A 57,671-nucleotide genomic window follows, 5' to 3' on the forward strand; every position below is an offset into this window, starting at 1 on the left:
CATTAGCGCTTGTCGTGTTACTTATCACGGTTTATACCTTAAAACCGTTAGATTTTGGCTCCTTTCCTGCTGTGTTATTAATTGCAACTATTTTGCGATTGGCGCTCAACGTTGCCAGTACCCGAGTCGTGTTACTTGAAGGCCATAATGGGCCTGACGCAGCTGGTAATGTTATTGAAGCATTTGGCTCCGTTGTTATCGGTGGAAACTATGCGGTTGGTCTCGTTGTATTTTTGATTTTGGTTATTATCAACTTTGTGGTTGTCACCAAAGGTGCAGGCCGTATTTCAGAAGTAACCGCTCGCTTCACACTAGACGCAATGCCGGGCAAACAGATGGCGATTGATGCCGATTTGAATGCAGGCTTTATCAGCGCTGAGCAAGCTAGAGAGCGTCGCAATGAAGTAACAGCCGAAGCAGACTTCTATGGTTCTATGGACGGTGCGAGTAAATTTGTTAAAGGTGATGCTGTTGCGGGTATTTTGATTTTATTTATCAATATTATTGGCGGTTTAGTAATTGGCATGGTGCAGCATGATCTGTCATTCGATTCTGCCGTAGAGATTTATACCTTACTGACCATTGGTGATGGCTTAGTTGCGCAAATTCCTGGGCTATTACTTTCGGTTGGTACCGCTATTGTCGTTACGCGTCAAAATACTACGCAAGACATGGGTCATCAGGTTAGTACGCAGCTAGGTCAAGAAAAATCTCTCTATATTGCGGCTGGTGTCATGTTTGTTATGGGGATAGTTCCCGGCATGCCAAAGGTCGCTTTTTGGCTATTTGCGATATTGATATCTGGCTTGGCCTATTTTGGCGAGAAGTACAAAAAAGCCAAGGCGATGCAAGAAGCACAGCAAGCTGAGGAGAGTCAGGCCGAAAGTCAACAGCAGCAGTCAGAAGTCAAAGAACTAGATTGGGATGACGTTAACCATGTCGATATTATCGGCTTAGAAATTGGTTACCGATTGATTCCTATGGTGGACAAATCTCAAGGTGGAGAGTTACTTAACCGTATAAAAGGGGTTCGTAAAAAACTATCTCAAGAGTTCGGTTTTCTTGTACCTGCTGTACATATTCGTGACAATTTAGATCTAGACCCTAATACCTATCAAATCTCGTTAATGGGGGTGACGGTCGGTGAGGCTGAAATTCGCCATGATCATGAACTTGCCATTAATCCAGGCCAAGTATACGGAAAATTAGATGGTACACCGACCAAAGATCCTGCTTTTGGGTTAGATGCCGTCTGGATAAAACAAAATCAGCGAGAACAAGCGCAGGCACTTGGCTATACCGTAGTTGATGCGTCTACTGTTTTAGCAACGCATTTAAGCCAAATACTCACTAATAATGCCGCTCAGTTGCTTGGGCATGAAGAAGTTCAAAATCTACTGGATATGTTATCTAAGAATTATCCTAAGTTAGTTGAAGGATTAATTCCTGATGTGCTGACGTTGGGGACGGTTGTGAAGGTATTCCAAAACCTAATGAATGAAGGTGTTGCCATTCGAGATATGCGCAGCATTGTACAAACATTAGTAGAGTATGGACCCAAAAGCCAAGACCCAGAAGTATTAACAGCAGCCGTGCGAATAACACTGCGAAGATTTATTGTTCAAGAGCTCGTAGGCCCAGCCCCAGAAATACCCGTCATAACATTGTCACCAGAGTTGGAACAAATGTTGCACCAGTCAATGCAAATGGCAGGAGATGACGGTGCGGGTATTGAGCCGGGTCTTGCAGAGCGACTACAAACATCGTTATCCGATGGTGCGCAGCAGCAAGAAATGGCAGGCGATACACCAGTATTGTTAACCTCAGGTATTTTACGCTCTGTACTGGCAAAATTCGTCAAATATACGATTCCGGGTTTACGCGTAATTTCTTACCAAGAAATACCTGATGACAAACAAATTAAGATTGTCAGCGCAATTGGGCAATAAGCACTAGCGAATGGCAAAGCAGTAAAATTAAGGGGTAGCTTGTGAAAATTAGACGATATGTAGCAAAAGACATGAGAACTGCGTTAGCTCAAATTAAAGAAGAATTGGGCGCAGATGCAGTCATTATGTCGAACAAGAAAATCCCTGAAGGCGTAGAACTAATGGCAGCGGTTGATTACAATCAGCAAGCTAGTTCAGCGCCAGTTACTGCATCTGAAGAACCACAAGAGTTAGCGATTGATGGACGCGCCATTGATAACGACGTTGTTTCATTAGGTGAGCAAGCGCCAACACAAGCTGCAATGACCGCTTCCTCGGAGCAACCGCCCGCCGATAGCTTACAGGCCTTATTGCAGCGTCAGACATCAAAAACTAATCACAGTGCCCCTCAACATGTCGATATTGCAAATCAGTCAGTGAGTTCACGAACGCCCCGCGAACTTGATATCGAAGCACAGTTTAAGAATTTTACTCAGCGTTTAGAGCAAGGGTCTACAACAAATAGTCAAGAAAGTGACGCTTTGCCTTCTTCAAAGGCACAAACGTCAACAGAGCAATCCACTGGGCATCAGAATAATGTAGCGGCCAACAATGTTTCGCGCGATGCTGAACTTGAGCAAATGAGACAAGAAATGGCGTCTATTCGTCAATTGCTAGAGCATCAAGTCTCTGGACTGATGTGGCAGGACATGGCGCAACGCGACCCAAACAAAGCGCTTTTAGTAAATCGACTATTAGACATGGGGATTAGCGAGCAAGTAGCAGAGCAAGTGGCGTGCTATGTGCCGAATAATTACAGTGAAGAACGTGCGTGGGAAAGTGCGAAGCAATTACTCAGTCGCCAATTACAAACGACTAGTAATGAAATTATACATCGCGGTGGCGTGGTATCTTTAGTGGGACCAACGGGCGTAGGTAAAACGACTACCATTGCAAAATTAGCTGCACGCTTTGCACAAGTTCATGGAGCAGACCAAGTGGTGATGATTTCGACTGACAGTTACCGCATTGCGGGTTTCGAGCAACTTGCGACCTATGGAAAAATCATTGGCTGTCCAGTAAAGCAAGCGAAGAGTGCGCAAGATCTAGACGCATTATTACAGCAATATGGTAATAAGAAGTTAATACTAATTGATACAGCCGGAATGGGACAAAGAGATATGCGGTTAGCCGAGCATTTGACTACCTTAATTGCAAATTCTCGTGTTAAAATTCGCAACTACTTAGTACTGGCTGCAAACGCTCAACAAAGGGTATTACAAGAAAATGTAGAGCGATTTAACAAGATTCCATTAGCAGGCTGTATCTATACAAAACTAGACGAAAGCCTCAGTATTGGAGAAATTATTGCAACGTCTATTCAAAATGGGCTTCCTATAGGTTATCTTACTGATGGACAAAGAGTTCCAGAAGACATTAAAGTTGCAAATGCAGAAAAGTTAGTTACGCTTGCTGATAGGTTAGCAATCAAAACAAGTGGTCATAAGTTCTGGCGTTCAGCCGGGCACAAGTCCACTGCAGTTGTTTAGAGTATTTGATATACCAATTATTAGCGATTGTGGATTATTTGAACATCTAATAATTGTTTCGTCGCCTAACATTGAACAACCATGGCTATTTCTATAATCTTAGTTAGGTTATGTAATTAGTATACGTTCAATCAATCAGGCAAATACAACCGTTCAATGATTGGTATTTGTAGTTGAGAATTAAAATAAATGATAGATCAGGCTAGCGGCTTAAGAAGAATGCAAGAACCTCATCATATTAAAGTTATTGCGGTATCTGGAGGAAAAGGAGGCGTTGGTAAAACAAACGTTTCACTTAATACATCTATCGCGTTAGCACAACAAGGCAAACGAGTACTTGTACTAGATGCTGACTTAGGTTTGGCCAATGTAGACGTAATGCTCGGTCTGCGTGTTCGCCGAAATTTATCTCATGTATTGTCTGGCGAATGCGAGCTGGATGACATTATCATTGAAGGACCAGCAGGGATAAAAATTATACCTGCAACTTCAGGCACACAGTCAATGGTCGATCTAACGCCATCAGAGCATGCGGGATTGATTCGTGCATTCAGTGATATGAAAACTGAATTCGATGTACTTATTGTAGATACCGCTGCTGGTATTTCAGATATGGTATTAAGTTTTGCCCGCGCTGCACAAGATATCATGCTTGTGGTTTGTGACGAACCCACCTCAATTACTGACTGTTACGCATTGATGAAGTTATTGAGTCGTGATCACGACATATTCAAATTCAAAGTTGTTGCAAATATGGTGCGAAGTCCCAAAGAAGGACAGCAATTATTTGCTAAACTATCTAAGGTAACCGATCGATTTTTAGATGTGGCATTAGAGTTAGTTGCTGTTGTACCTTACGATGAAAATATTCGTAAGTCTGTACGGAAACAACAAGCTATCGTTGAAGCGTTTCCTGATTCTCCTGCATCAAAAGCGTTTAAGGCATTAGCGACTAGAATTACAAAGTGGCCAATACCTCATCAAGCGTCAGGTCATTTAGAGTTTTTTATTGAACAATTACTCGATAATTAGTTTAAGGAAGAGTGAACGATAGTGATTAAAGCGAATGCTTATAATGCTCATATCGACAAAACTGCCTTAATTGAACAGCATACTGTTCTAGTAAAACGTATCGCCTATCATTTACTCGCTAGATTACCCGCCAGTGTCATCGTTGATGACTTGATACAGTCTGGCATGGTCGGGCTGTTAGAGGCCGCCAATAATTTCGATCACAGTAAAGGCGCTAGTTTTGAAACGTTTGCCGGTATTCGTATTCGTGGAGCAATGCTTGACGAAATGCGACGCGGCGATTGGACTCCTCGCTCTGTACACCGCAATAGCCGTATGATCAGCGATGCAATAAAAACACTAGAGGCTGAATTAGGGCGAGATGTATCAGATGTTGAAGTTGCTGAAAAACTTGATATTTCGCTGAATGAGTATCATCATATTCTTAATGAAGTGAGTACAGGGAAAATAATTGGTATAGATGATTTGGGGGTTAGTGAAGATGTCATCCATACTCAAACAGAGAATCAAGGAAGTGACCCGTATCAAGACATTGAACATTCTGTGTTCAAAAAGTCACTGAGCGAGTGTATTACCACTTTACCTGAGCGTGAAGCTTTAGTACTGTCGCTCTATTATGACGAAGAATTGAATTTACGTGAAATTGGTCAGGTGCTAGATGTAAGTGAATCTAGAGTGAGCCAAATTCATAGCCAAGCATTACATCGATTAAAAGCGCGTATGCAATCTTGGCAAAGTTAAGTACAATATATTAGTAAAGAAATTAAATTATCTCCCCGGAGGGCGCCTTGGATAAAAATATGAAAGTGCTTGTTGTTGATGATTTTTCAACAATGAGACGTATAGTGAAGAATTTGTTACGCGATTTAGGTTTCACCAACATTCAAGAGGCTGATGATGGTAGTACTGCGTTGCCAATGCTTCAAGGTGGAGACTTTGACTTTGTTGTTACAGACTGGAACATGCCGGGTATGCAAGGTATTGACTTGCTAAAAGCAATTAGAGCTGACGAAAAGTTAGCGCATATTCCTGTGTTAATGGTTACTGCCGAAGCTAAGAAAGAGCAGATTGTCATGGCAGCGCAAGCTGGTGTAAATGGTTACATTGTTAAGCCATTTACTGCGGCTACGCTAAAAACTAAGCTCGATAAAATATTTGAGCGATTAGCGTAATTTAATCAATCTGTTTGATTAGGATGTTGCATGAATAAACTACCAAATGTTCATGTGTCGTTGGAGCAGGCTAAGCGATTAGTTGAATACCTCGAGACAGGACAACAGGAAAAAGCAGATGAACTGATTTCTGAAATTCAGAATCCGATCAACTCTGAATTATTTGCTGAAATAGGCAAGTTAACGCGCCAATTGCATGATTCTTTAATGAATTTTCAATTGGATTCTCGTTTGAACGACCTAGCTACAGCGGATATTCCTGACGCTAAAGAGCGTTTAAACTACGTGATTAGTCGCACAGAAGATGCGGCTAATAAAACGATGGACGCAGTAGAGTCTATTTTTCCTGTGGTTGATTCTATTCAAAAGCAAGTTAAAGCAGTAAATCCCCTTTGGGAAAAGCTCATGCATAACGATTTAGAATTAAACGAATTCAAATTGTTATGCCATGACATCGATAAACTCCTGAAAACTACTGACACTGAAACAGCTAAAATGCATGCATTAATGACTGATGTGTTAATGGCACAGGATTTTCAGGATCTTACTGGACAAGTAATTCGCAAAGTTATCGACCTCGTCCGTGAAGTGGAAGATAGCTTGATTAACATGTTAACCGCTTTTGGTATTTCATCTGATGAAGCCAAAGAAAAAGCTAGGCCTTCAGTGGGCGAGAATTTAGTTGAAGGGCCTATCGTTAACAAAGAAGAAAGAGATGACGTTGTTGCTGACCAAGATGATGTTGATGATCTCTTATCTAGCTTAGGATTTTAAGGGGAGTTGGTGGATGTCTTACGAAGCGGACGAAGAAATTCTACAGGACTTTTTAATTGAAGCTGGCGAAATTTTAGAGAGTCTTTCTGAACAGCTAGTAGAATTAGAAAACGATCCTGATAACGCTGATTTACTCAATGCTATATTTAGAGGCTTCCACACAGTAAAAGGTGGCGCTGGATTCTTATCATTGACTGAGTTAGTTGATGCCTGTCATGGTGCGGAAAACGTGTTTGATGTTCTTAGGAATAATCAACGTTCGGTTACTCCTGAATTGATGGATGTGATTTTAAAAGCATTAGACACTATCAATGATATGTTTGCTCAAGTTCAAAACAGAGAAGAAGTAGACCCGGCAGATCCTCATTTATTGGAAGAGTTGCATCGTTTAAGCGAGCCAGAAGGGGCGGAATCTTCGGCTCCAGCTCCTGCTCCAGAACCCGTGCAAGCGCCAGAACCAAAACCTGAGTCTTCAGCAAGTAGCACGGACGAAATGAGTGAAGAAGACTTTGAAAAGCTTCTCGATGAATTGCACGGTGGTGGCGCTCCAGGTGCAGCTACTGCTTCTGAACCAGCTACTAGCGTTGCCACAAGTAATAGTGATGAAATCTCAGATGATGAATTTGAATCATTGCTTGATGAACTGCACGGGCAAGGGGCATTTTCGTCAAATGTAGAGGGCAATAAAACATCGTCTAATTCAGATGAAATTAACGATGATGAGTTTGAAGCATTACTCGATGAACTTCACGGCAAAGGAAAAAGCCCTGCAGCTAATACTTCAGCTTCTTCGCCAGCTGCGGAGCAACCAAGCGCTAAGCCAACACCAGCTCCTGCGCCAGCTTCAACTCAAGCGGCTAAGCCTGCTGCACCAGCACCGTCAAGTGCTGCTGCGAAACCTGCCGCTAAAAAGCCTGCTGAAAAGAAAGCAGCGACCAGTGCATCACAAGGTGAAACTACGGTTCGTGTTGATACCAAACGACTTGACCAAATCATGAATATGGTGGGTGAATTAGTATTGGTTCGTAATCGACTAACTAGTTTAGGTATGACCAAAGAAGATGAAGAGTTAACGAAAGCGGTGTCTAACCTAGACGCTGTGACGACTGATTTGCAAGGTGCGGTCATGAAGACCCGTATGCAACCAATCAAAAAAGTATTTGGTCGTTTTCCTCGTGTTGTAAGAGACTTGGCGAGAAGTTTACATAAAGAGATAAAATTAATTCTAGAAGGTGAAGAAACGGATTTAGATAAGAATCTTGTTGAAGCACTTGCCGATCCTTTAGTCCATTTAGTGCGTAACTCAGTAGATCATGGTATTGAAGAGCCAGATGTTAGGGTGGCTAATGGCAAAGAACGCGAAGGTACTGTTATTTTATCTGCGTCACAAGAAGGTGATCACATTCTCTTAACTATTAGAGATGATGGCGCGGGAATGAATGCTGATAAGCTAAAAAGCATTGCGATAAGCCGCGGTGTATTAGACGAAGATGCTGCAGCACGCATGTCTGATCAGGAAGCGTATAACCTTATTTTTGCTCCTGGATTTTCGACAAAGACAGAGATTTCCGAAGTTTCGGGCCGTGGTGTTGGTATGGACGTTGTTAAAACGAAAATCACCCAGCTAAACGGCACTGTTTCGATTGATTCAGAATTAGGAATTGGTACGGTCCTTGAAATCAAGGTACCTTTAACATTGGCGATATTACCAACGCTAATGGTGGTTGTTGGCGAACAAACATTTGCGCTACCGCTTGCAGGTGTTAATGAAATTTTCCATCTTGATCTTACGAATACCAATGTAGTTGATGGTCAATTAACAATAATTGTTCGTGATAAGGCAATTCCATTGTTCTATCTTGATCAATGGCTGGTGAGAGATTTTGTCGATAAACCAAGAGACAAAGGGCATGTAGTCATTGTTCAATTGGGCACACAACAAGTTGGTTTTGTTGTAGATAGCTTAATTGGGCAGGAAGAGGTGGTGATTAAACCACTCGATAGATTACTTCATGGCACGCCGGGAATGGCTGGCGCGACTATTACAAGTGATGGTGGTATAGCGTTGATCATCGATGTACCTAATATGCTGAAGTTTTACGCGAAAAAATCTTCTATTCATAAGAAATTGCGTTCTTAGCATAGGCTAAGTGCTAACAAAAGAGAAAATAGATGGCCTACAAGGTATTGGTTGTTGATGATTCAAGCTTTTTCCGTCGACGGGTAACCGATATTGTCAATAGTGACCCCAATCTTGAAGTGATTGGTGCTGCTGTAAACGGTTTAGAAGCCGTTGAAAAAGCACAGACCTTAAAACCTGATGTCATAACGATGGATATAGAGATGCCGTTATTAAATGGCATCGATGCTGTAAAGCAAATCATGGAGAAATCACCAACCGCAATTTTGATGTTTTCTTCTCTAACCCATCAAGGCGCCAAGGCAACCTTAGACGCGCTTGATGCAGGAGCATTAGATTTTCTACCTAAGAAATTTAATGAAATAGCCAGCTCTACCTCTGATGCTGGCAATATTTTGCGTCAAAGAGTACTGGAGCTAGCGCGTAAAAGAGTTCCTAGATTAAGAAGGGTAACGCCTCGTACAACTCCTACAGAGGGGCTCAGAAGCCAAGCGGTACCTTCTACGCCAGCACGCGAGGTAGGTAAAACACCAACGTCAACTTTTCGACGTAGTTCAGGAAAGAAATATAAATTAGTAGCTATCGGTACCTCTACCGGTGGCCCAGTAGCATTGCAAAAAATTCTTACCCAATTACCAGAAGACTTCCCTTTACCCATCGTCATGGTGCAACACATGCCAGCAGCATTTACTAATGCTTTTGCTAACCGATTGAATACGTTATGTAAAATAAGAGTGAAAGAAGCTGAAAATGGCGATATTCTTAAACCTGGCTGTGCGTATTTAGCCCCCGGTGGTAAACAACTTATTATCGATGGTACGGAAAGTGCAGCAAGACTAAAAGTAATTGATGATGATTCAGAGCGCATTGCATTTAAGCCAAGCGTAGATATTAGTTTTGGCTCTGCTGCAAAGATCTTTTCGGGCAATGTGTTGGGAATTATTCTTACCGGAATGGGATCTGACGGGAGAGAAGGGTCGCGCATGTTGAAAGCAAAAGGCTCAACAATTTGGGCACAGGACGAGGCTACCAGCGTTGTATACGGAATGCCGCAAGCGGTTACTGCTGCTGGGATTACAGATATTTCGTTGCCTCTTTATGATTTTCCTTTGAGTATACTGAAGGAACTTCAGCATGGATAAGCTGAGTGTTCTTGGTATATGTTTAGCAATAGTCGCCATATATTTTGGTTTTGTACTAGATGGCGGCTCAATTGTTACTTTACTTGAATTACCCGCATTTATTATCGTTTTTGGTGGCACAATTGGCGCAGTAATGTTGCAATCGTCGACTGCACAATTTTTTCACTCTTTATCGTTATTGAAATGGATCTTTGTTCCTCCGAATTATGATGTTAATAAAGGAATTACCGACATCGTAGAGTGGGCGACCAAGGCACGAGAATCAGGCTACTTAGTACTAGAAGGTGTTGCCGAAGAAGAAGAAGACTTTTATGTTAGAAAAGGGCTCAATATGCTCGTTGATGGCAACGAAGTCGACAACCTTCGCGTATCGCTAGAGCTGGATTTAGATTTGTATCGTGAACATAACCTTCGTTCTGCGCATGTTTTTGAGTCAATGGGCGGTTATAGTCCGACAATTGGTATTTTGGGGGCTGTGCTTGGTTTGATTCACGCCATGAGCAATCTTTCCGATCCTGAAGCTTTGGGTCATGGCATAGCTACTGCGTTTGTTGCAACGATCTACGGTGTTGGCTTTGCCAACTTAATTTATATTCCAATAGCAAACAAAATAAAATCAATCGTTCACGAACAAACAATGTATCGTGAGATGATTGCTGAGGGGATTATTTCAATTGCACAGGCTGAAAACCCTCATGCGATAGAAAACAAACTATCAGCATTCAGGTTAGAGCAATGAGGCGATTAAAAGCGCGAAGACATTCAGTTGAGCACGACAATGTTGATCGTTGGTTGGTATCTTACGCCGATTATATGACGTTATTGTTTGCGTTATTCGTTGTTTTGTACGCAATGGCAATTGTTAACGAAAAGCCTTTTGAAACCGTCACAGAATCGATCGGCCGAGTATTTCAAGCTAACGAAGCATTGCCAAAAAATCGTGGTCATGGTGATGACATACTTCCAGTAAACACCGCCAGAACAAATAAGCGATTATACGGTAACGGTATATTAGAAGACGCAGGCCCCGAGTTATTGGATGGTGAGGCGACTTTATCAAATGTAGATGAGAGTGACGTTGGCACTAACTTAACTTCATTAGAAGAAGAATTACACACCGCTTTGTATGATTTAGTTGAATCGGGCTATGCACAACTGCAAATAGACGGTGACTGGCTAGAGATTGAACTTAACAGTGGCTTGTTATTTCCATCAGGCTCTTCTTCGCCTACAACTTCAGCTCAAGCAATTCTCTCTGTAATTTATGATGTAATAGGTGATGTTTCTAATTATATTCGAGTTAGAGGGTATACAGATAACCAGCCCATAAATACAGAAATTTTCCCATCTAACTGGGAGTTGTCTGTCTACCGTGCCACTGCAATTTTAAGGGTACTTGAAGAATTAAACTTAAACCCGGCAAGAATGGCGATTGAAGGATACGGTCAGTATTATCCGAACGCGGATAATGCTACAAGAAACGGGCGAGCACAAAATCGTAGGGTTGTGATTGCAATTTCTAAATATGGATTAGATGAAGCAAATTTAGTTAATGCTCCTACAATTAGTGTAGAGGACGTTAACGCGATAAAGAACGTTCAAACTCAAGATGATACCGAAGAAATTCGCATTATACGGTTAGAAAATGGCGGTATACGTATTACTACGCGCAAAGATGAATCAGAGCAATAACAGGTGAACGATTGATAACTTGGACTATAGCCAATCAAAAAGGTGGTGTCGGAAAGACAACTACAACGATTACGTTAGGTGGCTTGCTTGCTGAACGTGGTTACCGTGTGCTGTTAGTAGACACAGATCCTCACGCATCATTAAGTTATTATTTTGGTATTGAATCTGAAGATTTGGAACTGAGTGTTTATGATCTATTTGTACAGGTTTCAACCAAAGAGCAAATTTTACAAAGCCTTTGCCCTACCAAATACTCTAATATTGATATATTACCTGCCACGATGGGACTAGCGACGTTAGATCGCTCACTCGGTAGTAAAGGTGGTATGGGATTGGTGCTTAAAAAAGCCATGAACCTTTTACACAGTGAATATGACTTCGTGTTGATGGATTGTCCCCCTGTGCTTGGTGTATTAATGGTCAACGCATTAGCTGCATCGAACCGTATTATTGTGCCCGTACAAACTGAGTTTTTAGCACTGAAGGGATTAGATCGCATGATGAAGACGCTTGAAATCATGCAAGGGGAGCAAGAAGAACCATTTACTTATTCCATTGTTCCCACTATGTTCGATAAACGCACCAAAGCATCACTACTAGCTTATCGAAAACTCCAAGAGCTATATTCTGAAGCGGTTTGGCCCGGTGTTATCCCAATTGATACAAATTTCCGTAATTCGAGTGAGTCACAAAAAGTGCCTTCTGATTTTGCGCCATCGTCGCGCGGCGTATATGCTTATAATAGCTTTCTGGATTATTTACTTAAGCTGGAAAAAGAGAGAAGTTAATTAAATGTCAAAATCGTTAGCGGCAAGCCAAGAGTTGATGAAAACCTATCTATCTGAACTTTTAACTGAAGAACAGATAGTAGAGAAGTCTTTGTCGCCATCTTCATCTGCTACCGCCCCAAAAACAATTGAGAAAGAAAAGCTTGATCGTTTATTAGCACAAGCAAATGTGTTGAAAGATGCACCTAAAGAAGCTGTCATTACATCAACAAAGTCTGAAAACAAGTCACTTGAGCGCCCAATAGAAGCAGCAGAGATTAAGACTGAGAAAAGTAGTGGTCCGCTTAAGGTAAAAGTAACTTCTCAACATAAAGAAGAGGCATTTCAAGCAATGTTCTTTGAAGTGGCAGGCTTGACCATTGCCGTGCCATTGATAGAACTTGGCGGTATTCATAATGTTGAGAAAACCACCAACCTAATGGGAAAACCCGATTGGTTTAAGGGCGTAATGCTACATAGAGATGAAAAAATCAACGTTGTCGATACTGCTTTATGGGTCATGCCAGAAAAATGTGACGAAACTTTGAAAAGTTCGCTAAACTATCAGTATATCATTATGTTAAATGATAGCGCGTGGGGGTTGATGGCTGAAAATCTAGTTGATACAGTCACTTTACAACCACAAGACGTTAAATGGCTGGAACAGAAGTCTAAACGACCTTGGTTGGCAGGCTTAGTGAAAGATAGAATGTGTGCATTACTAGACGTTAACGCGCTAATTCAATTACTTGATGAAGGTGCGAACATTAACAAATTTTAATGATTCGTGCTTTAAATAGCTCAATATCGAGCATACGCAAAAATGATAAAGTGAATAACTTTGAGAGGCGAGCTGTATGTCTGAAGAAAGACGCAATGCAAATGAAGGTGCAGATACTAATGACGAAGTGTTGCAATGGGTAACCTTTAAATTAGACAGTGAAACATATGGAATTAATGTGATGCAGGTTCAGGAAGTGTTACGACACACTGAAATTGCACCAGTTCCTGGGGCTCCTACTTATGTTCTTGGTATTATTAACCTGCGCGGTAACGTTGTAACTGTAATTGACACTCGCTCAAGATTTGGTTTAGAAGCGTCTGAGATTACGGATAATACTAGAATCGTAATAATTGAAGCAGAAAAACAAGTTATTGGTATTTTGGTTGATAGCGTGGCTGAAGTGGTCTATCTGCGCGCTTCTGAAATAGATGTTGCACCTAATGTAGGTAATGAAGAAAGTGCAAAATTTATTCAAGGCGTATCTAACCGAGATGGCGAATTACTTATATTAGTCGATTTGAACAAATTATTGTCTGATGATGAGTGGGATGAATTAAAGCAATTCTAGTTTTTCATCCTTGAATTACATGGTCAGTGTTGTAGTAGTATGCTCGAACTAATTACGCCTTATATAAGTATAATAGCGATTGTGATTGCCACTTTCGCTATTTTATTGTTGTTCATAAAATTTCAGAAGGTTAATCGATTATTGCAGCAGTTGTCTCTGCAATACGAGGAGCTCGTACAAACAGTCGATACTAACGAGAGATTATCTAAAACCGCATTGCAACAATTAACCACATTAGTTCAGCACCAGTCTGAAGAAAGCAAAGAAGTCAACGAAGTCTCACGTCATTTAGAACATCGAATTGCGCAACTTCAACGTTCACTTGATGAGCAAAAACAAGTCGTTGAAGGAATACAGCACCAAGAGCCACAAGATAAGCTGTATAGCCGCGCACAAAAAATGGTAAGTTTGGGTGCTGATGTTGAGGAAATAATGTCAGAATGCGAATTACCTAGAGCTGAAGCAGAGATGCTTGTTGCAATGCACCGACGAAACAAACCTTAATCTGTACAATTAATCCAGCCATAAAATAGCGCCAAAATTACACTTTCTTTCATTTAATTACAATTTTGCCCATTAACCGCACTGACTTTCACTGCTAACACCATACAAATACGAATTATAGCGTGATAAACTTGCGCGCAATAATACTTATACAAAGCACAAATTCTAGCTTGCTTGTATGCATCACAATACCAAGGAAATGTTGTTGATAATGTCTATTCATAGAAACTTTCGTGCATTAATGACTGTACCGATCTTAGTTTTTGCATTGATTACGTCTGGTTGTAGCTCAACTGGTAAAAAGGAAAATACAACAGAGCAGGATACTTTTGCAGATACTCCATCTGATGCTCGAGATCCGCTCGAATCGATAAATAGACCATTTTGGACGTTTACTTGGGATTATGCCGATAAATACGTTCTTAAGCCTGCGTCAAATGTTTACGGTGAATATGTACACCCTGACGTTCGTATGGGTTTGTATAATATGGCATTAAATCTTAATGAGCCTTCAACAATTATCAATAACTTACTACAAGGTAAGTTTTCAGATGCTGCGAAAAGTACAGGGCGATTCTTACTTAACTCGACAATTGGTATATTGGGGATATTTGATCCGGCAAGTGATTTTGGCTGGGCGCGTCAACAAGAAGAGTTTGGGGAAGTGTTAGGCAGCTATGGTGTGCCTGATGGGCCTTACTTGGTTGTGCCTGCCCTAGGTCCATCATCGGTTCGAGAAGAAGTAGGGGACTTCGTAGATAGCTATTACTGGCCACTGGCTGTAATCGAATTTTGGCCAAATATCGTTAGAGCCAGTATTATCGGCTTGGAATCGAGAATAGCGCTCAAAGATCAGGAGCAGTTAATCAGGGATTCGCTCGATCCATATGAATTTGTTAAGAACGCCTATTTTCAAAACATGGAATATAAAGTTTACGACGGCAATCCACCGATCAAAGTGGATGAAGAAGCTGAAGCTGATATAGAAGCCTTCATGGATGAACTAGACGGTTTGTAAGTTTAATAGAATTCACATGCTTAAAGTGGTATTACTTTATACCACTTTTTTATGGTGGTAGACTCCACTCACAACAATTAAAATCAACTCGAATTTTCGGTGCGTAAATTATATGTTTAAGTTTGCAAAAGTTATATGTTTTTGTTTTATAACGATTATTGCAGGTGGTGCAGCTGCACAGTCGACTGGCAATATTAGCCAGCAACAATTGGAGCAATTTAAAAAGCTTCCTCCTGCGCAACAAAGAGCGCTAGCACAAAGTATGGGGCTGGATTACAAGATTATTCAGGCTCAGTTGAAGGGAAAACCCAATCAAAAGGGAGCTGAAAAGGACAAAATTCCTCAGCAGTATTATCCAAGAGGCACACAGTTTGATGAGTATGGCAATCCCATATTCGATGAAAATGCCTTAATGGAAGACAAAGAGGAAGAAGATGAAGATGAATTGAAGCCATTTGGCTACGAGGTTTTTGCTAACGCGCCGTTAACCTTTGCTCCGTCTATCGATATAGCTATTCCCAATGACTATATTGTTGGTGCTGGTGATACGCTTCTTATTCAAGTTTTCGGTACTGAAAATGAAGAGCATGAATTACCTGTTTCTCGAGACGGAAAAATTATAATACCTAGTGTTGGTGCATTCACTGTCAGTGGTCTTACTTTTGAAGAAGTCAAAAAACTGATTCCAGCTAAAGTGAAAGAGCGCATTTTAGGTGTGGACGTATTAGTGTCGTTATCTGAACAGCGATCAATACGGGTGTTTGTGTCTGGTGATGCATTCAAACCGGGCCCTTATGTGTTAGGGGCGTTATCGAGTATGACACATGCTATTTTTTCAGCAGGCGGCATAAGCGACATTGGCTCACTACGTAAAGTAGTATTAAAACGCGCTGGAAAGACTGTATCTACCTTAGATTTGTATGACTTGTTGATCAACGGTGACTCATCTAACGATGCGATTTTGCGAAGTGGCGACGTAATATTTGTTGCGCCGGTTGGTGATCGCATAACTGTTGATGGTGAGGTCACTAGACCTGCTATCTACGAAATTAAAAACGGTGAAACTTTTGCTGATGTTGTGAAAATGGCTGGCGGATTGTTACCTTCTGCATTTCCATCTTCAACGATCGTTGAAAGATTTAATCGCCAAAACCTTAGAACGATCGTCAATGTTGACCTAACAAGTGAAAAAGCACTAGCGAGTAAACTCTCAAGCGGTGATTACATTAGAGTCATGCCTACTTCATCGGTAGTAGAAGAATCTGTTACGTTAATTGGTGCGGTACCTCGTCCTGGCAAATATCAGTGGCATGAAGGTCAAAAACTTACCGATTTATTACCAAGTATACATACCCATGTATTGGAATCAGCTGATATCTCTTATGGCCTCGTTGTTCGTGAAAAAGATATTGGTCGCAATATTGAAGTGCTGCAATTTAACCTGTTCAAAGCTGTTTCTGACAAAACCTCTGACGATAACTTGACTTTACAGGCTAGAGATAAAGTACTTGTTTTCTCTAACATAGAAGTGGAAACGTTAGAGCAAACGCTTATTGAAGAGTTCGCACTAACAAAAGAAGAGCTTTTAAAAAGAGAAAAAGAGCTTGCTGAACAGCGATTTGAAGACCGTATGTTCTGGCAGCACTATGGTGAAGATAGCGATCCTTATGCTGCAATGGCGCTTGAAGAGATCGATAAGGCTGACGAAACCATCAAAGAGGTTGAAAAGTCTCTAGACGAATTGATGGGTAAAGAAGAAGAGCCGCCTACAATTCGTGAACATAGCTTCTTCTCGAGAAAGCGCATGTTGCAACCGATTATCGAGCAGCTTAAGCGTCAGGCGGGTACGGGAGATCCTATTCAGCTTGTAGAAATTGACGGAGCAGTAAAATACCCTGGAATTTATCCGTTAGCCAAAAATATCACTGCAAGTGATCTTGTCGTTGCAGCAGGGGGGTTATTAGAGTCAGCGTACTTAAAAAAAGCAGATATTACTCGTTATGTGGTAAGTGGTGAATCTGCGAGTAAGCAAAACTTTAATGTTGACTTGGCAAAAGCACTGGCAAATGATGCTAGCGAGGACAAAATACTAGCAAGTAAAGACCGTTTGAATATCCACCACATTCCTGAGTGGCAGGGAAATCATATTGTTGAGTTAAAAGGTGAGTTCAAATTTCCAGGAAAATACGCGATTAAGCGTGGTGAGACACTTGGTGATCTTATAGAGCGAGCAGGTGGATTTACACCATACGCTTATACGAAAGCGTCGTTGTTTACTCGCGAGAAGCTTAAACAACTTGAACTTCAGAATATTCTAAAAGTTTCTGAAAGTTTACGGATGGAAATCGCGTCTAAAAGCCTATCCTCCAAAGATGGTCAAGCAATCGACTACGAACAGGCAAAACTGTTACTTGCTGATTTAACAAAAGTTACACCTGTTGGTAGATTAGTTGTAGATATACCAGGTATTGTTGCAAACTCAGATGTTGATGTATTGCTAGAAGATGGCGATGTATTGCATGTGCCTTCAAAGCAGAACTCTGTCAATGTGGTTGGTCAGGTTCAGCTTGCTACTTCTCATATCTATCGTAAAGGCTTAGATGCGTTTAACTATGTTGATTTGAGTGGTGGTGTAAAAGAACAGGCTGACGATGATCGCATTTATATCATTAAAGCTAATGGCTCAGTTGAAATACCGAATCAAGGCAACTGGTTTACTTCTGCTACAAATAATATAGAACCAGGTGATACAGTCGTTGTGCCATTAGACTCTGCATACATGGACAACCTGTCGCTTTGGGCTACTGCAACGCAAATTGTCTACCAAGCAGCGGTTGCTATAGCAGCAATCTCGGGTGTATAAGCATAGCAACGTAACTATTATGTGAATAATTGTTACTTGTACTCGTAAATGTTTAGTTTAAGCCAGTATAATATCGAAACTTTTCGGAATTATGCTGGCTTAATTGATTTTGCCAGACTATAATTAGCGCGCTTATTGGATGAGGCATTTGCCATATTCTTAACAACAAAATTAATAAAACGGTAAATTATTAATGCTAGTCGATTTTTTCGCACTGTTAGTGACTTTTTCTGTGTCAGTAATGACAATTAAAGTACTTCTCCCTCTAGCTCCCCATATCGGCCTTGTTGATCTCCCAAATGAACGAAAGAACCATGAAGGTGCTATTCCACTGATTGGCGGAATTTCTATATATACTGGTGTGTTAATCGCATCTACATTCTTTATTGAACAAAGCCAGCTGTTAAACCTTTATTTTATCTCTTCTGCGCTTTTGGTTTTTATTGGCACTATGGATGATATTTACGATCTAAGCGTAACCCCGCGCATGATATTTCAAGGTATTGTTGCCACAATAATGGTGTTTGGTGCGGGAATTTATATTCATGATTTCGGAAGTATTTTCGGTGGCGGCAGTATTGATATTGGCATCTATGGAATGATTTTTACAGTATTAGCGTGTATTACTGCTATTAATGCATTTAATATGATCGATGGCATTGACGGGCTTGCAGGCTCAATGAGTATCATTAGTATTTCGTCTATCGCCATCTTGACTATGTTAAGTGGCAACACTAGTCAAGAAATATTACTTCCTCTTATGTTGGTCGTAGCGACAATTCCTTATCTATTTTACAACGTAAGCACGCGTAACCCTCGTGGCAAAAAAATATTTATGGGGGATGCTGGCAGCATGTTTATGGGCTTAACTATAATCTGGTTGCTTGTTTTAGGTACTCAGGAAACATCAGATACCACTCCATCATTTCGACCTGTCACAGCGCTGTGGCTTATTGCTATCCCATTGATGGATATGTTCGCTATAATGCTGCGCCGCATTAAAAATGGTATATCACCATTTAAAGCGGATAATGGACATTTACATCATATTTGTATTCGCCTAGGTCTTTCTTCGCGTAAAACGTTATGGCTTATTAGTAGTGTCTCGATTATTATGGCGCTTATTGGTATGTTAGGTGAATATTTAGCCGCTGATGAATGGATTATGCTCACAGCTTTCTTAAGTGTCTTCGCATTCTATTCATTTTTACTTCAGTACGCTTTGAATTTTATCAATACGAACAAAAAATAGCTAATACAGTATTTGTTTCAAACCATTTCGAAGTTATTAAACACTATCGACTTTAATTAGCCAGGTTGATAAACTCCAGCCACTTGTCTTAACAGAAAAATTTAAATGACTATGAAAAATACGCGTGGTTTTACGATGATCGAATTGCTCATCGTGATCGTAATCTTAGGGATGTTAGCATCGCTTGTTGCTCCCAAATTTTTTAAACAATTAGGTACTGCTGAGAGAGGGGTGGCAAGTGCTCAAATGAATGCATTTGAAACAGCACTGGACACCTATCGATTAGACGTTGGCAAATACCCAGAAACCTTACAAGAGCTTATCAAAAGCGATCATCCTCGATGGGATGGACCGTATTTACCAGAAGATATCCCATTAGATCCATGGGGGAATCCATACGTGTATAGTAAACCTGGTGAAGAAGGGCGACCATATCAAATGTCATCTTATGGAGCGGACGGTCAGCCTGGCGGAAACGATGCCGATGAAGACATAAGACACAAATAGGATTTGGTATTTACTATGTCATTAAAAGAACTCTTATCTTCTGAATTCTCAGTCGCTCAAGCGGATATTGAGAAAGCTGAAGGATTTCAACAGCGTTATGGTGGAAAGCTAGAGCAAATATTGGTCAATATGGGGAGCTTACCCGATGATCAGTTGGCGAAGTTATATAGTCTGCATTTTGGCTACCCACTACTAAAATTAGAAGATTGGCTCGATGGTGCCACGCCCGCTATTGTGGGGGAGGATGTAGAGTTTTTATTGACAGAAAACTGGTTGCCGTTAGAAGTTTCTGAAAACCAATGGCACTTTGCGTGCCGCAATCCAGTTAATTTACGTGTAAATGAATGGCTCATTCAGCGACAAATAGAACCTACTGTTTATATTTGTGATGAATCGGACTTTCAAGCCCTAAAAATCAAATATGAAACGGGAACTCATAATGTTGAACAGGAGTATATTGGTGACGAAGAAGAACGATTAAAGGAATTGGCAACTGAAGCGCCAACCGTTAATTTGTTAAATTCGCTTATTACTCGAGCACTTCGTCAAGGTGCTTCAGATATGCACTTGGAGCCAATAAATGGCAAGTACCGCGCTAGATTCCGTGTTGATGGCGTATTACATGAAGTAGAGACCATTTCCCCCTCTATGAGGTTACCAATCGCAACTCGTCTCAAGATTCTATCCGGCATGGATATCGCTGAAAAACGCCGTCCTCAAGACGGTAAGATTGAACTTAAAATTGCGAATCAAGAATTAGATATACGTGTGTCGGCACTACCATTAAATGATGGTGAATCAATCGTAATGCGCTTTTTGCGTAAAGATAACGTGAGATACGACATGTCTGTATTAGGGTTATCTGAGGATATTGATGCACTTATTCGTGAGGACATCAAGACTACGGCTGGGGTTGTATTGCTTACCGGACCAACGGGTTCAGGTAAAACAACCACTCTTTATACATTTTTGAATGCATTGAATAATGACGATGTAAAGATTATTACATTGGAAGATCCTGTTGAGTACCAGCTTGAAGGTATTAATCAGGTTCAGGTTAACAGTGATATTGGTTTTGACTTTGCGTCGGGTTTAAGAAGCATTGTTCGCCAAGATCCAGATATTATCATGTTAGGTGAAATTCGTGATAAGGAAACCGCTCAAATCGCCTTACAATCTGCACTCACGGGGCACTTGGTTTTCTCGACGGTGCATACAAACGATGCAGCAAGCGCCTACACCCGATTATTGGATTTGGGTGTTGAAGAATTTTTATTAAATGCGGCGTTGGTTTCTATCGTTGCTCAACGCTTAGCGAGAAAAATTTGTGTTGAATGCACAGCTGACCATCCTGAACATGATGCATTAGTTGCAAAATATCACTTAAATGAGCTTGCGTCTAAATTCGGGATCGCTCAGTTTACCTTGAAACAAGGACGAGGTTGCTCAGCGTGCAACGGCACGGGGTATAAAGGTAGAATGGCGGTTACGGAGTACTTACGGTGTGATGATGCAATCAAGTCGATGCCTAAAGATGCAGACTTTATTGGTAAAGCGAGGCTACATAACGCAGAACTCAAAAGGAGAACGCTTCTTGAAGACGGGTTTTATAAGGCGTTGATGGGCCTAACCACTATTGATGAAGTTGTTCGAGTCGCAGGTTAATGAACGAATTTAAATACGAAGCGCTTGATAAAAATGGTGGGAGAGTTTCAGGTCATGTAGAAGCACTTGACAAACAAGCTGCTCAAGCTCAAGTACAACAATTAGGCTATATTCCAACCGAAATAAAGCTTGTTTCTGGTGAACAGAATGGTTTTTCGCTTTTTAATAAAAAGGTTAACCTCGCAGACATAGAATTCTTAACTTCCGAGCTAAGCTTGTTGCTTGAATCTGGCGTACGTATCGATAAGGGCATTGATATTATTAAACGAACCAAAGCTAAGCCCGAATTGGCAAGACTACTAACTGATATTAGTGCTCAATTGAAAAAAGGGAAAAGCCTGTCGGAGAGTGTTCGTCAATACCCAGAAGTTTTTGATCCTCTATATTGTAACTTAATTGAGCTAGGTGAAGCATCAGGTAACTTAAGTGAAATTTTTGCTGGACTTTCTAAAGACCTATCTTTCAAACGAGAGTTGCAGCGTAAGATAAAATCATCGTTAGCTTACCCTACCGTTATCTTCTTTGTTTGTATTTTGAGTATTGTGTTTATCTTTAACTTTATTATTCCCAAAATGTCAGGCATGTTTAAAGGAGCTGAAGCTATTCCTTGGTACACTGAGCTCATGCTAGATATAAGTGAGTGGATGGTAAACTATCAAATGTTCTTATTCATAGGTGTTATTGCGTCAATCGTAGGAATTGTTCAGCTATTCAAGGAGCCTAAAGTAGTTAGATGGTGGCACGCCAAATCTTTATCATTGCCAGTACTCAAAAATGCCATTATTACGGTTGAACGGATTCGATTTAACTCTGGTTTGGCATTGATGGTTAAAGCCGGCGTACAAATAGATAAGGCGATTGCATTATCAGCGGGTAATATCAAAAATTATGTCTTAAAAAGAGAAATGGATATTGCCCGAAATAAAGTAAAAACAGGTCACGCATTAACTGGCGCACTTAAACAAACGTCACTTTATCCTGATTTTTATGTCTCTTTATTGGAAGTTGGGGAAGAGTCAGGCAACTTAGAACGTGTATTCGATGAAATCGCCACTCGTTCAAGAAAGGAATTTGAAAGCTGGGCTGAAAGAATGACAACATTATTAGAACCTCTGATGATTCTATTCATGGGCGGCATAGTTGGTGGTGTTGTTGTGATGATGCTGGTGAGTATGGTGTCGATTAATGAGTTTGGGGTTTGAGTAAAGTTAGAATTGTTGGCTATCAATGTTCACTCAAAAACGCTATGATTTTCGGAATCGTGAATTAGTCTTCTGTTGAAGCAATAAAAAGAATGAATCACCTTTTAATCTATCTCCCATTGGCTAATGTTCATCGCGCTCCAATAATGCAGCAAATGGCTGAAAGGTACATTGCCAATGGATATAATGTAAGTATATTGGTTGAAAGTCAGTTATGCATTTTTAGAAACAAACGCTTCGAAGGCTATTCTAAACATAAGCATACGATAGCCAAATATATAGACTTCAGTATTTATAAGAATGTATTTTATTTAAAACTTCCGCACGTTAAGGTTGCTGAATGGCCAAATATAGAAAATAATCGGCTAGAGTATTACAAACAAGTACTAAAAACTGGAGGGTTTACTAAGGTTCTTGTCTGGAATGGAAACTTTGATTATCAGCAAACATTCTTGAAATTAATTAGAAAAAAACAAAAGATAAGCCTTTTGTATACGGAAGTGGCGTGGTTTGATCAATCAAATAGTGTCTATGTAGATCCGCTGGGCGTTAATGGTAATAGTTTACTCGCTCAAACAGCACCCAAAAAACTCACCAATTCACAAGAAATAAAAGTGAAACAGTTTATTCAGGATTATACTGGCGGATTGTCGCCTTCTAAGTTACCAAATAATAAACTAATAAAGATACTAGTACCTCTACAAGTTGATACAGACTCGAATATAGTTCACCATTCTCCATTCAAGAACATGAAATCCTTCATAGCCTATCTAGAAAATTGGTTGCCTGACAAAAATATAGAGGTATTGATTAGGGCGCACCCTAAAGCTACATATGAATATGAAATTAAAAGCAATAGGAATGATTTTAGAATTGATAGTACAGGGGAATTGAAAAGTAAAATAGCGGAAGCAGATATTGTTATTGGCATTAACAGTACTGTTTTGTTACAATCGCTCGCTTTCTTAAAGCCTGTTTTTGCTTTTGGTGATGGGGTGTTTTCGTCCTCATCTGCCGTACATAAAATTAGGATGGATGAGCCTTTTTCTATACCAAGCATGGATGTTTGTTCAATATATGAATTATTACACTTCCTGGTATTTCAAAAGCAAATTCCAATTTCAAATAGTCACGGAAATAATGTGGCTAAATATTGTATTCAGCGAATTCGTATGTTGGCAATGTAGTTGATATAACAGTTATGATTAATGAAGTTGAATTATTTTCAAAACAATCGACAGTAAGTGAAACGTTTTTAGCTCATTCTGAAGCGTTAAAGTTGATGGCTGAACTAAGTAAAGATCATAGTTACTTTGATGCTATTCGATGTTTAAAAGAGTGTTCTGGGCACGTAATCGTATGTGGTATGGGTAAGTCTGGCCATGTTGGCAAGAAGATGGCGGCTACTTTCGCATCAACGGGAACACCTAGTTTCTTTCTGCATCCAAGCGAAGCTTTTCATGGTGATCTAGGTATGATTACGAAGAGCGATGTGATGATACTTATATCTAATAGCGGTGAAACGGATGAGGTACTTCAGTTAATTCCTTCTCTACAGATTTTTGGAAACTCAATAATCGCTATAACCAATAATGAAAATTCTACACTTGCTCGGAATGCTCATATTATATTGCCGATAGTCATGGATAAAGAAGCTTGCCCCAATAATTTAGCTCCAACGACCTCTACAATGATTACAATGGCGATAGGAGATGCGCTAGCAATCGCATTGATGAAGTATAAGCGATTTGAAGCCAACGATTTCGCAAGATATCACCCTGGAGGCTCATTAGGTCGTAAATTGTTAACTAAAGTGGGTGATACCATGAAAATAGATAATCTACCCATTGTAAACAAAAAGGCGACTTTTGCAGATGTTGTACTTACGATGAATCAAGGCAGGTTAGGACTTGCTGTTGTTGTGGAAGATAATAGAGCTATCGGAGTTATTACGGACGGTGATTTAAGGCGTACTATTTCTAAATTAAATAGAGATTTTACTGCACTATATGCAAGCGACATGATGACAAAAAGCCCCAAATTTATTTGTAACTCAGAAATGATAGAAAAAGCAGAAAATGTGATGGATAAATACAAGATTTCTTCATTATTAGTTAAAGACAGCGAATCCAATTTTGTTGGTGTAATTCAGCGATATAATACTTAAGGGAAACCAATGTTAGACGTTAACAAAATTAAAAAGCTGATTAATATAATTATTGATAAAACGAATACTAGAGCTCTTGCCGATGTAGTTTATAATGGTATTAAAAACTTTAGGGAAAAGGAACATTTTGCTTTCGTGAAAATTTGGCACTACAAACTTCAGATGGTTTACAGTTACAAAGTGACTCGGGATGTTCTAGAAATTAAGAAACGCTCTGAGCTGTATGTAAGCCGGAGGGTTAAAGGTTTTTATAGTAAGAAAGTTCCTAAAGGGACTGAATATGATTACTTTATACATGATTCTTTCAACGTTCTTGGTGAAAACTCTGGATATGAGCAGTTATATTTGGTTGGAGACAATTGGAAAAGTGTGCCAGAAAAACCAATTGCGTTAATGGTGGGCTTTAATGATTGGAAATTAGGTTTTTCAGCAAATTATTTACCAGAGTATAGAACTGCGTTTCTACCAAGAAAATTAATGGGCTCAAGAGCGGTTAGAAAACTTGCTAAGTTGGACCTAAAGCCGTCTGTTGTTATTGTTTGGGGATACACAGAATCTAATGCAATTGCAAATTACGCTAAAAAAAATAATGTGCCAATTTATCGTATGGAAGATGGGTTTATTCGCTCAGCGAAGTTAGGTGCCCAGCATTCGACGCCGTATTCACTTGTTTTGGATAAAACAGGGTTTTATTACAATTGCAGTGAACCTTCTGATATAGAAAATATATATAATACGTATGACTTCAAAGCTGATCAAAAGTTGTTAAAAGAAGCTGAAAAATGCTTAAAGTTATTAATTGAGCTAAAAATTTCGAAGTATAACCCGCCTAGAACTAAAGTTAAGGGTATAAGTCAAAATCTGCAACTTATTAGAAGGGTTGCTGTTTTGGGGCAAGTAGATGGTGATGCGTCGATAAAATATGGAAATCCTAATGGCTGGACCTCAGAAGAATTGATTAAATTAGCTGCTTTTGAAAATCCTGACTGTGAAATTATCTATCGACCGCACCCTGAAGTTTACAGAGGGTTTCAAAAAAGTAGTTTTCAAGCGAAAAAAGTTGAAAAATACGCAAGAATAGCTGTTCCAGATGAAGACATAATCGATTTTATTGATTCAGTAGATCATGTTTATACAATAAGTTCGCTTACTGGTTTTGAAGCTTTAATTCGAGGAAAGAAAGTCACTACCGTGGGGGCACCTTTTTATTCAGGCTGGGGATGTACTGATGATCGTGTAAATATTGTTAGACGCCAAGCTAAACTTAATGTTCTCGAGCTGTTTGCTGGAGCGTATTTACTTTATCCAAAGTACTTAGGTGCACTCTCTAATTCTTATGAAGGAAGTTTAGCGGCAATTTATAGAATTAATGCTGAAAGAGATTTTGAACAGCATGATTATTATATGGCTCTCGCATCGAAAAAACATATGGAACAAGAGTTGTTAACGTCTAATTATTGGCCTATGTATTTTTTTACAAATCATTATGAAGGAAAACAATACGATAGAGCTATAGGTCAAATAGATTTCTCTTATTATTTCTTTGGTAATAACACGCGCTTATTTCAGTCTACATTATTGTTTTCGGTCTACGGTAAATTGACTTCGCCTGATGCGAAGAGTCTTTTATTAGAAAAAGTTAGAACTTTTTGTAATTATGAAGTATTTAATCAATTCTTATTGACAGCAATTGAAGTAAATAGAGAGCCAGTTCTGATTTCAAATTTAGCTTGGTTACTTGCTGAAGTTGGTGATATTGAAGAGTCAGAAGCGTTATACAATGAAAGCTTGATCTTTAACGGCGACAGTGAAGTAATTGCAAATGGTGAAATTAAATTAAAAGACGCGAAGTCTCAATTAGTTGTGTTAAGGAAAAATGACAGGTTAAAGATAGAGACTTTGATTAAATATAAGAACTTTGATTTAGCATTAAATTCAATTTTCAAGTTTATGTTAATTTATGGTGCTGACTCAGCTAGTTTTCTGAAAATAGCACAAATAGCCGAGTTGACTTTTGATTGGCAATCAGTGCATAAACTTGCCAATTTTATGCAGCATATTAATATTTACCAACACAATCGAGCTGCAATCCATATGCAACTTGAAAATTTACCGACTGATAGGGAAGTTAAGGAGCAGGGAGTTATCTCTTTGTTTGCTAAGCAGCTAGTATTTAATCCTGACAGAATTAATAGAACGAACGCTATTATTAAACATTTCTTTGATGAATCTTTTCCTATCTCTGTTTGTTCGGCGATATTAAATTTGGATAATGATATTAGCCATCAAAAAGTTGTTGCATATCTTGAAACAGGAAAGCTCAATAAAGCTGAAACAATAGTTAAGCAGCTGTTTATTGAAAAGCCAGAGTCAGACAAATTATTAGTTGTATATAGTAAGGTTTTATTTGAAAAAGGCTGCTATTCGGAAGCAGAGTATGTTTTAAAAAAAGCAATGGCGATACAACCTACACATGCAAACTTTACAGAGTTATTAAGACTTTATAAATTTGAAGGGCGATTTGAAGAAGCTCAAAAATTACTGGATCTCGCAAAAGAGTACAATGTTGAATTAACAGAAGATGGTCATGCAATGCCTGTTTATTTTGGTTTACAGGATATTGAACGTGGTTTCAAATGCTTTTTAGATACAGCTGTTCGAGATCGTTTAATTGCATATTTTGGCCAAGAAAAATATAAAACTGACGAAGCTCTTAATGCTGATAATCTATTTTTAATATGTAGTTTTGGCCCAGCAGAAGAAGTCAGATTCGCTTCTATTTATAATGAGATTGCAGAAGCGTTGGGTGTAGATAATTTTAAGCTTTCGTGTGAACCTCGACTTTTAAGTATATTTCAGCGTTCGTTTCCACATATAAATTTTGTGCCAATTTCGCGCGCAAGAAGCTTTAGCCCTAGCTTTCCTAGAAAGGGGTTTGATAAAACTCCGGGAGCCGATTTAGTAAATATACTGGATAACCAGGGTTTTAATACTGTTAATGAGTCAAAGCAAATTAAATTGTTGTCAGAGCTGATTTGGCACTTCAGGAAAGACTATAAAGATTTTCCAATACAAAATGGCTATTTGAAATGCGATGAGATCAAGACAAAATCAATCGCAGAACGTTTGCCCAAAAATAAAACATTAGTTGGTATAAATTGGCGAAGCCAACTTACCAATAGCCAAAGAAATGTTCATTATCTTGATATAGAGCAGCTTGAACCTCTTTTTGAGTTAAATGACATAACATTTGTCAATTTACAATATGATAATTGTGAAGGTGAACTAGCTTGGGTTGAAGCTCGTTACCCAGGAAAAATTATTAATTTACCGGACATAGATCAGTTCAATGACTTTGATAGTGTATTGTCATTAATGCAATCACTGGATCTTGTTATTGCTCCTTGTACTGTAACTACTGATTTAGCTGGTGCTATAGGATGCCCAACGATTTACTTCTCTGCTCATGGTGAAATACAGTGGAGAATGAAAGATAAAGAAATGAAAGATGTATGGTTTGAATCTATGGTGCATGTGTGTGCTGAACCAGGTGATAAGAAAAATTTAGTAAACAATATTTTAGAAAAGCTTAAAGTTTGGAATTTTGAGACCGCGGAAATTTATAATTTGGAAGTTGAAAATGCTTAACAACAAAACAGTTTTAATAACGGGTGGAACAGGTTCGTTTGGAAAAAAATTTATCGAAACTATCCTAGAAAGATACCCAGACGTTAAAAAAATTATCATCTATTCACGGGATGAGTTAAAACAATCAATAATCAAGCAAAAGTACCCTCATAATGAGTACCCTTATTTACGCTTTTTTATTGGTGATGTGCGCGACCGCGAACGACTAATGCAAGCGTGTGAAGGGGTTGATGTTATAATTCATGCAGCAGCTATTAAACAGGTAGACACCGCGGAATACAACCCCACTGAATGTATTCGCACTAATGTAGATGGCGCAGAAAACGTTATTGCGGCCGCGCTTGCGTGTGGTGTTAAAGATGTTGTTGCCCTTTCAACAGACAAAGCATGTGCTCCAATAAACCTTTACGGTGCAACGAAACTTGCGTCGGACAAATTGTTTGCAGCGGCAAATAATATTAAGGGCTCTAAAGATATCAAGTTTAGTGTTGTTCGTTACGGTAATGTAATGGGGTCGAGAGGCTCAGTCATTCCATTCTTTATTGAAAAAAGAAAGGAAGGTTTATTACCGATTACCCACGAAGAAATGACACGTTTTAATATTTCGCTTCAAGATGGCGTAAATATGGTGATGTATGCATTGGAGCACCATTTAGGCGGAGAAATTTTTGTGCCTAAAATACCTTCATACAAAATTACTGACATTGCTCAAGCTATAGCACCTGAATGTGAAACTAAAATCGTAGGTATTCGCCCTGGTGAAAAGCTGCATGAAGAAATGATCACTGACACAGATTCATTAAATACTATTGATCTAGGCCATTATTACGCTATTTTACCATCTGTTTCATTTAACTATACAGAGGACGAGTTTCTAGAGCATCACAATGCGGCAAAAGTTCCTTTTGGTTTTAAGTATAACTCAGGAACTAATTCTGAATGGGAAACAGTTGAGTCTCTACGCGACTTAATTATGACACATGTAGATCCAAGTTTTAAGGTGTGAATATCTAGCTATGATTCCGTACGGTAGACAAGAAATAACGCAAGTTGATATTGATTCAGTAGTTAGTGTTTTAAAATCTGATTTTTTAACCCAAGGCCCTCAAGTTCCAATGTTTGAAAAAGCGCTTACTGATTATACTGGGGCAGAGTTTGCTTTGGCAGTCAATAGTGCAACGTCTGCATTACACATCGCTTGTTTGGCTTTAGGGCTCGGCTCTGGCGATTGGTTGTGGACCTCTCCTGTAACTTTTGTCGCATCGGCAAACTGTGGCCTATATTGTGGTGCACAAGTTGATTTTATAGATATTGACGAAGCAACATATAATCTATGTCCTGTTAAGCTTAGAGAGAAGCTTGAAATTGCCAAATTAGATGATTGTCTACCTAAGGTGATCGTCGCTGTACATTTATGTGGTCAACCTTGTGATATGAAGGCAATTAAATCACTGGCAGATGAATATGGTTTTGCAGTCATTGAAGATGCTTCCCATGCAATTGGCGGTAAGTATCACGGCGAGCCTATTGGTAATTGTCGCTATTCAGATATCACGGTGTTTAGTTTTCATCCAGTGAAAATAGTAACAACCGCAGAAGGCGGAGCGGCATTAACGAACAATGCAGAGTTAGCGCAAAAAATGTTACTGTTGCGCAGTCATGGCATCACAAGAGATAGTGAGCTGATGACCGAAGAATCCCACGGTGATTGGTATTATCAACAAATTGATTTGGGTTTTAATTATCGTATGACAGAACTACAAGCTGCATTAGGCGTTAGCCAAATGCAGCGCTTAAACGAGTTTGTTGAAGCGCGTCATCGACTTGCAAATCGTTACTATGAAAAACTTGCAGGTTTACCGATTACGCTACCGCATCAGTTACCTGAGACCTACTCAGGTTTACATTTATACGTGATTAGGTTGAATTTAGCTGATATCAACAAGTCACATAAACAAGTGTTTGACGAGTTGAGAGAGCGCGGTATTGGTGTGAATCTACACTATATTCCTGTGCATACACAGCCTTATTATAAAAATATGGGGTTTAAAGACGGCGATTTCCCTGAATCTGAACGTTACTATCTAGAAACAATCTCAATCCCAATGTTCCATGGCATGACAGACGAACAACAAGAAGTAGTAATTTCTACTTTGAGAGAGGTTTTGGGTGCATAGTAACTCCATAGTTTTTATTCAAGCTAGAACTAATTCATCTCGTTTACCCGGCAAAGTGCTAATGCCAATTATGGGTATTCCTATTGTGGTTTTATGCGCAAGAAGAGCTATGAGCACAGGAAAAGATGTGATGGTAGTGACATCACAGGAAGGCAGTGATGATGAATTATGCCGAGTCCTTGATATAGAAGGTATTAAATATTTTCGTGGTGATTTAGATAATACTTTAAAAAGGGTTAATGACGCTTTAGTTTCGTATGACGATGAAGTTAATGTTATTCGTTTAACTGCAGACAATGTTATTCCTGATGGGAGCTTACTTGACGAGTTTGAAAACGCGTTTATTAATAACAATCTTGATTACATGGCATGTGGAGGAAAAGGAAGTGGTCTTCCATATGGCGTTAGCGCTGAAATTACAAAACTTAGACTGATTAGAGAGGCTCATCAAAATGCGACTACCGACTTTGAACGAGAGCATGTAACACCATACATAATCAAAAAGTGCGGTAGAAGCTATTTCGAGTTTTATTCTGAGTTAAATGCAGAATCGTTAAGGTGTACAATTGATTGTTTAGATGACTACCTGAACATTTGTGAACTTTTTTCTCAATTTAAAAAAGCTCCGTCAATTTCTTGGTTAGACTTAGTTTCAGCTCTTAAAGGGAAAACTCAAAGTAGTGCTTATTTGGCTAAAAAGAAAGAAATTATTTTAGGTGGTGCTCAGTTAGGTATGCATTATGGTATCACTAATATAAAGGGGAAGCCCAGTAAGACTGACGCCGTCGCGATTGTTAAGAAAGCTGTTGAAGGTGGTATTACGACCATTGATACGGCAAGAGCCTATACTGGTAGTGAGAAACTGATTGGGTATGTAAACTCTCAAGGTTGGGAGGGGCGTTTTAGAATTATCACAAAGTTGAGTCCTTTTAATAATGTAGATTGGATGAAGAAAAGTCGTCAAGATATTCAAGCTTACGTTGAATCAAGTTTGTTTCAATCACTTTGTAAACTTCGTACAAATTCAGTTGATGTGTTGATGCTTCATAGAGCTGAACACATAGATACTTGTAAAGGGCAATTATTAAAAATTTTAGAAAATTATAAAGAGTTGGGAATTGTTAAGAGTATCGGAGTCTCAGTTCAATCACCTCAAGAATTGGATGCGGCGTTAAGTTATGAAGGGATTTCTTATATTCAACTACCATTCAATATTCTTGATACTCGTTGGTTTGCATTGAAAGAACGAATCTTTGCTATTAAAAAAGTACGTGAATTAAATATTCATGTGAGAAGTATTTATTTGCAAGGTTTGCTACTTTCAACAGAAGGGGAGCTCTGGACTAAAGCTAATTGCGCCTCACCTGAATCTATAATTTCTTGGTTTGACTTGTTGAAGGGAAGATTTCGGTGTACTAAAAAAGAGCTTTTATGGTCATATATAAATACTCAAAAGTGGGTTGATGGTATTGTTGTTGGTGCTGAATCCGAAAGTCACGTGTCTGAAAATGTTGAACTAAGTGCTCGACAAGGGTTTTCAGCTGAGGACTTGAAATTTATTAATGAGACTAGACCTAATGTTAGTGTAAATACCCTTAACCCCGCATACTGGAATTAATAATGACCAACAGATGTATATCAGAATTATATAGTCTTAATGAGCAAAATGTACTAATTACAGGTGCTACTGGTTATTTAGGTAAAAATATGGCTTATGCACTATGTGAAGCTGGGGCAAATGTCTATTTAAATGGAAGAAATGAAAAGAAAGTCTCTCAACTGATTGATGAATTAACTTCAAAGGGGTTTAATGCATTTTCAGCAGTATTTGATATCAAAAATTTTGAAGAAATTGAACTTTTTTTTAAAAGCGTACCAGCAGAAGATTTTACAGCAGTGATAAATAATGCCTATGCAGGTAAAGTTGGAAATTTTGAAACATCAGATATTTTGAACTATGCAGATAGCTATCATATAGGAGTAATGGCTGCACAAAAAGTTACTCAGAGCGCATTGAGACATTTACGTTCGGCTAAACAAGTGTATGGCGATGCAGCTGTAATCAACATAGCATCTATGTATGGAGTTGTTAGCCCAAACCAAAGCTTGTATAAAAAACCTGAGCATGTTAATCCCCCTTTTTACGGTGCTGCAAAAGCGGCACTAATCCAACTCACTAAATACATGGCTTGTGAATTAGGAAAAGAAGGAATTAGAGTCAATAGTATTAGCCCAGGACCATTTCCTGCAGAAGAAGTTCAGAAAGGTAATTCTGAATTTATTAACATGTTGTCTGAAAAAGTTCCATTAAATAGAATCGGTAGACCCGAAGAAATTAAGGGGCCTGTTATTTTTTTGGCATCTCAGGCTTCACTATATGTAAACGGAACAAATTTAATGGTTGATGGTGGTTGGACTGCTTGGTAAAAATGAAAGTTATAATTCGAGTTGATTCGGGTACTGTAATTGCAAATGGACATGTTATGCGTTGTTTAACTTTGGCGAGTAAGTTAACAGGTTACGGTGCTGAAGTTGTATTTGTGTGTAAAAAATTTGCTGGAAACATTATTAGTGTCATCGAAAAGCAAGGCTTTAAAGTATTGGTTATTCCTTGTGAGTACATGAATCATGAAGCTTTGTTAAGAAGAGAACTTGGTTCGTCACAAGAGGCTGACGCAATTAAAACTAAAGATCTTTTAAACTTAAGTGGTATTGAGTTTGTAGATTGGATTATAGTTGATCATTATGCGTTAGATGAAGCATGGCATAAATCAATTAAAGATATCACTAATCACATTTTTGTTATTGATGATTTAGCCAATAGAAATCATTTCTGTGATGTTTTGTTAGATCAAACGCTTGGTCAGAAAAGGTCATCTTATAAGGATAAAGTTCCAGATTCATGCGAATTACTTTTAGGAACAGAATATACCTTATTGCGTGATGAATTTCTTGATAACGCTAATAAGGCACTGACTCATCGACTCTCATACAACGAATCAAAGACAAAGTCTGCATTGATTATGATGGGGGGAACAGATCCTGATGACTATTCGGGAAAAGTTTTAGACGTAGCCCTTCGTTTGGATATCTTTGACAAAATAACTATCGTATTAGGATTAAATGCACCTCACCTAGATAAAATTCAGCAACAAGCTAATTTATACGATCATGTAACATTACGTACAGGAGTTGATGATGTCGCAGATATGCTAATTGAACATGACCTTTGTTTCGGAGCTGCAGGTACCAGTGCCTGGGAGCGATGTGCATTAGGCCTTCCTTCTATGCTTTTTGTTTTAGCGGATAATCAGGAAAAAGTAGCAAGAGAGTTAGCATCGGCAGGTGCTGTTAAAGTAATTTTTAAAAACGATTTATCGAGTTTGGCTGCTGAGACATTATCGATAGTTGAACAAGATAATTATTTAGATATGGTTAGAAGTTGCGTTAATGTGTGTGATGGGCAAGGAGCTCTAAGGGTGGCAGAAGAGGTGTGTAATTGGATATAAGAGTTGCAACAGAAAATGATTGTGAAATGCTGTTTCATTGGGCTAATGATCCGCTAATTAGAGAGATGGCGTTTTCACAAAAAAAGATTGATTACGCTGATCATGAAAAATGGTTTTTATCCCGTTTGTCTAGTAATGATACGTGTATCTTTATCGCAAAAGTTGATAATAACCCAATCGGTCAAGTTAGATTTGACAATCGAGGCCGCTATTTTGAGATTGATGTACATTTAGCGCCAGAACAAAGAGGCAAAGGATATGCGTCAAATATGTTAGTAAAAAGTTGTGAAGCATTGTTTGCAGAGTTTCCAGCAGCAGAAGTAAAAGCCGTTGTTAAGTTGAATAACCCAGCTAGTTTTAAAGCTTTCCGTAAAGCGCATTTTGAATTAGAAAGTACGGAAACGATTCAAGGCGAAGATTGCTATGTATTATCTTTAACAATGAAATAACAAACTTTAATAGATTTTATAGAGACTTTATGAAAACAAGAGTATTACTTACCGGTGGCGGTGGTGCTGGCACAGAAAGCTTGTGGAAAAGTTTATCTGAAAAGTACGAACTTTTTTTCGCGGATGCTGCCGTATCAAGCATCGATCCTATTGTTCCTATTTCGAATAGGGTTGAGATCCCGATGGCCAACGATGAAAGCTTCATAGTGAAGTTGAAACAAATTATTAGCGATTTAGAAATTGATATACTTGTCCCAGGAGTAGACGAGGAGTTAGCTTATATTGCTAAAGAAAGGGAAACTTTAGGTGCTAAAGTTTTGTTACCAGACCTAGATTTTATCGAGTGTATGTTAGACAAATATGATTGTATTAGCTCAATGAAAGAAAAGTCTTTGTCTGTCCCTAAAACTGTTTTGTCTGAAGACGCGAAAGTGATTGGCTTTCCACAAATTGTAAAGCCAAGAAGTGGTCGAGGTTCCAGAGGTGTTGCTGTTGTTAAATCTATTGAGGAAGTTAACGCATATAAGATTTTCTTTGGCACAGAACAAGGTTCAACTATTTCGCAGGAATTAGGCGAGGGAACTGAATATACTGTATTAGTAGCAGCTGATATGAATGCTCAACTAAAAGCGATTGTGCCAGTAAGAATCGAGCAAAAAAGAGGCATAACAATTAGAGCAATGGCTGAGCGTCAAAAAGAAATAGAAGAGTATTGTAAAAAGTTTCAAAGCCAGTATGAGGCCATAGGTATCTACAATTTACAGTGTATCTTGACAGAAAATGGTGATGTAGTGCCTTTTGAAATTAACCCTCGAGTATCTACAACATTTTGCTTATCTGTTGCTGCAGGCTTCGAACCATTTGAAAGCGTCTTTGGTCAAAGTGGCGACTTAACTATTTTTTACCCTGAAAAAAGCTATGCCTTAAGAAGAAATTGGCGAAATCATATCGTGGAAATTGAATAACATGAAAATTAGAATTGCAAATAAAACTCTTGGAGAAGGCTCTCCGGCCTATATTATTGCTGAAGTAGGCTCAAACCACAATCAAGATTATGCACTAGCACTTAAGCATATTGATGCTGCAGCTGAAGCAGGGGTCGATGCAGTAAAGTTTCAAACATTTAAGGCTGATAAACACGTTTCAAAGTTTTCAGAAATGCCAAAGTATTTGAAAGGCTACGACAGTGTTCATGATTTAATTAAGACGTTAGAATTAGAGCGTGATTGGCAAAAGCCATTAAAAGAATACGCGGAAAGTCAAGGTTTAGATTTCTTCTCATCTCCTTGTGACTATGAAGCTGTAGATAGCTTAGAAAAAGTTGGTGTTCCTGCTCATAAAATTGCATCTTTTGACTTACCAGATTTGGAGCTTGTTCGTTACATAGCTAAAACAGGGAAGCCTGTATTGCTTTCTACGGGTATGGCTGATTGGATGGAAATTCAACGTGCAGTTGATGTTTGTCGCGAAGAAGGTAACGAGCAAATTGTACTATTTCAATGCACATCTTTATACCCAGCGCCAAGTAACCTTTCGAACTTACGCTCGATGGAGCGGATGCGTGATATGTTTGATGTAGTCGTTGGTTACTCTGATCATACTTTAGGGGATTTAATTCCTGTTTCATCAGTCGCTATGGGCGCATCCATTATTGAGAAGCACTTCACTTTAGATAGAACCTTACCAGGTCCTGACCATTCATTTGCGATGGAACCTGACGAGATGAAAGTAATGGTTGATAAAATTCGTGAAGTTGAATCAGCGATAGGTGGTGGTGAAAAGAAAGGCCCAAGAGCTGAAGAGCAGGATATGTATTTAAAAGCTCGTCGCTCGTTACACGTTAATCAAGATATCAAAGTTGGTGATGTAATTACGGAGGAAATGCTGATTATTAAGCGCCCAGGTTTTGGTATTGAGCCATATAGAAAAGCTCACGTTGTTGGTTCTGTTGCAAAGGTTGATATTCCTAAAGATCATTGGATAGATCAGGGCATGATCTAACCGATGCGTGTTTTGGTTACAGGAGCCCAAGGATTCTTGGGTTCACATATTGTATCAAGGTTGGCTAAACAAGGGATTGAGGTTATTGGTTTAACTCGTCAAGATTGTGATTTATCGGACTTAAACCAAGTTAAGCAAACGGTATCTAATTTAAACGCTGAACTTATCATTCACTGCGCGGCGTTTGTGCCAAAGTCGCTTTTGGAGTATGAAAGCGAAACACTAACGGAAAAAAATATCTTACTTATTGATAATTTATTAGATTCAACAGATTGCCCCATTGTTTATATTTCCTCGATGACAGTGTATGGTTCAAATGGAGTAACTTTAAAAAAAGAGTCTGAATCTCCTTACCCAGAATCCGCCTATGCACAAAGCAAGTACCAAGGTGAGTTGTGTCTAAAGCGTAGTGAGCGAAATGCACTTTCAATAAGAATTCCTGGGTTGTTTGGTGATGGTAGAGCAAGCGGATTAATCTACAATAATCTAAAAAAAGCATCTCAAGGCGCTGAACTTTCGCTACCAGATAAACCACTGCTGTGGGCGGCGATGGATGTTGAAGACGCAGCTCAAAGTATAGTTAAGATAATTAAACAGTATAGGTTTAACGGTTTTGACATTATAAACTTAGGTTATAGCGATGCTTATTCGATCAATAAGCTGGTAGATATTGTTAATCAATTGTTTAACGGTAAATTTAGCTATGACGTGGTTCATCCAGAGTTCCAGTTTGAGTTGACTAAATTAAAAGAATTGAAAGCAAATCCAGAGGTTGTTCTATTTGATGCGATTCAAAAGTATAAAGGCAAAATATGTTAAACAAAGAAAAAATACCTCTTTTTGAACAGGGTTTTAAAGCAATTGGCGATCAAATTTCAAGTTGGCGAACGCAGGATTCAACAAGAGAAATACTAGAGCCAAAAGAGTTCAAAACGGTTGCTGATAAAAAAGCACATACGCTAATTTGCCAATTAATTGCTGACGTGTTTGGCGGTATGGTTATTTTATCTGAAGAAGAAGATATCACGTCAGAAAAGCGCCCAGAAAAATATTGGTTAATTGATCCAATTGATGGCACTGCAAGTTGGTATGATGGATTTAATGGTTTTGTTACCCAAGCAGCATATATAGAAAATGATAAGGCTTTATACGGTGTTGTTTATGCTCCAGCAATGGATATGTTTTGGTCTGCACAACAAGGAGATGGCTCCTTTTTAAATGGTAAGCAACTTGAGAAGTTAACTGAGAATAACAGACTTTATTTAATCGATAATTACCCTGAACCTAAACGAATTGCTAAAACGATTTGTGAGCAATTGAATGTCGATAAATATGTTGAGTGTGGTTCATTAGGCTTAAAGTCATGCATGGTAGCAGCGCAACACGCAGATTTATTCGTTAAAGACGTTGTTATTCGAGATTGGGATATTGCTCCTGTACTAGTGATTATTGGGGAGTTAGGTGGTTTAGTTACAGATTTGCACGGTTCACCTTTAACACTGACGGGTAGTTATGTTAAAGAAGGTGGTTTAGTTGTGGCTCGTACAGAACGACTTGTAAACGATATTGTAAATTTGGATAAATTACCATGAAAGAATCTGTTTTAGTCGTATCAGCGCACTCTGATGATGAGGCGTTAGGGTGTGCTGGCACAATAGCAAAGCATATAGCTAATGGTGATGACGTTCATGTTGTTTTTATGACTAATGGTGTTTCATCAAGAGATACTCAACATTTACATCAAATAGAGGCTGTAACGAGAAAAAGTGCAGCGCAATCGGCCTTAGAAGTCTTAGGTGTTAAGCATTTTACACAACTTGACTTTCCTGATAACCAAATGGATTCTATCCCCTTATTAAACGTAGCTCAAGCAATTGAAAAAGTTATCGCTAATGTGTCGCCATCAATGGTGTATACGCATTTCTTAAATGATCTTAATGTAGATCACCAAATAACGCATAAAGCCGTAATGACAGCATGTCGCCCTCAAACATGGTCTTCCGTTAATAAAGTTTTATCTTTTGAAGTACTTTCAAGTACAGAATGGAATTCGCCTTCACTCAGTGCGTTTAGGCCACAGTATATTGTAAACATTACTAATTTCTGGGACCTTAAATGTAAAGCCTTGCAGCAATACAGTGAAGAGATGAGAGCGTTTCCACATAGCAGAAGCTTTGAGTGTGTTCAAGCGTTAGCAACTTTAAGGGGCGCATCTAATGGTTTTGAAAAAGCTGAAGGTTTTTTTGTAGAAAGGATTTTAATTAACTGACTTAAAGTTTGTTAAATTTAGTGGTGCTGGTAGTGATATTAAAGAGCTAGCTTTATAGATTGGTTGCAAATTTTTCTTAATGAAATTCATTTGATTGATATTTATAGGGTACTAAAGGATTAAATTATTTATGGAATATAGACGTGAAATCGATGGGCTAAGGGCTTTAGCCATTATCCCTGTAGTTTTATTCCATGCTGCAATCCTAGGGATTAGCGGTGGATTCATTGGTGTTGATGTATTTTTTGTTTTATCTGGATATTTGATTACCACAAAGATCATTGAAGAAAAGCAAAGTGGTGTGTTTTCTTTATATAGTTTTTATGAAAGAAGAATACGTAGGCTACTTCCCCCGTTAATACCTGTACTTTTTTTTCTTTGTTGTTTTCTTTTTTATATTTTCCCAGTGAAGTGACGTGGTTTAATGGATTCGACTACCCCAGTTAAGAGATAGTAATCTTAACTGGAGAAATAGAATGACGACACGTAAAAAATATTCGAAAGAGTTCAAACTTGATGCTGTTGCATTAGTGGTGGAACAGAATTATTCCCAAGCCGAAGCGGCAAGAAATTTAGGGATCAGCCCTCAGGTACTTGGCCGCTGGATAAAAGAAGCTGAGAATGATGATGGACAGGCTTTTCGAGGTAATGGAAAGCTGACGCCTGAGCAAGAAGAGATCCGCAAGCTAAAAGCTCAAGTCAAGCGCATAGAGATGGAACGTGAAATATTAAAAAAAACGGTCTTCTTTGCCAAAGAAACGAAGTAAAGTATTCGTTTATAACCCAATACAAGAAGACCTGGCCAGTGGCACAGATGTGCCGAATATTGGGTGTAAAAAGCAATAATTATTACAGTTATCAAAAGCGTTTAAAAAAGAAACCTGATGACGATTCTACCCATCAAGAAATGCTTGATTGGGTAAAAGATATTGCCAAGTTCAGTGACAATACGTATGGCTCAAGGCGCATTCAAAAGGTCTTGAATGCGTTAAGTTTTCCAGTGAGTAGGCGTAAAACCAGACAGCTTATGAATGAAGCTGGTGTTTGGGTTCGGTACAAGAAAAAATACAAGGTCACCACCAACAGTGCTCATAATAAGCCAGTGTATCGAAATGAGCTTGACCAGAATTTTGATGTTGAACAACCAAACCAAGCATGGGTTAGTGATATTAGCTACGTTTGGACGAGTGAAGGCTGGCTGTACTTAGCAGTAGTTATTGACTTGAATTCAAGAAATGTTGTTGGCTGGAGCATGGGCTCCAGAATGAAGGCTCAGCTTGTTTGTGATGCCTTGACGATGGCGATTTGGCAACGACAGCCCAAAGCTGGATTAATCGTTCATTCAGATCAGGGCGTTCAATATGCTAGCCACCAATACAGAAAACTGCTCAGTTCTCATGGTTTTACAGGTAGTATGAGCAAAAAAGGATGTTGTTGGGACAATGCCGTGGCAGAAAGTTTTTTCGGCAGTTTAAAGCAAGAAAGAGTTCAATGGCGCAACTACGAAACTCGCAATGATGCTAAGCAAGATATCTTGAATTACATCACCATATGGTACAACAGTTATCGCTTGCATTCGTACTTGGGATACCAAAGTCCAAATGATTATGAAAGTCTCAGCGGCAATTTAGAAAAGGTAGCTTAACTGGGGTGACTGAATTTGGTTGATCACGTCAAGGTTCATATTTGTAACTCCAACTATTGTTTTTGAAAAAAAGAGATCATAGCTCTCCCAACTCTACAAACTTTGATAAATAGGGAGTTGAATTTTGAAAGCTGAATCCGCTTGTTTTGCTGTATTGTGGAAGCTTGAATAATATTTAATTGAAATGGCATTTGTTTATTGAATACCAATTCGTATAAAAGCCCTTCAACTTGACCTCTAGCTATCCATTCAGAAATAACCCCTCTGGACACTTTGAGCGACATTTTTTTTAGTATTCCGTGCCCTAAAGGAACAACCTTTTTGTTATATACTAAAGATTCAAGCAGAACAGTGCTGTTTATACCCACAACGAATTCAGATTTGGCAATAAGTTGAACTAGCGGTGTTGTATTATCAACGCTGAAGTTTTGTTTTTGAATTTCAAATTGATATGAATAGTCTGCTTTTGGGTGTGGTCGGAGTACGACTTGGTAACGCATTGGAATGTTGTTTTCTAAGTAAGAAACAAACTCCCTCATTGTTTTAAACGGAGAGTGGTTGGATATGTTGCTATCGCTGTCAACTTGCAGGGGGACAAGTATCGTATTTTTAATCTCTGTAGTGTTCCTATTAGGGACCCTGTATCCTTCTAACCACTGGTGAAGTTCTCTTTTTTTGTTTGGGGCTAATGCAGTGTACATAGATTTAGCCATACTGCTACGCGCATTAACGCCACAAGGGTCAATATAGTAATGATTTTTTTGTGGAAACCAGCCTAACTCTAGGTAATTAAATCTAAACCCTAGGTTTTTTGCGAGCACTACAAAATCTTGCTGGTGTTCGGCTTGTCCGTTCCAAATATAAATTAATTCTGGCTCAAATTCATTGAAAAGCTGAGTGTAAAACTTGACTCTTTGCTTTGCTATATTGTTGAGTTTTTCTGCCAAGTTTAGTCGGGTTACCTTTTTATATAGCTTTTTACTTGGCATAAAACAGGTGTAGCGAACGCTCTTATTGCTTGCTATGTGTGCACAGATGGTTGAAGTACAATTTATAACGCCTTGTTCAGTTAGTCGCCCTTGTAATGTGTAAATAACTCTTTGCTCACATGCAATAATGACATCGTGTCCTTCGCTTGCTAATTGTGAGCCAAGATTACTAAAAAAGGGGGCTTTAACCATATCGGCTAATGGTTCATAAATGAGTATTCTCACTTGACTAAACTAACCATTTAACGCTTCATACTCTTTAAGGACTTCAGCAGGCGTTCCTGTCATTTGTACAACACCTTCTTCAATCCAAACCGCTTTATTGCATAGCTTCTTAATCGTGCCGGGGCTATGGCTAACTAATACTATAGTGTCGCCTGAAAGTAGTTTGTCTTCCATTACTTTTTTCGATTTTTTCTTAAAACTGGCGTCACCTACGGACAGTGTTTCATCAATTAACAATATGTCTGTTTTTACATGAATGGCGATGGCAAACCCCAGCCTTTGTTTCATGCCCGTTGAATAGTTTTTTACAGGTTCGTCAATAAACTTTCCTAACTCAGAAAATTCAATGATTTCGTTAAGTTTACTTTTTACTTCATTTTTTGAAAGGCCCATGAGCATGCCACTTAGAAATGTATTATCTCTTCCTGATACACTACCATCAAAGCCTAAACTTAACGTGAGTAATGTGGTACTAAATCCATGATTTATTATTGTTCCTTGGTCGGGTTGAATTGTGCCATTAAGTAATTTAAGCAATGTACTTTTTCCCACACCGTTTTTACCTATTACGCCTAGAGAGTCTCCGTGGCATAACTCAAATGAAATATCTTTCAGTGCTTGGTGAACTAAGCGCTGTTTAAAAATGGGTATACCACTTTTGTAGGTGACTCCTACATTCTCTAATGTTATTACGGGTTGGCTCATCGTTGTATTAACACCCTTGCAAAAACAGGGTCAAACTTTCTTAACAGTAAATGGGAAAGGACTACAGCACCTGCTGCAATAAATAAAAACTTTAACAGTTCAAATAGATCTGGTGGTGATGAATACATGAGAATGTCTCTATAGGTTTTAATTACCTGAGACATTGGGTTGTATTCGAAATATTCTTGATATTCAATTGGCAGCCTGTCTACCGCATATATAACCCCTGAAAGATAAAAAGCAATGCGAAGTACGGGTCTTATAACCTCTTTAATATCTGGAATAAATGGTACGAGCAAGGCGATAAAGTTTGCACATGCCGTATTAATGCAATGCTGAACAAATAGTATTAAAGGCAAATACCAGTATGCTTGGGAAATTGAAAAACCATACCACCATAAAAAACATAGCAATAAGGCAAAAATAATAAAGAATTTAAAGGCAACTACAACAAGTGTAATACTGGGGAGTATAACTTTGGGAAAATTAATTTGATTAATTAACGATAGGCTGCCATTGATGGAGTTACTGCAACTAGATACAGTGTTTGAAAACCAACGCCAAGTAACAAGTCCAATTAGCAAAAATGGAACAAAGTCTTCCGTACCTCTTTGCAAAATTACGCCAAAAACCAAATAGTAGATACCCATAAAAATAATAGGCTCAATAACCCACCATAAAAAGCTTAGATAGGTTTTTGAGGCTTCTGATTTAAGCTGGACTTTCGCCTTTTGAAAAATTATATCCCTATAATGCTTGGAAACTAAGAACAAAGTGAACCTCTTGTTACGTCGTTATATATCTCTGTTGTACTTTTAGCCATCTCAAGTGTTGATGATGGGCGGGGGATAATAGCATTTTCTGACAAATTATCTAATACCTTAATCAGCTTTTTCTTTAGAGCGAGGTGATTTTGTGCTGGGTAGGTAAATTTGTCGTCCACCAGCTCCATAGCGCCCGGTACATCAGAACATAGTACTGGTGTTTTTCTCGCGTGAGCCTCTAAAATTACTTGTGGTTGGTTTTCTGGAGATAAGCTGGGTACTACCATTAGATCGACATCGTCAATGAACGCTATCATTTCGTCCTCTGACAATTGACCGTGCCATTGAATTTGTTGACGTTTGTTCAATTGATTGATCAAATCAGCATACTCTCGAGACGTTACACTACCCGCTATATTAAGTGTGACGGGGTAATCTATCTCTTGAATAGCAGAAGCTAAGATATGAAGTCCTTTGTGCGGTGCTATTGCACCAGCGAAGCCAACTTTTTTCGCTCTAGACGATTTGGCGGGAAGGTTTCTAAACCATTCTTGCTTCAATCCTACGGGTATTACCGAATAATTTTTTACTTTATATTGATCGCAAATAGCCAGCTTAGCTGTGCGCGAAAGAAAAATTATATGATCAAGTTTGTCAAATACTTTTTGGATAACAAGTTTTCTATTTTTCCAGTCGCCATATAAAGACTTTGCATGCAGTTGAATGTTTAAGGCACTTGCCAGAATACGAGAGCCAAGAGGAAGTTTCCTTAAAATACTGTATGAGTTTGACGTATTAGCAATACAATCGATACATTCTGTTGGAGCCTTATTGCCTGAGCATAATTTTTTATTAAGTGTCATTAGTGTACTCTTGGGGCACAACCACCAAAAGTCCGTTATGGTTAACACAGTTTTTATACCCAATTCACTGGCAGACTTCATCATATTTATTCCAATATGGCCAGGATTAACAAAATGTAAAACATCCGGCGATAGCTCTTTTAATAACTGGCAATGTTCAGTCGTCTCTCCCCCCATTACGGTTTGCCAACCGTGTGTTTTTATTTTGATAATCTGAGGAGTAGATGAATTGATTGGAGAATTGAAATTTATGTGCGGAAAAAATAACAGTGGGTCACCAGCTAATATAGTTACTTTAAGTCCTGAATTAATTAACTCATCGCTAAGGTTTTTGATATATTTTTCAGTTCCTTGGTGATAACCTTCCCCGAATTGCATTGTAGCGATCACAATGTGCATGTTTATTCCTTAGTTTCGAACTTTACATTCTATCTCTCTATTTACCGTTACATTTTACTGGGTTGGAATTATAATTCACAGCTTAATTATTTGGGATTTACATTCACTTTGATTGGAAGATAATAGTTTGGCTGTATTATACGATTTTATGGAAGTTGTTGGAGGGGCGGAGAGTCTGACCATCGAGCTAGCAAATAGTACTCATCAAGACATAATTGTTGCTGGAGTTAATTACAATATAATCGAAAAGCTTCCAAGCATAAATAACGAGCTGCATTCAATAAGTAAATTATCAACGTTGCCATTATGGAAATCAATCAAGGGGATGTACGCATTTCGCCACATAAATGACAGCCTGCTAAAAGATAGAGTTAATCTTTATTCAGGAAATAACGCTCCATTAGCTGTATATAATTCTAAGGCTGATAGGAACATTTATTACTGTCATACCCCTCCAAGATTCGTTTACGATCTGTACGATTATTATCAAAATACATTGCCTTGGTATCAGAAACACATTGTATCTGTATTCGCTCGCTATGTGAGAGCACACTATGAACCTGCGCTGAAGGAGATGGACGCTATTTATTGTAATTCAAAGAATGTTCAGAGCCGAATAAGGCATTATTTAGGGTGTGAGGCAGAGGTTGTGTATCCGCCAATTGCTATTAATAAGTTTTTTAACCGGGAGAGCAATGGGTATTATTTATCAACAGCTCGGCTTGAGAATTATAAGAGAGTTGAGCTAATTGTTGATGCCTTTTTAGCTATGCCGGATAAAAAGCTTGTTGTTGTTTCAGGTGGGACGTTACTGGAGTCACTTCGAAAAAAAGCTTTGCAAGCCGAAAATATACAAGTCGTAGGTTGGGTTAGTGAACAATCATTATTAAGTTATGTTGCTGAATGTATAGCGACAATTTATCTTCCCATAGATGAAGATTTTGGAATGTCTCCAGTAGAGTCCATGGCAGCTGGAAAACCAGTTATTGGTGTTAATGATGGCGGACTAAAAGAGACTATACTACACGAAGAAACAGGGTGGCTATGTCCTAGCGAATTGCGAGTAGAACATATCATTGAAGCAGTTAGCTATATGACAATTGCTCGATCGGACAAAATGAAACAGCAGTGTTTTATTCAAGCTAAAAAATTTGCTCCAAAAGTTTTTACCAATCGTATGAATGAAATTTTTGCAGATAGGTATTAGTTTTGAAAATTATTCATCTAGGAAAATACTACCCTCCATTCATGGGAGGAATAGAAAACTTTATGGCTTCATTGGCAGCTCAACAAGTAGAGGATGGTCATGAAGTTTCAGCTATTGTCCATCATCATGACGCTAACTTTGCCACATCGATTGAGTCAATTGACAATATACTAGTTTATCGAGTGAAAACGTTTGGTAGCGTTGCTTATGCGCCTGTTGCACCGTCATTCATTAAGTGGCTCTCTCATTTAATTGATAAGTCAACTCCAGATGTTATTCATATTCATATGCCTAATCTATCAGCATTTTGGCTGTTGCCGTTGTTAAAGGCAAGAAGCATACCTTGGGTTGTGCATTGGCATGCTGACGTGATTGGCAGTGTGCCCGATCTGAAAATCAAATTGCTATATCCTATTTATCGCTTTTTTGAACATGCTTTATTAAGAAAAGCTGCAAAGATAATAGCGACTTCCGAAAACTACTTTCTTAAAAGCGAGGTATTAACAAAATACCGAAATAAGGTGGAAGTAATACCATTAGGTATTGAAGATATACCTCAAGTACCTTCAATGTCAGTTCCAAAAGAAACTATTCAATTGCTTATGATTGGCCGTTTAACTTACTACAAAGGTCACCGCAATATGATAAAGGCAATTAGAAAGCTAACGCTGCTGGGGATTGACGTACATTTGGACATAGTGGGCACAGGAGAGTTGAAAGAATCGATAACTGCTTTAGTAAAAAAATACTCTCTGGAAGATAATATCGCTTTGCTAGGTAAGCTGTCAGAAGAATCATTGAATAAGAAATTGCTTACTTGTGATGTATTGTGCTTACCTTCAATAGAAAAAACCGAAGCATTCGGCGTCGTTATATTAGAAGCTGCCCGAGTTGGCAAGCCTGCACTGGTTACTGATGTTAAAGGCAGTGGCATGTCTTGGGTTGTACAAGATGGTAAAACAGGCATTGTAGCAAAAGCCAATGACGTGGCGGATTTGGCTGCAAAAATTCAGTGGGCAAGTGAAAATCGTCAGCAGTTGGAAAATTATGGTAAGAATGCACGAAAAAGGTTTGAATCAGACTTTAGGGTTTCTCATATCGCTTCTCAAATAGAAAATTTATATGATAAAGTATTGCTCTCGCAATAATATCCGCAAACAGTACTCGCAGTTTCGTGCTAACCCTTTTATAATCTTGTTTTATTTTTTTGAGTAAAGCTTTAATGACTATTTGCGTTGTGATCCCGGCCATGAACGAAGCGTTAACCATCAAGCGAGTGGTTACTTCTGTGGTTGATTGCGGCTATAGCGTTGTAGTTGTTAATGATGCAAGTAGCGATGACACCGCAATTCTGGCTGAAGAAGCTGGTGCGACAGTATTGTCCAATGTTGTTAACCTAGGAGCTTGGAAATCTACTCAGGCTGGACTAAGGTATGCGGCTAAATTAGGATTTAAAACAGTTGTCACCATGGATGCCGATGGGCAGCATCATGCCCAAGACATAAAACTTCTGCTAAAAAAACAGGCTAAAGGTGCTGACGTTGTTATTGGGCAGTGTACTAGTCGAGGCAGTATGGGCAGGCACATTGCGTGGCGTTTTTTTCGGTTGATCAATCGGCTTGAAGTAAGTGATATTACATCTGGGTTTAGATTATACAATAACAAAGCGTTAAATTGTTTGATATCTCGGCAAGCGAGCATGTTTGAGTATCAATGTGTTGGCGTGCTTATTATGATGCGTAATGTTGGCTTGACGATTGACGAAGCACCGGTGACTATGAACGAAAGACTCTCAGGCGCATCTCGCATATTTCATTCGTGGACTGCAGTTGGTTACTATTTGTTGTATAGTGGCTTAATGTCGACAACGAAAGCATTTCCTACAAAAAAAGACCGTTATATAAAAAGATTACAGGATTAAACCTTGAATAACCCTCAAATTGTATCTTCTATCATTGGTATAATCATTGCCTTTGTCATTTATTGGTTGGTAAGAAGAGATCACCTCGCACCGCGTCAGGCGTTACGGTGGATTTTGGTTGCTGCAATAGTCTTAGTGTTAGGGACATTTCCCGTAATTGTAGATTGGATAGGCCATGCCGCAGGTATAAATTATCCACCAATTATTCCATTAATTGTAGGCCTTGGTGCTGCGCTGATTAAAATTTTATTGATGGATATAGAACGAAATAGAATGAATATTACACAAGATCGCATTGTCCAAAAATTGGCGATCCTTGAGGCTGAGATCTCAGCATTGAAATCCGAAAAGCAGCCTCATCAAGAAAAGCTCAGAAATGTTTACTAACAGGATTAGTATTGAACAACTGTACCGCAATGATTAATCTAACAACGTTTGTTTAACTATCGTTTGATGCTAATAATGAATTTTCCTAAAGGATTTACTCTTATCGAATTAATGATCGTGATGGCCATTGTTTCGTTACTCATGGGGTTAGTTGGTCCGCTTGCCATTTCTAGTGTAGAGAAGGCAAGAACTAAAGAAGAGTTATTGTCCGTTAAACATTGGTTATCGCGAATTTCCGCTGAAGCTTATTATAGTGGTCAAGAAAAATGTTTGATATTTCAAGGGAAAGAAGTTTTGGTTACGCGCTGTAAGGAAGGTGAGTCGTCAGCTAAGTCAATTACGTTTGAGTATTTATTTTTCCAGCCGCAAACTTTGCAATTCAATACTAACGGTTTTGCCTTTCCTAATGAATTGATTGCAGATTACCGAGGGAAAAGTGCAACATATCTACTTGATAGATTGCTTGAGAATAAAGTAACACCAGATACGCCTGTTATTATCTTTAATGGACAGGAATAATCGATAAATGGGCATCTACACAACAGAAAATATCGAACGTTCGATTAAAAGGCGTTACTCATATGAGCAAGGGTTTACGTTAATCGAAGTATTAGTTGCTGCCGTTATTTTGTTTGCTGCCATAACGACTGTTTCTCTTATTTATCGCGGTGCCTTTACCAGTAGTGAGAAAGCAGAATCACATGTCGCCATATCAGGGAGCATTCCAGCAATAATGGCACAAATAAAAGTTGATATTCGAAAAGCCGCTATGCAAAGCGTAACAGAGAGTCAATATGAAGGGCAGAGTTGGAATGTTAACTATCATTGGAAAGCCACTGTAAAAGAAGAAAGAGATGCAATCGATAGGCTAGATGCAGACAGTGGAGAATATGAGAAGTCGCATTATCGCTTTCAACTATGGGAAGTATCACTAGAAGTGACACATAAATCTACTGTTGAACATTATACTTTTGAGCAGTTAGCATGGTCGCCAAACGAAAAATAAATAGTAGAAAATTCAAAAATACAGATGGTTTCACATTAATTGAATTAATGATCGCCATCACGATATTGTCCATGCTGCTTTTTATCGGTAGTTATACTTATCGAATACTCTCTGAGCGCTGGAATAAAGAGCTTGGCACATTTAATCAAACGATGGTCGAAAGTAAGAAAATTGCTTTGTTGCAAAGGTTGCTAGAGGGGATTCAAACATTTGTCGTTGTTGACCGAAATAAGCAACCAAGCTTTTTTTTTGTAGGGAATGAGAAAAGTTTATTAGCAGTATCTCGTTCGGGCTATCACGACAAACGTTTTTCTGAAATATTCAGGATTGAGCCCCAACAAACAGCGGATGGTAAGGTAACTCTATACCTTCAAACTAAGGCAACTTCAGAGATTTTATTGCTAAGTCCTGAACAAGAAATCGAATTTGACTATTCGGAACCCCTATTTACAGGGTTGGATAAGGTATCTTTTCGTTATTACGGCTGGGAAAATATTTTGGCGCGCTCCGAAACTGATAAAAAACGCCCTCAATGGTTTACTAGGTATTCTGGTGTAGAACGCCGCTATATGCCTGTTAAATTGAGCCTTCTATTAGAACGTGGTAGGCAAAAAGCAACGATAAATATTGATCTTGAAGATGATGTAGGCCACTGGTTATCACCTTATATGGAAGTGGATTATTAGAATGGAATACAGATATTGCACAAAGCCTAAGCAATCTGGCATCGCACTTATCCAAGTGATCTTAATTACTTCAGTATTGACAGCGCTTGCAATTTATTTAACCACTACGGCACGTCAACAAGTACGCATGGCTCAACTTGCTCAAGATAAGTCAGCAGCCTATGTTAATGTAGAGTCAGCACTGGCAAGAACTACCTATTTAATGCTAACTGAGTTAAACACTACCGAAGCAAACAATCTATCAAGAAATTATTCGGGGTGGAATTACCATGGCAGTCCATTCAACATAACCAACGAAACACAAATTGAAATTCAAGACCAAGCAGGTCTAATTCACGCGCACTTCCCTGATAAGTCGCTATTAAACAAGCTCTTTGTCAACGACGGTGTTTCACTATCAGATGCTAAAACAGTCACCGACAACTTGTTAGCGTGGCAAGTTACTGATAGTATCGTTCGCGATGGTATTTTTGGCACAAATGGCAGTGCTTTCGGTCAGTATTCTCGACAAGGGGCTGTGCCTGATACTTCTGATTTCTCTCATGTAACAGGCGTTACTCAACAAATACTAACTTTGTTAACTAAATATACGAGTGTGCATCGAAAAGGGAGCTTCAACCCAATGAATTCTCCCAAGCCAATATTGAGTGCATTAATGGGGAAGACTGCTGCTGATATTGTAACAAAGCAGCGTGAGGAAGGCGCCTTGAATCGTCGTCGATTTAGAAGCCTATCTGGCCTCACTGAATCAGACGATATGTTTTTAGCTACATCTAACTATATGTCGCTAAGTATTACAAGTAGCGTAGGTGACTCTTACGCATCGCGAACTGTAGTTATGTATTTAAGGCCTCACGCAACTAGCCTACAACAGCCGATAAATATACTCTCTAACAGAAGTTAATATTGAATTAAAACTGAGAATTCGAATTATATGTTAAGTGTTAAAGCTTTATATAAAAAATTATGTCAACTTAGTATAAGTTACTACGACGGCAAGCATTGGAGGTTTGGTGTTAACGGTGACAAAGTGACGCTCGAAGAGATCGACCAACCAGCGTCAGTTGTTATTGTTTCTCGTGAGTTTTACCAAGAAACTGTACAGCGCTATCCGGTTGACGATTTAAAAGAAATTAACCGAATTCTAGCGCTTGAATTAAACTCACCTGATAAGGTAGGAAAAATCGCATATAAAGGCGAAGGCTATTCATTGGTTAATCTATGGCAGTTCCACGGAGATTGCATAAATGCAAGAGTTTTAGTGCCTGTTTCCTGGTTATTGTCAACTGGACTCTCTAACGGTAAGGTTCAGTCATGGGAATGTAACAAAAGGCTATTTCTTGCCAAATCAAATGGCGCATGTTACTCAACGTTAGAGTCAGCGTTAATTAAAAATGCAAGTGTATTTGCGTTATCTGTCGGTATTTCTGAAGCGGGTATTGAGCCAGTTAAAGCGCAAAATGATTTTGCCAAAGTCATGTTGACACAATTTAGTCAGCTATCCCCCCAAGCATTATTGAGATTTGTTCGTAAGCCTAACGAAAACGAGAAAAAATCTTGGGTTCTTAAAGTGGGGTTACCTGTTGCTCTCATTTATATTAGCTATCTTGCAATGACAAGTGGTTATCTACTATGGAAAGAAGATGTATTGAATGAAAAGTTGGTACAGCATTCTGAGCAAGTCAATGATGCGCTTACCATTCAAAATGAAATCGATGAAAACTTAGCGAAATATCAAAATATAGAAAGCTTTTTAGAAAATAAATCGTTGAACTCGACCATATGGATTATTGTTAGGCCGTTATTTGAAAAAGTGACATTTAGCAACATTAGAACCGTCAATGGTAGAGTTGCTTTGCGCGGCACAACTGCCCATGCAACGTTATTGCTAGAAGAATTAAGTAAGCATCGATTGGTGGAAGACGCAAAATTTGATTTCCCTACCCGCAAAAGGAAAGATATGGAGATTTTTGTCATTAGTTTTGTGATGAAAGATGACGTTGAAATTGCAACTGACTTCGGCCAAAACGACGAGTTGGCTACAACTGATACTGATAATAAATAGAGGCAAACAATGGAAGATTTAAAGAAACATCCCTATTTATTATTGTGCTTAGTTGTAATCGCTATCATAAAGTTTGCCATTGTACCTATATATGACTGGCAAGCACAAAAATTGAATAAAATTGCGTTATTAGAAAAGCGGTTTTCTAAGATTGAAAATGTGCTTGAAAATAAAGAAAATGCCATCGAGCTATTGCAAAAACTTCAAAAGAATAAATCAATAGAAACGTCGCTATTTTTTAAATATGCTCCAGGTGCTCAATTTAAAATTGAGCAACAAAAGCGACTTGAATCAGTATTAGGCGAATTAAACTTGCAGGCTGATAACTTTGCTTGGCAGACTATTGAACACATTGATGCGTTGGATGCCGATATGTACAGCGCAGAATTAAGGTTTTCAGGAAAAGTGACCAATGCAATTAAACTGATGATCGCGTTAGAAGCTATCTCGCCTTACCATCAAATATCTGATTTTAATTATGGCATTAAACGGCAGAGGAAAAACGATTTAGGCAGAGTCACTGGTAAAATAACGTTAAATTTTTTAGTTGCCAGTGCAGTCACCGCTAATGGAGAGTCTTCATAATGTTGGTTGATAATAAGCGCTTTTTATCAAGTAAGTTAGTACAAACGTCGATTGTTATTTCATGTGCGGCGATCTTAATGGATATTCCTACTTATCAAATTAATGCTGCTAATAGTTCACAAGAGACGCAAGTCAAAGGTATTCCTCAGCTAAAATCACCGCTGCTTTCGTCTAATAAGAAAGATGAGATAAATAAGCTATACCATGATTATTTTGTTAAACCTAAAAAGGTCAACACTAAGCCGATTGTACCCAAAAAAGGCAAACCAACAAGACCTAAGTTCGTTCGTCCGGTTAATCAAAATGGCATGCAGGATAAGCTATTTACGCAACACCATCAGTTGACATTAAAAGCAATTATTAATAATGAAGGAAGTCCCTACGCTTTGATTGCTGAGTACGATGAGAAAACTAAACAAACAAAGCTATTAAAAATAAACAGCAATACAGAATTGCATGGCTACTCTGTTAAGTTAACTAGCCAGATTCAAGTGGACTTTCACAGTCTTGATAGTGAACGAGTGGTGAGTTTTCAGTTATATAAGAAAGGCTAATGAATCGCTTTTAGCTCCTAATTAATTACAAAAGAGCCTTTTGAAGGTTTGATAGACATTTGAGAAGAATAATGAATCGTCAGAAAATATTTGCGCTAAACTTTGCCGTGATCGCTATGCTAACTAGCTGTAGTTCTACGGTTACTGAACCTGTGGTACATAAAAAGTCTTACTTGGCACACAAAAATGTGGAAGTAAGTTTTGATGGTGTAAAAGTCAACCAGCAAGGTATTTCAGAACAAGGCAATGAGCTTTTAGGTGGAATAGAAAATGTGCCAGCACTTAATGTAGACGGTCAGGACATAAAACAAGACGAAGACTTATCTGTCCTGTTTAGTAATTCAAAGATGGTTGCGGTGAGTGCTGAAGAATTGTTGTTAAAAGATTATATTCACCATGTTTTTGGGGAGTTACTGCAGGTTAATTATATACTTGGTCAAGGGATTCAAGCTGATAAGACGCCGGTGAGCATCAATGTTCATAAACCTGTGTCACAAAAAAGACTGTATGCTTTGAGTGAAAAAGTACTTGAAGAACGCCAATATGTCATCAAGTTTCAGGATGGCATTTACTATATCCATAAGAGTCAAAGTGGCGAGGCTATTGGCAACGTTATGTACGGTTATGGTAATAAGCAAAGTGATGTGCCCAACACATCTGCGAACATTGTACAATTAGTGCCATTTACTTTCGGTATGCAAACGTCTCTGGCAAATACCTTAAAAAAGGTGGTTAATGTTACTGCCACTCCAGACTTTGATCGCAATGCTATTATCCTTCAAGGCAAAAGAAAGGATATTCTTAAGGCACTCGACTTTATTCAATTAATGGATCAACCAAAGCTGAAAAATCGCGTAATTGCCATTTATCAAGGGCAGTACGTTTCTACTGAAGAAATAATTAAGTCACTACCGCCTTTATTAGCGCAGGAAGGAATCAGCGTTGATGTATCTGGCCAAGCGGACAAAGCGATATCTTTAGTCCCATTGGAGCGAATTGGTAGCATCGTACTATTTGCTAATAATCAAGCGATTATCGATCGGGTTGTTTTCTGGGCTAATAAATTGGATCAACCACCAACTGGTGATGCCTCACAGTACTTTATCTATACACCAAAATTTGCTAGGGCCACAGATTTGGGACAGAGTATTCAGCCATTAATTGGGGGAGTCAGCTCAGCTGTTAAGCCTGTTTCTACTAGAACGTCTGCTACTAATGAAAGTAGACGTACTACGCCAACGAACAGTGCAACAAACAGTGCTGCAACTACTTCTGCCTTTACCTCAGATATGAGAATGGTGGTTGATGAAAGAGCCAATGCCATCATCTTTTTCACCACTGGTAATAATTACCAGCATTTACTTCCACTAATTAAACGACTAGACGTAATGCCCAAACAAGTGCTACTTGAGGTGATGATTGCCGAAGTTAAGTTAACAGATAATTACAAGAGTGGTATAGAATTGTTGTTAACTAATCAAGGGCTTGCAAAAGTTGGTGGTTTTACGTTAAGCAATGCTGGGAGTGGTTTAAGCTATGTATTATCGGGAACTCAAGGAAAAGTTGATATCACCTTGCAACAAAATAATGAAAATATCAATATTCTATCACGTCCCTCGTTATTGGTGAGAGACGGAGTGAGTGCGAGTATTACTGTAGGTGATGATATTCCAACAGTAGGTGAAATTGTTTCACAGAATGATAGTGACAGACAATCGGTTGTATACCGTAAAACTGGCGTTGATTTAAAAGTTAAACCAACAATCAATGCTCGTGGAGTTGTTATTATGGAAATTTCGCAACAGACCAGCGATCAAAGTGGTGGGAGTAGTGCCGTACAGGGAAACCCAATTATATTCGAGCGTTCGATTGTGACAGAAGTTGTAGCAGGTAATGGCCAAACTATAGTACTTGGCGGGTTGATTAGCGAGAAAAACACCTTAGGCGATACCAGTGTACCTTTTTTCTCGAGTATTCCTGTTGTAGGTGCGCTGTTCGATTCAGTCAATGAAGAAAAAATAAAGACAGAGCTCGTGGTTTTACTAACGCCGCGTATCATTGAATCAACCGATGAGTGGGACGATATAAAAGCCAAATTTGCCGCAGGTTTAACCCAATTAAAGCTAAATTAACGAATTTTAACTATTAATGTGAAAAAAAACATAGTTTTAAACTTGTAATAGTTCCCATTATTGGTTAACGTTTATCGCGAATTAAGTTGGAGTTGAGTAATTAGTACTCTGAATGATAGATTGGGTATACAATTTTAAGTCAAAAATAAAATATGGTGGAATAATTTTCGTATTGTCATATATTTATTGTTGACAGTTTTTATAGTTACTGCGTAAACTTAGTTCCTGTTAGAAGTCGCTTAGGCGACGGCCTAAGCGTTAATAACCTAAGTGTTAATAACCTAAGCGTTGATTTAACATAAAACAAAATCTTGGGTGTTATGAATTTAATACTTCAAGTTTCATGAAACAAAGGAAAAAAGAATGTTTAAAAAATCTTTAGTGGCTTTAGCTATTGCTTCGGTATCTGCTACTACATTGGCAGCTGCAGATATTAAAACCAATACAACTCCACGTGTAATCTCAGAAGAAGGTTCAGCTTCATTAACTAATGTACAAGCTAATCAAGTACAAGTTGTACTTGGTGCTGAGTATGCTGTTGGTGATATTTTGACGTTTACTTTTGCAGGTGCAAGCTTAGATACAACTGCAAGTACGTTACCTGCTTCAGTTAACCCTGTGCTAGCTGATACAAATGACACTATGACTTTAGGTCTTTTGAATGCGACTTCAACAACACTTACATATCGTGTTACTGAATTGACATTTGATGGTCTAGCAGCTGAAACTACTGTAGGTGCAGCATTAACATTCGCTGACGGCGACTTGCAATTTACAGCAGCTTCTGTTTTAGCAAGTGGTGCGGCTACAGTAACGTTTGATGCAAAAACTTCAACAGATATCGTGATTGATTCAGGTACGAAGTCTACTGCTGAAATTTTTGATGTGGCGAGCCAGTTCTCTGCTTCTGTTACAACTGGTATGGATGCAGTAATCGATGTTAACGATCAGCGTTTATCATTCACAGGTGTGTTAAATAACGACACTTCTGATAACGTTACTACAGATGACGTAGTGTTGACTTCTGTTAATACAACTACTCGTGCATCTGATTCGACTGCTTACGACTATGTAGCAACTGCAACTGCGTACACTTACACTATCTACGGTGATTTCTCAATCTTAGATACAGACGCTGATACAGCAGGTGTTCAAACATCTAACGTAACAGTAGCTCCTGGCACAGCAAGTCTTACTTCAGTAGCGGCAGACAAAATCGTAGTAAGCAACACTGCGGTAGGTGCTACAACAGTGACTGTTGACGTTGAAGGTGATACTTCTGGTGAAGCTTTTGATGCGTTAGCAACTCAGTCTTTCACAGCTGATGCAAGTGTAGCGTACACTGACCATGGTACTAACGTTGATCCTGCAACTGTTACTGCTGCTGTAGCTGGTACTAAGCAGTTAGCTAGCGGTGCAAATGCTGGTGCTTGGACACTTAATGGTGCTAACGTAACAGTGCCTTACATGCCATTTGGTCCTGACACAAAAGTAATTTTACGTGCAACTAACACTGGTTCACAAACTGGTGCTATGACTGTTCGTTACTTACTTGAAGGTAGCACTGACGGCTGGCAAACACTTGATGTAGCTGTTGCTGACATCGCTCCAGGCGTAACTAACATCCGTGACGTAGTAATGAACGCTATCATGGCTGATGCTGGTGTTGAAAAAGGTAAAGTAGCAATTGACTTAACAGTTAACGCTCCTTCTACTGACATCACAGTATACGCAGCGTTCCGTGTTGTTTCTGAAAACGACCGTGGCTTCGTAGGTACATTCGGTGCTTTAGGTGCTGCACAAGACTAATTACTAGTTTTAGTGAATTAGACAAAGCGAGCTTCGGCTCGCTTTTCTTTTTTATGAAACACTAGTTATTTACTATCAGCTATTAATGCTTAAGTCATGCTATTAGATTCCTTAAAATCGAAGTTGAAAAAAATTGCTGTAGTCAAGCGGTTGTTGAGTTATAAAAAATTACGGGATGAATGCAGGCGTCAAACGCAGCAATTTTCACAATTGGTTGAGCTTCAGTATCAATCGCAAATACAGGCAATAAAAAATCGCCATACAGAGCGAGTTACGCGCAACGATAAACGTCCTGTAGATATTTCATTGACTAGTTTTGGCGATAGAGTTGAAACGGTTCATTACACGATTGCTTCGCTCTTGGCCCAGGAGGTTGAACATAACTTACCATTTAGACTTGGTACCGTAACACTTTGGCTGGCCGAAGAAGAGTACAGAGATAAGCTCTTACCCGCTGAGCTACAAACATTAACAGTGCTAGGTTTATCTATTCAATATTGCCCGGATACAAAGTCTTATAAAAAGCTTCTACCGATGTTGTCATATAATGCTGATGCAATGGTAATGACAGTAGATGACGATGTTATTTATCCATGTGATCATCTTAATCGACTGCTAACTAAGCACTTAGAGTTTCCTTCGTCTGTTGTTTGTCATTATGCGCGGTATATTAACGTTAAAAAAGGGGTTGTAAGGCCTTATAATGAGTGGCCAACCTTTCATCAACTGATATCTAGTCGCGAAAAGGTGGATAAGTCAGCTAAACGCTTATTTCCTGTAGGTGTAGGCGGGATCTTGTATCCGGCTAATGTACTTCATAAAGATGTGCTCAACGAAAACTTATACCGACAATTATGCCCAAACACTGATGATATCTGGTTTAAGATACAAGCACTAAGAAATGGTGTTGGCACAGTTTTGGTAGATAAACCTACGCCTTATGAACATT

53 protein-coding genes and 1 pseudogene (2 of these 54 running past the window's edge) are annotated in these 57,671 nt (G+C 38.8%); 50 read left to right on the forward strand and 4 right to left on the reverse strand.

Annotated features, from left to right (window positions below):
- The 36 genes and pseudogenes from flhA to ACSLUK_RS02205 all read left to right on the forward strand — a co-directional run.
- Positions 1–1,949, forward strand: partial view of a flagellar biosynthesis protein FlhA gene (gene flhA / locus ACSLUK_RS02030; RefSeq protein ID WP_448546829.1) — the 3' portion only. It extends 154 nt beyond the left edge of the window; only the last 1,949 of its 2,103 coding nucleotides appear in the window; its start codon lies beyond the left edge, outside the window; its stop codon occupies positions 1,947–1,949.
- 41 nt (positions 1,950–1,990) lie between these two features.
- Entirely contained in the window at positions 1,991–3,478 is a 1,488-nt protein-coding gene (gene flhF / locus ACSLUK_RS02035) for a flagellar biosynthesis GTPase FlhF (RefSeq protein ID WP_448546830.1), read from the forward strand.
- Between the two features lie 189 nt (positions 3,479–3,667).
- Positions 3,668–4,510, forward strand: a complete 843-nt coding sequence (locus ACSLUK_RS02040) for a MinD/ParA family protein (RefSeq protein WP_448546831.1) — start codon at positions 3,668–3,670, stop codon at positions 4,508–4,510.
- A 21-nt stretch (positions 4,511–4,531) separates the two neighbouring features.
- Positions 4,532–5,251: an RNA polymerase sigma factor FliA gene (locus ACSLUK_RS02045; protein ID WP_448546832.1), complete on the forward strand. Its 720-nt coding sequence runs from the start codon at positions 4,532–4,534 to the stop codon at positions 5,249–5,251.
- A 47-nt stretch (positions 5,252–5,298) separates the two neighbouring features.
- Entirely contained in the window at positions 5,299–5,682 is a 384-nt protein-coding gene (gene cheY, locus ACSLUK_RS02050) for a chemotaxis response regulator CheY (protein WP_448546833.1), read from the forward strand.
- A 30-nt stretch (positions 5,683–5,712) separates the two neighbouring features.
- Positions 5,713–6,456: a protein phosphatase CheZ gene (locus ACSLUK_RS02055; RefSeq protein WP_448546834.1), complete on the forward strand. Its 744-nt coding sequence runs from the start codon at positions 5,713–5,715 to the stop codon at positions 6,454–6,456.
- 13 nt (positions 6,457–6,469) lie between these two features.
- Complete coding sequence (locus tag ACSLUK_RS02060; protein ID WP_448546835.1) at positions 6,470–8,596, forward strand: chemotaxis protein CheA; 2,127 nt, start codon at positions 6,470–6,472, stop codon at positions 8,594–8,596.
- A gap of 32 nt (positions 8,597–8,628) precedes the next feature.
- Positions 8,629–9,738: a protein-glutamate methylesterase/protein-glutamine glutaminase gene (gene cheB, locus ACSLUK_RS02065; RefSeq protein WP_448546836.1), complete on the forward strand. Its 1,110-nt coding sequence runs from the start codon at positions 8,629–8,631 to the stop codon at positions 9,736–9,738.
- A complete protein-coding gene (locus ACSLUK_RS02070; protein ID WP_448546837.1) occupies positions 9,731–10,477 on the forward strand; it encodes a flagellar motor protein in 747 nt (248 codons plus the stop codon). Before cheB ends, ACSLUK_RS02070 begins: the two co-directional genes overlap by 8 nt.
- Positions 10,474–11,430, forward strand: a complete 957-nt coding sequence (locus ACSLUK_RS02075; protein ID WP_448546838.1) for a flagellar motor protein MotB — start codon at positions 10,474–10,476, stop codon at positions 11,428–11,430. Before ACSLUK_RS02070 ends, ACSLUK_RS02075 begins: the two co-directional genes overlap by 4 nt.
- Positions 11,431–11,441: 11 nt before the next feature.
- Entirely contained in the window at positions 11,442–12,218 is a 777-nt protein-coding gene (locus ACSLUK_RS02080; RefSeq protein ID WP_448546839.1) for a ParA family protein, read from the forward strand.
- 4 nt (positions 12,219–12,222) lie between these two features.
- The gene (locus tag ACSLUK_RS02085; RefSeq protein WP_448546840.1) at positions 12,223–12,978 is read left to right on the forward strand and encodes a chemotaxis protein CheW; all 756 of its coding nucleotides are present in this window, start codon (positions 12,223–12,225) and stop codon (positions 12,976–12,978) included.
- 76 nt (positions 12,979–13,054) lie between these two features.
- Positions 13,055–13,549 (forward strand): chemotaxis protein CheW, encoded by a 495-nt coding sequence (locus ACSLUK_RS02090; protein ID WP_448546841.1) that lies wholly within the window; start codon positions 13,055–13,057, stop codon positions 13,547–13,549.
- 39 nt (positions 13,550–13,588) lie between these two features.
- Complete coding sequence (locus tag ACSLUK_RS02095; protein WP_448546842.1) at positions 13,589–14,053, forward strand: DUF2802 domain-containing protein; 465 nt, start codon at positions 13,589–13,591, stop codon at positions 14,051–14,053.
- Positions 14,054–14,264: 211 nt separating this feature from the next.
- The gene (locus tag ACSLUK_RS02100; protein ID WP_448546843.1) at positions 14,265–15,071 is read left to right on the forward strand and encodes an MlaA family lipoprotein; all 807 of its coding nucleotides are present in this window, start codon (positions 14,265–14,267) and stop codon (positions 15,069–15,071) included.
- Between the two features lie 112 nt (positions 15,072–15,183).
- Positions 15,184–17,934, forward strand: a complete 2,751-nt coding sequence (locus ACSLUK_RS02105; protein WP_448546844.1) for an SLBB domain-containing protein — start codon at positions 15,184–15,186, stop codon at positions 17,932–17,934.
- A 193-nt stretch (positions 17,935–18,127) separates the two neighbouring features.
- Positions 18,128–19,186: a UDP-N-acetylglucosamine--undecaprenyl-phosphate N-acetylglucosaminephosphotransferase gene (gene wecA / locus ACSLUK_RS02110; RefSeq protein ID WP_448546845.1), complete on the forward strand. Its 1,059-nt coding sequence runs from the start codon at positions 18,128–18,130 to the stop codon at positions 19,184–19,186.
- A 111-nt stretch (positions 19,187–19,297) separates the two neighbouring features.
- Positions 19,298–19,693, forward strand: a complete 396-nt coding sequence (gspG, locus tag ACSLUK_RS02115; protein WP_448546909.1) for a type II secretion system major pseudopilin GspG — start codon at positions 19,298–19,300, stop codon at positions 19,691–19,693.
- A 15-nt stretch (positions 19,694–19,708) separates the two neighbouring features.
- Positions 19,709–21,358 (forward strand): GspE/PulE family protein, encoded by a 1,650-nt coding sequence (locus ACSLUK_RS02120; RefSeq protein ID WP_448546846.1) that lies wholly within the window; start codon positions 19,709–19,711, stop codon positions 21,356–21,358.
- Positions 21,358–22,560, forward strand: a complete 1,203-nt coding sequence (locus ACSLUK_RS02125; RefSeq protein WP_448546847.1) for a type II secretion system F family protein — start codon at positions 21,358–21,360, stop codon at positions 22,558–22,560. The genes ACSLUK_RS02120 and ACSLUK_RS02125 overlap by 1 nt, the downstream gene beginning before the upstream one ends.
- A gap of 92 nt (positions 22,561–22,652) precedes the next feature.
- Positions 22,653–23,747 carry a capsular polysaccharide export protein, LipB/KpsS family gene (locus tag ACSLUK_RS02130; RefSeq protein WP_448546848.1) on the forward strand — a complete coding sequence of 365 codons (1,095 nt, stop codon included), beginning with the start codon at positions 22,653–22,655 and terminating at the stop codon, positions 23,745–23,747.
- Positions 23,748–23,761: 14 nt separating this feature from the next.
- Positions 23,762–24,727, forward strand: a complete 966-nt coding sequence (locus tag ACSLUK_RS02135; protein ID WP_448546849.1) for a KpsF/GutQ family sugar-phosphate isomerase — start codon at positions 23,762–23,764, stop codon at positions 24,725–24,727.
- Positions 24,728–24,736: 9 nt separating this feature from the next.
- A complete protein-coding gene (locus tag ACSLUK_RS02140) occupies positions 24,737–28,375 on the forward strand; it encodes a capsular polysaccharide export protein, LipB/KpsS family (RefSeq protein ID WP_448546850.1) in 3,639 nt (1,212 codons plus the stop codon).
- Positions 28,368–29,381, forward strand: a complete 1,014-nt coding sequence (gene pseB, locus ACSLUK_RS02145) for a UDP-N-acetylglucosamine 4,6-dehydratase (inverting) (RefSeq protein ID WP_448546851.1) — start codon at positions 28,368–28,370, stop codon at positions 29,379–29,381. Before ACSLUK_RS02140 ends, pseB begins: the two co-directional genes overlap by 8 nt.
- Positions 29,382–29,391: 10 nt before the next feature.
- Positions 29,392–30,552: a UDP-4-amino-4,6-dideoxy-N-acetyl-beta-L-altrosamine transaminase gene (gene pseC / locus ACSLUK_RS02150; RefSeq protein WP_448546852.1), complete on the forward strand. Its 1,161-nt coding sequence runs from the start codon at positions 29,392–29,394 to the stop codon at positions 30,550–30,552.
- On the forward strand, positions 30,545–32,170 hold the full coding sequence (locus tag ACSLUK_RS02155; RefSeq protein WP_448546853.1) for an aldo/keto reductase: 1,626 nt from the start codon (positions 30,545–30,547) through the stop codon (positions 32,168–32,170). The genes pseC and ACSLUK_RS02155 overlap by 8 nt, the downstream gene beginning before the upstream one ends.
- Positions 32,171–32,172: 2 nt before the next feature.
- Positions 32,173–32,979 carry an SDR family NAD(P)-dependent oxidoreductase gene (locus ACSLUK_RS02160; RefSeq protein ID WP_448546854.1) on the forward strand — a complete coding sequence of 269 codons (807 nt, stop codon included), beginning with the start codon at positions 32,173–32,175 and terminating at the stop codon, positions 32,977–32,979.
- Positions 32,980–32,981: 2 nt separating this feature from the next.
- The gene (gene pseG, locus ACSLUK_RS02165; protein WP_448546855.1) at positions 32,982–34,061 is read left to right on the forward strand and encodes a UDP-2,4-diacetamido-2,4,6-trideoxy-beta-L-altropyranose hydrolase; all 1,080 of its coding nucleotides are present in this window, start codon (positions 32,982–32,984) and stop codon (positions 34,059–34,061) included.
- Entirely contained in the window at positions 34,052–34,510 is a 459-nt protein-coding gene (locus tag ACSLUK_RS02170; RefSeq protein ID WP_448546856.1) for a GNAT family N-acetyltransferase, read from the forward strand. The genes pseG and ACSLUK_RS02170 overlap by 10 nt, the downstream gene beginning before the upstream one ends.
- Before the next feature lie 29 nt (positions 34,511–34,539).
- Positions 34,540–35,475: an ATP-grasp domain-containing protein gene (locus ACSLUK_RS02175; protein ID WP_448546857.1), complete on the forward strand. Its 936-nt coding sequence runs from the start codon at positions 34,540–34,542 to the stop codon at positions 35,473–35,475.
- 1 nt (position 35,476) lies between these two features.
- Positions 35,477–36,511 carry an N-acetylneuraminate synthase family protein gene (locus ACSLUK_RS02180; RefSeq protein ID WP_448546858.1) on the forward strand — a complete coding sequence of 345 codons (1,035 nt, stop codon included), beginning with the start codon at positions 35,477–35,479 and terminating at the stop codon, positions 36,509–36,511.
- 3 nt (positions 36,512–36,514) lie between these two features.
- Positions 36,515–37,330, forward strand: a complete 816-nt coding sequence (locus tag ACSLUK_RS02185) for an NAD-dependent epimerase/dehydratase family protein (RefSeq protein ID WP_448546859.1) — start codon at positions 36,515–36,517, stop codon at positions 37,328–37,330.
- Complete coding sequence (locus ACSLUK_RS02190) at positions 37,324–38,103, forward strand: inositol monophosphatase family protein (protein ID WP_448546860.1); 780 nt, start codon at positions 37,324–37,326, stop codon at positions 38,101–38,103. The genes ACSLUK_RS02185 and ACSLUK_RS02190 overlap by 7 nt, the downstream gene beginning before the upstream one ends.
- Positions 38,100–38,780 carry a PIG-L deacetylase family protein gene (locus tag ACSLUK_RS02195; protein WP_448546861.1) on the forward strand — a complete coding sequence of 227 codons (681 nt, stop codon included), beginning with the start codon at positions 38,100–38,102 and terminating at the stop codon, positions 38,778–38,780. Before ACSLUK_RS02190 ends, ACSLUK_RS02195 begins: the two co-directional genes overlap by 4 nt.
- A gap of 130 nt (positions 38,781–38,910) precedes the next feature.
- Positions 38,911–39,195: an acyltransferase family protein gene (locus ACSLUK_RS02200; protein ID WP_448546862.1), complete on the forward strand. Its 285-nt coding sequence runs from the start codon at positions 38,911–38,913 to the stop codon at positions 39,193–39,195.
- Positions 39,196–39,256: 61 nt separating this feature from the next.
- Positions 39,257–40,425, forward strand: a pseudogene (locus ACSLUK_RS02205) (IS3 family transposase).
- A 53-nt stretch (positions 40,426–40,478) separates the two neighbouring features.
- On the opposite strand, the gene ACSLUK_RS02210 reads toward ACSLUK_RS02205, so the two are convergent.
- Genes ACSLUK_RS02210 through ACSLUK_RS02225 form a run of 4 tightly spaced genes read right to left on the reverse strand, consistent with a single transcriptional unit; the run spans position 40,479 to position 44,370 of the window.
- On the reverse strand, positions 40,479–41,639 hold the full coding sequence (locus tag ACSLUK_RS02210) for a capsular polysaccharide export protein, LipB/KpsS family (protein WP_448546863.1): 1,161 nt from the start codon (positions 41,637–41,639) through the stop codon (positions 40,479–40,481).
- Between the two features lie 9 nt (positions 41,640–41,648).
- The gene (locus tag ACSLUK_RS02215; protein ID WP_448546864.1) at positions 41,649–42,344 is read right to left on the reverse strand and encodes an ABC transporter ATP-binding protein; all 696 of its coding nucleotides are present in this window, start codon (positions 42,342–42,344) and stop codon (positions 41,649–41,651) included.
- Positions 42,341–43,117, reverse strand: coding sequence for an ABC transporter permease (locus ACSLUK_RS02220; protein WP_448546865.1), 777 nt, complete (start codon positions 43,115–43,117; stop codon positions 42,341–42,343). The genes ACSLUK_RS02215 and ACSLUK_RS02220 overlap by 4 nt, the downstream gene beginning before the upstream one ends.
- Positions 43,108–44,370 carry a glycosyltransferase gene (locus ACSLUK_RS02225; protein WP_448546866.1) on the reverse strand — a complete coding sequence of 421 codons (1,263 nt, stop codon included), beginning with the start codon at positions 44,368–44,370 and terminating at the stop codon, positions 43,108–43,110. Before ACSLUK_RS02225 ends, ACSLUK_RS02220 begins: the two co-directional genes overlap by 10 nt.
- A 127-nt stretch (positions 44,371–44,497) precedes the next feature.
- Here ACSLUK_RS02225 and ACSLUK_RS02230 point away from each other — a divergent pair, with 127 nt between their 5' ends.
- The 14 genes from ACSLUK_RS02230 to ACSLUK_RS02295 all read left to right on the forward strand — a co-directional run.
- The gene (locus ACSLUK_RS02230) at positions 44,498–45,577 is read left to right on the forward strand and encodes a glycosyltransferase (protein WP_448546867.1); all 1,080 of its coding nucleotides are present in this window, start codon (positions 44,498–44,500) and stop codon (positions 45,575–45,577) included.
- Positions 45,578–45,579: 2 nt separating this feature from the next.
- Complete coding sequence (locus ACSLUK_RS02235; RefSeq protein WP_448546868.1) at positions 45,580–46,725, forward strand: glycosyltransferase; 1,146 nt, start codon at positions 45,580–45,582, stop codon at positions 46,723–46,725.
- 74 nt (positions 46,726–46,799) lie between these two features.
- A complete protein-coding gene (locus ACSLUK_RS02240; RefSeq protein ID WP_448546869.1) occupies positions 46,800–47,498 on the forward strand; it encodes a glycosyltransferase family 2 protein in 699 nt (232 codons plus the stop codon).
- A gap of 3 nt (positions 47,499–47,501) precedes the next feature.
- Positions 47,502–47,885, forward strand: a complete 384-nt coding sequence (locus ACSLUK_RS02245; protein ID WP_448546870.1) for a DUF2304 domain-containing protein — start codon at positions 47,502–47,504, stop codon at positions 47,883–47,885.
- Between the two features lie 75 nt (positions 47,886–47,960).
- Positions 47,961–48,404: a prepilin-type N-terminal cleavage/methylation domain-containing protein gene (locus ACSLUK_RS02250; RefSeq protein WP_448546871.1), complete on the forward strand. Its 444-nt coding sequence runs from the start codon at positions 47,961–47,963 to the stop codon at positions 48,402–48,404.
- A gap of 7 nt (positions 48,405–48,411) precedes the next feature.
- Positions 48,412–48,891 (forward strand): PulJ/GspJ family protein, encoded by a 480-nt coding sequence (locus ACSLUK_RS02255; RefSeq protein ID WP_448546872.1) that lies wholly within the window; start codon positions 48,412–48,414, stop codon positions 48,889–48,891.
- Positions 48,870–49,577: a PulJ/GspJ family protein gene (locus tag ACSLUK_RS02260; RefSeq protein ID WP_448546873.1), complete on the forward strand. Its 708-nt coding sequence runs from the start codon at positions 48,870–48,872 to the stop codon at positions 49,575–49,577. The genes ACSLUK_RS02255 and ACSLUK_RS02260 overlap by 22 nt, the downstream gene beginning before the upstream one ends.
- 1 nt (position 49,578) lies before the next feature.
- On the forward strand, positions 49,579–50,481 hold the full coding sequence (locus tag ACSLUK_RS02265) for a hypothetical protein (protein ID WP_448546874.1): 903 nt from the start codon (positions 49,579–49,581) through the stop codon (positions 50,479–50,481).
- A 30-nt stretch (positions 50,482–50,511) separates the two neighbouring features.
- The gene (locus tag ACSLUK_RS02270) at positions 50,512–51,642 is read left to right on the forward strand and encodes a hypothetical protein (protein ID WP_448546875.1); all 1,131 of its coding nucleotides are present in this window, start codon (positions 50,512–50,514) and stop codon (positions 51,640–51,642) included.
- A 9-nt stretch (positions 51,643–51,651) separates the two neighbouring features.
- The gene (locus tag ACSLUK_RS02275) at positions 51,652–52,227 is read left to right on the forward strand and encodes a hypothetical protein (RefSeq protein WP_448546876.1); all 576 of its coding nucleotides are present in this window, start codon (positions 51,652–51,654) and stop codon (positions 52,225–52,227) included.
- Positions 52,227–52,781, forward strand: a complete 555-nt coding sequence (locus tag ACSLUK_RS02280) for a hypothetical protein (protein ID WP_448546877.1) — start codon at positions 52,227–52,229, stop codon at positions 52,779–52,781. Before ACSLUK_RS02275 ends, ACSLUK_RS02280 begins: the two co-directional genes overlap by 1 nt.
- 71 nt (positions 52,782–52,852) lie before the next feature.
- Positions 52,853–54,913 (forward strand): secretin GspD/PilQ domain-containing protein, encoded by a 2,061-nt coding sequence (locus ACSLUK_RS02285; RefSeq protein ID WP_448546878.1) that lies wholly within the window; start codon positions 52,853–52,855, stop codon positions 54,911–54,913.
- A gap of 363 nt (positions 54,914–55,276) precedes the next feature.
- Positions 55,277–56,722 (forward strand): Slr4 family S-layer protein, encoded by a 1,446-nt coding sequence (locus ACSLUK_RS02290; RefSeq protein WP_448546879.1) that lies wholly within the window; start codon positions 55,277–55,279, stop codon positions 56,720–56,722.
- A gap of 153 nt (positions 56,723–56,875) precedes the next feature.
- A protein-coding gene (locus tag ACSLUK_RS02295; RefSeq protein WP_448546880.1) for a hypothetical protein crosses the window boundary here: on the forward strand, positions 56,876–57,671 show its 5' portion. 134 nt of this gene lie beyond the right edge of the window; 796 of the gene's 930 nt are visible here — the first part of the coding sequence; its start codon is at positions 56,876–56,878; the stop codon falls past the right edge of the window.

Source organism: Thalassotalea fusca (genome assembly GCF_053485835.1).

What these genes read in the sequence shown, in the direction of transcription:
- ACSLUK_RS02040 (WP_448546831.1), top strand. Translation starts at nt 3,668, where the DNA reads ATGATAGATCAGGCTAGCGGCTTAAGAAGAATGCAAGAACCTCATCAT.
- ACSLUK_RS02055 (WP_448546834.1), top strand. Translation starts at nt 5,713, where the DNA reads ATGAATAAACTACCAAATGTTCATGTGTCGTTGGAGCAGGCTAAGCGA.
- ACSLUK_RS02060 (WP_448546835.1), top strand. Translation starts at nt 6,470, where the DNA reads ATGTCTTACGAAGCGGACGAAGAAATTCTACAGGACTTTTTAATTGAA.
- cheB (WP_448546836.1), top strand. Translation starts at nt 8,629, where the DNA reads ATGGCCTACAAGGTATTGGTTGTTGATGATTCAAGCTTTTTCCGTCGA.
- ACSLUK_RS02070 (WP_448546837.1), top strand. Translation starts at nt 9,731, where the DNA reads ATGGATAAGCTGAGTGTTCTTGGTATATGTTTAGCAATAGTCGCCATA.
- ACSLUK_RS02075 (WP_448546838.1), top strand. Translation starts at nt 10,474, where the DNA reads ATGAGGCGATTAAAAGCGCGAAGACATTCAGTTGAGCACGACAATGTT.
- ACSLUK_RS02085 (WP_448546840.1), top strand. Translation starts at nt 12,223, where the DNA reads ATGTCAAAATCGTTAGCGGCAAGCCAAGAGTTGATGAAAACCTATCTA.
- ACSLUK_RS02090 (WP_448546841.1), top strand. Translation starts at nt 13,055, where the DNA reads ATGTCTGAAGAAAGACGCAATGCAAATGAAGGTGCAGATACTAATGAC.
- ACSLUK_RS02095 (WP_448546842.1), top strand. Translation starts at nt 13,589, where the DNA reads ATGCTCGAACTAATTACGCCTTATATAAGTATAATAGCGATTGTGATT.
- ACSLUK_RS02100 (WP_448546843.1), top strand. Translation starts at nt 14,265, where the DNA reads ATGTCTATTCATAGAAACTTTCGTGCATTAATGACTGTACCGATCTTA.
- ACSLUK_RS02105 (WP_448546844.1), top strand. Translation starts at nt 15,184, where the DNA reads ATGTTTAAGTTTGCAAAAGTTATATGTTTTTGTTTTATAACGATTATT.
- wecA (WP_448546845.1), top strand. Translation starts at nt 18,128, where the DNA reads ATGCTAGTCGATTTTTTCGCACTGTTAGTGACTTTTTCTGTGTCAGTA.
- gspG (WP_448546909.1), top strand. Translation starts at nt 19,298, where the DNA reads ATGAAAAATACGCGTGGTTTTACGATGATCGAATTGCTCATCGTGATC.
- ACSLUK_RS02120 (WP_448546846.1), top strand. Translation starts at nt 19,709, where the DNA reads ATGTCATTAAAAGAACTCTTATCTTCTGAATTCTCAGTCGCTCAAGCG.
- ACSLUK_RS02125 (WP_448546847.1), top strand. Translation starts at nt 21,358, where the DNA reads ATGAACGAATTTAAATACGAAGCGCTTGATAAAAATGGTGGGAGAGTT.
- ACSLUK_RS02130 (WP_448546848.1), top strand. Translation starts at nt 22,653, where the DNA reads ATGAATCACCTTTTAATCTATCTCCCATTGGCTAATGTTCATCGCGCT.
- ACSLUK_RS02135 (WP_448546849.1), top strand. Translation starts at nt 23,762, where the DNA reads ATGATTAATGAAGTTGAATTATTTTCAAAACAATCGACAGTAAGTGAA.
- ACSLUK_RS02140 (WP_448546850.1), top strand. Translation starts at nt 24,737, where the DNA reads ATGTTAGACGTTAACAAAATTAAAAAGCTGATTAATATAATTATTGAT.
- pseB (WP_448546851.1), top strand. Translation starts at nt 28,368, where the DNA reads ATGCTTAACAACAAAACAGTTTTAATAACGGGTGGAACAGGTTCGTTT.
- pseC (WP_448546852.1), top strand. Translation starts at nt 29,392, where the DNA reads ATGATTCCGTACGGTAGACAAGAAATAACGCAAGTTGATATTGATTCA.
- ACSLUK_RS02160 (WP_448546854.1), top strand. Translation starts at nt 32,173, where the DNA reads ATGACCAACAGATGTATATCAGAATTATATAGTCTTAATGAGCAAAAT.
- pseG (WP_448546855.1), top strand. Translation starts at nt 32,982, where the DNA reads ATGAAAGTTATAATTCGAGTTGATTCGGGTACTGTAATTGCAAATGGA.
- ACSLUK_RS02175 (WP_448546857.1), top strand. Translation starts at nt 34,540, where the DNA reads ATGAAAACAAGAGTATTACTTACCGGTGGCGGTGGTGCTGGCACAGAA.
- ACSLUK_RS02180 (WP_448546858.1), top strand. Translation starts at nt 35,477, where the DNA reads ATGAAAATTAGAATTGCAAATAAAACTCTTGGAGAAGGCTCTCCGGCC.
- ACSLUK_RS02185 (WP_448546859.1), top strand. Translation starts at nt 36,515, where the DNA reads ATGCGTGTTTTGGTTACAGGAGCCCAAGGATTCTTGGGTTCACATATT.
- ACSLUK_RS02190 (WP_448546860.1), top strand. Translation starts at nt 37,324, where the DNA reads ATGTTAAACAAAGAAAAAATACCTCTTTTTGAACAGGGTTTTAAAGCA.
- ACSLUK_RS02195 (WP_448546861.1), top strand. Translation starts at nt 38,100, where the DNA reads ATGAAAGAATCTGTTTTAGTCGTATCAGCGCACTCTGATGATGAGGCG.
- ACSLUK_RS02200 (WP_448546862.1), top strand. Translation starts at nt 38,911, where the DNA reads ATGGAATATAGACGTGAAATCGATGGGCTAAGGGCTTTAGCCATTATC.
- ACSLUK_RS02215 (WP_448546864.1), bottom strand. Translation starts at nt 42,344, where the DNA reads ATGAGCCAACCCGTAATAACATTAGAGAATGTAGGAGTCACCTACAAA.
- ACSLUK_RS02225 (WP_448546866.1), bottom strand. Translation starts at nt 44,370, where the DNA reads ATGCACATTGTGATCGCTACAATGCAATTCGGGGAAGGTTATCACCAA.
- ACSLUK_RS02240 (WP_448546869.1), top strand. Translation starts at nt 46,800, where the DNA reads ATGACTATTTGCGTTGTGATCCCGGCCATGAACGAAGCGTTAACCATC.
- ACSLUK_RS02250 (WP_448546871.1), top strand. Translation starts at nt 47,961, where the DNA reads ATGAATTTTCCTAAAGGATTTACTCTTATCGAATTAATGATCGTGATG.
- ACSLUK_RS02255 (WP_448546872.1), top strand. Translation starts at nt 48,412, where the DNA reads ATGGGCATCTACACAACAGAAAATATCGAACGTTCGATTAAAAGGCGT.
- ACSLUK_RS02260 (WP_448546873.1), top strand. Translation starts at nt 48,870, where the DNA reads ATGGTCGCCAAACGAAAAATAAATAGTAGAAAATTCAAAAATACAGAT.
- ACSLUK_RS02265 (WP_448546874.1), top strand. Translation starts at nt 49,579, where the DNA reads ATGGAATACAGATATTGCACAAAGCCTAAGCAATCTGGCATCGCACTT.
- ACSLUK_RS02270 (WP_448546875.1), top strand. Translation starts at nt 50,512, where the DNA reads ATGTTAAGTGTTAAAGCTTTATATAAAAAATTATGTCAACTTAGTATA.
- ACSLUK_RS02275 (WP_448546876.1), top strand. Translation starts at nt 51,652, where the DNA reads ATGGAAGATTTAAAGAAACATCCCTATTTATTATTGTGCTTAGTTGTA.
- ACSLUK_RS02280 (WP_448546877.1), top strand. Translation starts at nt 52,227, where the DNA reads ATGTTGGTTGATAATAAGCGCTTTTTATCAAGTAAGTTAGTACAAACG.
- ACSLUK_RS02285 (WP_448546878.1), top strand. Translation starts at nt 52,853, where the DNA reads ATGAATCGTCAGAAAATATTTGCGCTAAACTTTGCCGTGATCGCTATG.
- ACSLUK_RS02290 (WP_448546879.1), top strand. Translation starts at nt 55,277, where the DNA reads ATGTTTAAAAAATCTTTAGTGGCTTTAGCTATTGCTTCGGTATCTGCT.